Source organism: Sphingomonas epibiotica (assembly GCF_039615155.1).
GTDB lineage: Bacteria > Pseudomonadota > Alphaproteobacteria > Sphingomonadales > Sphingomonadaceae > Sphingomonas.
Genome location: NZ_JBDGHY010000007.1, coordinates 57,672 through 113,131 on the forward strand (window position 1 = coordinate 57,672; position 55,460 = coordinate 113,131).

Annotated in this window: 54 protein-coding genes and 1 tRNA gene (2 of these 55 cut by a window edge); 20 read left to right on the forward strand and 35 right to left on the reverse strand. The window is 67.0% G+C overall.

Features of this window, described 5'->3' with window-relative positions; all coding sequences use genetic code 11:
- Window positions 1–2,146, forward strand: the 3' portion of a protein-coding gene (locus AAIO73_RS14510; protein ID WP_345878919.1) for a glycoside hydrolase family 2 TIM barrel-domain containing protein. 968 nt of this gene lie to the left of the window's left edge; the window shows 2,146 of its 3,114 coding nt (coding positions 969–3,114); the start codon falls outside the window, past its left edge; it ends in the stop codon at window positions 2,144–2,146.
- Between the two features lie 197 nt (window positions 2,147–2,343).
- Here AAIO73_RS14510 and AAIO73_RS14515 read toward each other — a convergent pair whose 3' ends face one another.
- Window positions 2,344–5,058, reverse strand: a complete 2,715-nt coding sequence (locus AAIO73_RS14515; RefSeq protein ID WP_345878920.1) for a DUF5695 domain-containing protein — start codon at window positions 5,056–5,058, stop codon at window positions 2,344–2,346.
- Window positions 5,059–5,087: 29 nt separating this feature from the next.
- Between AAIO73_RS14515 and AAIO73_RS14520 the strand changes: the two genes are divergently transcribed.
- The 3 genes from AAIO73_RS14520 to AAIO73_RS14530 are packed head-to-tail and all read left to right on the forward strand — an operon-like array spanning window position 5,088 to window position 10,236.
- A complete protein-coding gene (locus AAIO73_RS14520; protein WP_345878921.1) occupies window positions 5,088–7,460 on the forward strand; it encodes a beta-L-arabinofuranosidase domain-containing protein in 2,373 nt (790 codons plus the stop codon).
- A 17-nt stretch (window positions 7,461–7,477) separates the two neighbouring features.
- Complete coding sequence (locus AAIO73_RS14525; RefSeq protein ID WP_345879152.1) at window positions 7,478–8,482, forward strand: Ldh family oxidoreductase; 1,005 nt, start codon at window positions 7,478–7,480, stop codon at window positions 8,480–8,482.
- Window positions 8,479–10,236: a DUF885 domain-containing protein gene (locus tag AAIO73_RS14530; protein ID WP_345878922.1), complete on the forward strand. Its 1,758-nt coding sequence runs from the start codon at window positions 8,479–8,481 to the stop codon at window positions 10,234–10,236. Before AAIO73_RS14525 ends, AAIO73_RS14530 begins: the two co-directional genes overlap by 4 nt.
- A gap of 159 nt (window positions 10,237–10,395) precedes the next feature.
- Here the strand turns inward: AAIO73_RS14530 and AAIO73_RS14535 are convergent, their stop codons facing one another.
- From AAIO73_RS14535 to AAIO73_RS14585, 11 genes are all read right to left on the reverse strand, one after another.
- A complete protein-coding gene (locus AAIO73_RS14535; RefSeq protein WP_345878923.1) occupies window positions 10,396–11,283 on the reverse strand; it encodes a glycoside hydrolase in 888 nt (295 codons plus the stop codon).
- Entirely contained in the window at window positions 11,280–12,458 is a 1,179-nt protein-coding gene (locus AAIO73_RS14540) for a M24 family metallopeptidase (RefSeq protein WP_345878924.1), read from the reverse strand. The genes AAIO73_RS14535 and AAIO73_RS14540 overlap by 4 nt, the downstream gene beginning before the upstream one ends.
- Before the next feature lie 137 nt (window positions 12,459–12,595).
- Window positions 12,596–12,671: transfer RNA gene (locus tag AAIO73_RS14545), tRNA-Phe, on the reverse strand.
- A gap of 29 nt (window positions 12,672–12,700) precedes the next feature.
- Window positions 12,701–12,901, reverse strand: coding sequence for a DNA gyrase inhibitor YacG (locus tag AAIO73_RS14550; RefSeq protein ID WP_345878925.1), 201 nt, complete (start codon window positions 12,899–12,901; stop codon window positions 12,701–12,703).
- Window positions 12,879–13,853, reverse strand: coding sequence for an Rne/Rng family ribonuclease (locus tag AAIO73_RS14555; protein WP_345878926.1), 975 nt, complete (start codon window positions 13,851–13,853; stop codon window positions 12,879–12,881). The genes AAIO73_RS14550 and AAIO73_RS14555 overlap by 23 nt, the downstream gene beginning before the upstream one ends.
- Entirely contained in the window at window positions 13,846–14,415 is a 570-nt protein-coding gene (locus tag AAIO73_RS14560; RefSeq protein ID WP_345879154.1) for a Maf family protein, read from the reverse strand. The genes AAIO73_RS14555 and AAIO73_RS14560 overlap by 8 nt, the downstream gene beginning before the upstream one ends.
- 29 nt (window positions 14,416–14,444) lie before the next feature.
- The gene (gene infA, locus AAIO73_RS14565) at window positions 14,445–14,663 is read right to left on the reverse strand and encodes a translation initiation factor IF-1 (RefSeq protein WP_003049127.1); all 219 of its coding nucleotides are present in this window, start codon (window positions 14,661–14,663) and stop codon (window positions 14,445–14,447) included.
- A 444-nt stretch (window positions 14,664–15,107) separates the two neighbouring features.
- Window positions 15,108–17,048: an alpha/beta hydrolase family protein gene (locus tag AAIO73_RS14570; RefSeq protein WP_345878927.1), complete on the reverse strand. Its 1,941-nt coding sequence runs from the start codon at window positions 17,046–17,048 to the stop codon at window positions 15,108–15,110.
- A gap of 122 nt (window positions 17,049–17,170) precedes the next feature.
- Window positions 17,171–19,345 (reverse strand): sodium-translocating pyrophosphatase, encoded by a 2,175-nt coding sequence (locus AAIO73_RS14575; RefSeq protein WP_345878928.1) that lies wholly within the window; start codon window positions 19,343–19,345, stop codon window positions 17,171–17,173.
- A 121-nt stretch (window positions 19,346–19,466) separates the two neighbouring features.
- The gene (thiL, locus tag AAIO73_RS14580) at window positions 19,467–20,342 is read right to left on the reverse strand and encodes a thiamine-phosphate kinase (protein ID WP_345878929.1); all 876 of its coding nucleotides are present in this window, start codon (window positions 20,340–20,342) and stop codon (window positions 19,467–19,469) included.
- On the reverse strand, window positions 20,339–21,370 hold the full coding sequence (locus AAIO73_RS14585; RefSeq protein ID WP_345878930.1) for a DUF2332 domain-containing protein: 1,032 nt from the start codon (window positions 21,368–21,370) through the stop codon (window positions 20,339–20,341). The genes thiL and AAIO73_RS14585 overlap by 4 nt, the downstream gene beginning before the upstream one ends.
- Before the next feature lie 50 nt (window positions 21,371–21,420).
- Here AAIO73_RS14585 and hisG point away from each other — a divergent pair, with 50 nt between their 5' ends.
- The 3 genes from hisG (at window position 21,421) to nusB (ending at window position 24,291) form a co-directional block, all read left to right on the forward strand.
- The gene (hisG, locus tag AAIO73_RS14590) at window positions 21,421–22,071 is read left to right on the forward strand and encodes an ATP phosphoribosyltransferase (RefSeq protein ID WP_345878931.1); all 651 of its coding nucleotides are present in this window, start codon (window positions 21,421–21,423) and stop codon (window positions 22,069–22,071) included.
- Window positions 22,068–23,351 carry a histidinol dehydrogenase gene (gene hisD / locus AAIO73_RS14595; RefSeq protein WP_345878932.1) on the forward strand — a complete coding sequence of 428 codons (1,284 nt, stop codon included), beginning with the start codon at window positions 22,068–22,070 and terminating at the stop codon, window positions 23,349–23,351. The genes hisG and hisD overlap by 4 nt, the downstream gene beginning before the upstream one ends.
- Window positions 23,352–23,823: 472 nt before the next feature.
- Window positions 23,824–24,291, forward strand: a complete 468-nt coding sequence (nusB, locus tag AAIO73_RS14600) for a transcription antitermination factor NusB (protein WP_345878933.1) — start codon at window positions 23,824–23,826, stop codon at window positions 24,289–24,291.
- Between the two features lie 244 nt (window positions 24,292–24,535).
- On the opposite strand, the gene AAIO73_RS14605 is transcribed toward nusB, so the two are convergent.
- From AAIO73_RS14605 to AAIO73_RS14620, 4 genes are read right to left on the reverse strand one after another with little or no spacing between them, the layout of a single operon-like run.
- Window positions 24,536–25,447, reverse strand: coding sequence for an alpha/beta fold hydrolase (locus AAIO73_RS14605; RefSeq protein ID WP_345878934.1), 912 nt, complete (start codon window positions 25,445–25,447; stop codon window positions 24,536–24,538).
- Window positions 25,444–26,346: a pirin family protein gene (locus AAIO73_RS14610; RefSeq protein WP_345878935.1), complete on the reverse strand. Its 903-nt coding sequence runs from the start codon at window positions 26,344–26,346 to the stop codon at window positions 25,444–25,446. Before AAIO73_RS14610 ends, AAIO73_RS14605 begins: the two co-directional genes overlap by 4 nt.
- Window positions 26,346–27,050, reverse strand: a complete 705-nt coding sequence (locus AAIO73_RS14615; protein WP_345878936.1) for a glutathione S-transferase — start codon at window positions 27,048–27,050, stop codon at window positions 26,346–26,348. Before AAIO73_RS14615 ends, AAIO73_RS14610 begins: the two co-directional genes overlap by 1 nt.
- Window positions 27,047–27,337 carry a BolA family protein gene (locus AAIO73_RS14620; RefSeq protein WP_345878937.1) on the reverse strand — a complete coding sequence of 97 codons (291 nt, stop codon included), beginning with the start codon at window positions 27,335–27,337 and terminating at the stop codon, window positions 27,047–27,049. Before AAIO73_RS14620 ends, AAIO73_RS14615 begins: the two co-directional genes overlap by 4 nt.
- Before the next feature lie 36 nt (window positions 27,338–27,373).
- Here AAIO73_RS14620 and AAIO73_RS14625 point away from each other — a divergent pair, with 36 nt between their 5' ends.
- The gene (locus tag AAIO73_RS14625) at window positions 27,374–27,988 is read left to right on the forward strand and encodes a J domain-containing protein (RefSeq protein WP_345878938.1); all 615 of its coding nucleotides are present in this window, start codon (window positions 27,374–27,376) and stop codon (window positions 27,986–27,988) included.
- 139 nt (window positions 27,989–28,127) lie between these two features.
- Here AAIO73_RS14625 and AAIO73_RS14630 read toward each other — a convergent pair whose 3' ends face one another.
- The 5 genes from AAIO73_RS14630 to AAIO73_RS14650 are packed head-to-tail and all read right to left on the reverse strand — an operon-like array spanning window position 28,128 to window position 30,973.
- A complete protein-coding gene (locus AAIO73_RS14630) occupies window positions 28,128–28,583 on the reverse strand; it encodes an SRPBCC domain-containing protein (protein ID WP_345878939.1) in 456 nt (151 codons plus the stop codon).
- Complete coding sequence (locus tag AAIO73_RS14635) at window positions 28,580–29,065, reverse strand: VOC family protein (protein ID WP_345878940.1); 486 nt, start codon at window positions 29,063–29,065, stop codon at window positions 28,580–28,582. The genes AAIO73_RS14630 and AAIO73_RS14635 overlap by 4 nt, the downstream gene beginning before the upstream one ends.
- Window positions 29,062–29,829: a VOC family protein gene (locus tag AAIO73_RS14640; RefSeq protein ID WP_345878941.1), complete on the reverse strand. Its 768-nt coding sequence runs from the start codon at window positions 29,827–29,829 to the stop codon at window positions 29,062–29,064. Before AAIO73_RS14640 ends, AAIO73_RS14635 begins: the two co-directional genes overlap by 4 nt.
- On the reverse strand, window positions 29,826–30,551 hold the full coding sequence (locus AAIO73_RS14645; protein WP_345878942.1) for a DUF1428 domain-containing protein: 726 nt from the start codon (window positions 30,549–30,551) through the stop codon (window positions 29,826–29,828). The genes AAIO73_RS14640 and AAIO73_RS14645 overlap by 4 nt, the downstream gene beginning before the upstream one ends.
- Window positions 30,548–30,973 (reverse strand): VOC family protein, encoded by a 426-nt coding sequence (locus AAIO73_RS14650; protein ID WP_345878943.1) that lies wholly within the window; start codon window positions 30,971–30,973, stop codon window positions 30,548–30,550. The genes AAIO73_RS14645 and AAIO73_RS14650 overlap by 4 nt, the downstream gene beginning before the upstream one ends.
- Before the next feature lie 70 nt (window positions 30,974–31,043).
- Between AAIO73_RS14650 and AAIO73_RS14655 the strand changes: the two genes are divergently transcribed.
- The 4 genes from AAIO73_RS14655 to AAIO73_RS14670 all read left to right on the forward strand — a co-directional run bounded on the left by AAIO73_RS14655 (window position 31,044) and on the right by AAIO73_RS14670 (window position 33,690).
- Window positions 31,044–31,712, forward strand: coding sequence for a winged helix-turn-helix transcriptional regulator (locus tag AAIO73_RS14655; protein ID WP_345878944.1), 669 nt, complete (start codon window positions 31,044–31,046; stop codon window positions 31,710–31,712).
- Between the two features lie 60 nt (window positions 31,713–31,772).
- Entirely contained in the window at window positions 31,773–32,771 is a 999-nt protein-coding gene (gene cobS / locus AAIO73_RS14660; RefSeq protein ID WP_345878945.1) for a cobaltochelatase subunit CobS, read from the forward strand.
- A gap of 116 nt (window positions 32,772–32,887) precedes the next feature.
- A complete protein-coding gene (locus AAIO73_RS14665; protein WP_345878946.1) occupies window positions 32,888–33,271 on the forward strand; it encodes an acyl-CoA thioesterase in 384 nt (127 codons plus the stop codon).
- Window positions 33,272–33,396: 125 nt separating this feature from the next.
- Window positions 33,397–33,690, forward strand: coding sequence for a hypothetical protein (locus tag AAIO73_RS14670; protein WP_345878947.1), 294 nt, complete (start codon window positions 33,397–33,399; stop codon window positions 33,688–33,690).
- Between the two features lie 267 nt (window positions 33,691–33,957).
- Here the strand turns inward: AAIO73_RS14670 and AAIO73_RS14675 are convergent, their stop codons facing one another.
- The gene (locus AAIO73_RS14675; protein WP_345878948.1) at window positions 33,958–35,793 is read right to left on the reverse strand and encodes an AcrB/AcrD/AcrF family protein; all 1,836 of its coding nucleotides are present in this window, start codon (window positions 35,791–35,793) and stop codon (window positions 33,958–33,960) included.
- A 94-nt stretch (window positions 35,794–35,887) separates the two neighbouring features.
- Between AAIO73_RS14675 and AAIO73_RS14680 the strand changes: the two genes are divergently transcribed.
- Together AAIO73_RS14680 and AAIO73_RS14685 are read left to right on the forward strand one after the other, a co-directional pair.
- A complete protein-coding gene (locus AAIO73_RS14680) occupies window positions 35,888–36,319 on the forward strand; it encodes a GtrA family protein (RefSeq protein WP_345878949.1) in 432 nt (143 codons plus the stop codon).
- Window position 36,320: 1 nt separating this feature from the next.
- The gene (locus AAIO73_RS14685; protein WP_345878950.1) at window positions 36,321–37,043 is read left to right on the forward strand and encodes a class I SAM-dependent methyltransferase; all 723 of its coding nucleotides are present in this window, start codon (window positions 36,321–36,323) and stop codon (window positions 37,041–37,043) included.
- Window positions 37,044–37,246: 203 nt separating this feature from the next.
- Here the strand turns inward: AAIO73_RS14685 and AAIO73_RS14690 are convergent, their stop codons facing one another.
- Both AAIO73_RS14690 and AAIO73_RS14695 read right to left on the reverse strand, forming a co-directional pair.
- Window positions 37,247–38,464 carry an ABC transporter permease gene (locus AAIO73_RS14690; protein ID WP_345878951.1) on the reverse strand — a complete coding sequence of 406 codons (1,218 nt, stop codon included), beginning with the start codon at window positions 38,462–38,464 and terminating at the stop codon, window positions 37,247–37,249.
- Window positions 38,461–39,381, reverse strand: coding sequence for an ABC transporter ATP-binding protein (locus AAIO73_RS14695; RefSeq protein ID WP_345878952.1), 921 nt, complete (start codon window positions 39,379–39,381; stop codon window positions 38,461–38,463). The genes AAIO73_RS14690 and AAIO73_RS14695 overlap by 4 nt, the downstream gene beginning before the upstream one ends.
- 58 nt (window positions 39,382–39,439) lie before the next feature.
- Between AAIO73_RS14695 and queG the strand changes: the two genes are divergently transcribed.
- Window positions 39,440–40,504, forward strand: coding sequence for a tRNA epoxyqueuosine(34) reductase QueG (gene queG / locus AAIO73_RS14700; RefSeq protein WP_345878953.1), 1,065 nt, complete (start codon window positions 39,440–39,442; stop codon window positions 40,502–40,504).
- A gap of 1 nt (window position 40,505) precedes the next feature.
- Here queG and AAIO73_RS14705 read toward each other — a convergent pair whose 3' ends face one another.
- From AAIO73_RS14705 to AAIO73_RS14715, 3 genes are all read right to left on the reverse strand, one after another.
- Complete coding sequence (locus tag AAIO73_RS14705; protein ID WP_345878954.1) at window positions 40,506–41,933, reverse strand: GGDEF domain-containing protein; 1,428 nt, start codon at window positions 41,931–41,933, stop codon at window positions 40,506–40,508.
- Between the two features lie 45 nt (window positions 41,934–41,978).
- Window positions 41,979–42,641 (reverse strand): peptidoglycan-binding protein, encoded by a 663-nt coding sequence (locus AAIO73_RS14710; RefSeq protein ID WP_345878955.1) that lies wholly within the window; start codon window positions 42,639–42,641, stop codon window positions 41,979–41,981.
- Between the two features lie 63 nt (window positions 42,642–42,704).
- Window positions 42,705–43,052: a hypothetical protein gene (locus tag AAIO73_RS14715; RefSeq protein WP_345878956.1), complete on the reverse strand. Its 348-nt coding sequence runs from the start codon at window positions 43,050–43,052 to the stop codon at window positions 42,705–42,707.
- Between the two features lie 94 nt (window positions 43,053–43,146).
- On the opposite strand from AAIO73_RS14715, the gene AAIO73_RS14720 reads away from it, so the two are divergent.
- On the forward strand, window positions 43,147–44,163 hold the full coding sequence (locus tag AAIO73_RS14720) for a glycosyltransferase family 2 protein (protein ID WP_345878957.1): 1,017 nt from the start codon (window positions 43,147–43,149) through the stop codon (window positions 44,161–44,163).
- A 233-nt stretch (window positions 44,164–44,396) separates the two neighbouring features.
- Here the strand turns inward: AAIO73_RS14720 and AAIO73_RS14725 are convergent, their stop codons facing one another.
- The 4 genes from AAIO73_RS14725 to AAIO73_RS14740 all read right to left on the reverse strand — a co-directional run bounded on the left by AAIO73_RS14725 (window position 44,397) and on the right by AAIO73_RS14740 (window position 48,991).
- Complete coding sequence (locus AAIO73_RS14725) at window positions 44,397–44,648, reverse strand: ribbon-helix-helix domain-containing protein (protein WP_345878958.1); 252 nt, start codon at window positions 44,646–44,648, stop codon at window positions 44,397–44,399.
- On the reverse strand, window positions 44,645–46,474 hold the full coding sequence (cobT, locus tag AAIO73_RS14730) for a cobaltochelatase subunit CobT (protein ID WP_345878959.1): 1,830 nt from the start codon (window positions 46,472–46,474) through the stop codon (window positions 44,645–44,647). The genes AAIO73_RS14725 and cobT overlap by 4 nt, the downstream gene beginning before the upstream one ends.
- A 69-nt stretch (window positions 46,475–46,543) precedes the next feature.
- A complete protein-coding gene (locus tag AAIO73_RS14735) occupies window positions 46,544–48,634 on the reverse strand; it encodes a RelA/SpoT family protein (RefSeq protein ID WP_345878960.1) in 2,091 nt (696 codons plus the stop codon).
- A 51-nt stretch (window positions 48,635–48,685) separates the two neighbouring features.
- Entirely contained in the window at window positions 48,686–48,991 is a 306-nt protein-coding gene (locus AAIO73_RS14740) for a CC_3452 family protein (protein WP_345878961.1), read from the reverse strand.
- Between the two features lie 137 nt (window positions 48,992–49,128).
- Here AAIO73_RS14740 and AAIO73_RS14745 point away from each other — a divergent pair, with 137 nt between their 5' ends.
- Window positions 49,129–49,599, forward strand: coding sequence for a winged helix-turn-helix transcriptional regulator (locus tag AAIO73_RS14745; protein ID WP_345878962.1), 471 nt, complete (start codon window positions 49,129–49,131; stop codon window positions 49,597–49,599).
- Window positions 49,600–49,639: 40 nt separating this feature from the next.
- Here AAIO73_RS14745 and AAIO73_RS14750 read toward each other — a convergent pair whose 3' ends face one another.
- From AAIO73_RS14750 to AAIO73_RS14765, 4 genes are all read right to left on the reverse strand, one after another.
- Complete coding sequence (locus tag AAIO73_RS14750) at window positions 49,640–50,119, reverse strand: DUF4142 domain-containing protein (RefSeq protein ID WP_345878963.1); 480 nt, start codon at window positions 50,117–50,119, stop codon at window positions 49,640–49,642.
- A gap of 96 nt (window positions 50,120–50,215) precedes the next feature.
- Complete coding sequence (locus AAIO73_RS14755; protein ID WP_345878964.1) at window positions 50,216–50,479, reverse strand: DUF2061 domain-containing protein; 264 nt, start codon at window positions 50,477–50,479, stop codon at window positions 50,216–50,218.
- Window positions 50,480–50,581: 102 nt separating this feature from the next.
- Window positions 50,582–50,980: an MAPEG family protein gene (locus AAIO73_RS14760; RefSeq protein ID WP_345878965.1), complete on the reverse strand. Its 399-nt coding sequence runs from the start codon at window positions 50,978–50,980 to the stop codon at window positions 50,582–50,584.
- A 106-nt stretch (window positions 50,981–51,086) separates the two neighbouring features.
- Complete coding sequence (locus AAIO73_RS14765; protein WP_056459143.1) at window positions 51,087–52,295, reverse strand: LL-diaminopimelate aminotransferase; 1,209 nt, start codon at window positions 52,293–52,295, stop codon at window positions 51,087–51,089.
- A gap of 75 nt (window positions 52,296–52,370) precedes the next feature.
- Between AAIO73_RS14765 and AAIO73_RS14770 the strand changes: the two genes are divergently transcribed.
- The 3 genes from AAIO73_RS14770 to clpS all read left to right on the forward strand — a co-directional run.
- Window positions 52,371–54,098: a PHA/PHB synthase family protein gene (locus tag AAIO73_RS14770; protein WP_345878966.1), complete on the forward strand. Its 1,728-nt coding sequence runs from the start codon at window positions 52,371–52,373 to the stop codon at window positions 54,096–54,098.
- Between the two features lie 124 nt (window positions 54,099–54,222).
- On the forward strand, window positions 54,223–55,014 hold the full coding sequence (gene phaP, locus AAIO73_RS14775; protein WP_345879155.1) for a phasin family protein: 792 nt from the start codon (window positions 54,223–54,225) through the stop codon (window positions 55,012–55,014).
- Window positions 55,015–55,150: 136 nt separating this feature from the next.
- A protein-coding gene (gene clpS, locus AAIO73_RS14780; protein ID WP_431311938.1) for an ATP-dependent Clp protease adapter ClpS crosses the window boundary here: on the forward strand, window positions 55,151–55,460 show its 5' portion. 41 nt of this gene lie beyond the right edge of the window; only the first 310 of its 351 coding nucleotides appear in the window; the start codon lies at window positions 55,151–55,153; its stop codon lies off the right edge, out of view.

Consider the following 55,460-nt stretch of genomic DNA (forward strand, 5'->3'; position numbering starts at 1 on the left):
GCTGGTCGAACTGCTCGATGCGAAGGGCCGCGTGGTCGAGGCGACCAGCCGGCGGATCGGTTTCCGCACCGTCGCGATCGACGGGGGCGAGGTCCGCGTCAACGGCCGGCGGATCATGATCCGCGGCGTCAACCGGCACGAGCATGACCCGCACAGCTTCCGCATCGTGTCCGAAGCGACGCTGCGCCGCGATCTGGAATTGATGAAGGCGGCGAACGTCAACGCGGTGCGCACCTCGCACTATCCAAACGATCCGCGCCTTTATGAACTGGCCGATCAGGTCGGGCTGTACGTGATGGACGAGGCGAATATCGAGAGCCACGGCTATCTGTCGCAGGCGCAGCAGAATGGCGATCCCGAACATACGCTGCTCGGCTACAAGCCCGAATGGAAGGCGGCGCATCTCGACCGGGTCGAACGGATGGTCGAGCGCGACAAGAACCATCCCTCGATCCTCTTCTGGTCGCTGGGCAACGAGACCGGCGTCGGCAGCAGTTTCGAGGCGGCGGCGCGGTGGGTGAAGGCACGCGATACGACGCGGCTGGTCAGCTTCCTCGGCCACAGCATGAGCGGGTGGCGGCACCCGACCAATAGCTATGTCGATATCTTCGCGCCGATGTACGACGATGTCGAAAAGATGGTCGACTATGCCGAGCGGCCCGAATTCACCCAGCCGCTGATCCTGTGCGAATATGCCCATGCGATGGGCAACAGCCTCGGCAATTTTCAGGAGTATTGGGACGTCATCCGCCGATACCCGAAATTGCAGGGCGGGTTCGTATGGGACTGGGTCGACCAGACGATCATCCGCAAGGATGCGGCGGGGCGCGACTATTGGGCGCAGGGGCGCGACTTCGTGCCCGACGGCGACGACAGTCCGGTCGGCGACGGGGTGATCCGGTCGGACCGGACGCCCGATCCCGAATATTACGAGATGGCCAAGGTCTATGCGCCGATCGCGTTCGAACGCGACGGCGATGGCTATGCGGTACTGAACCGCCACGACCATATCGACCTGTCGCGCTTCACGCTCGACTATGCGGTGCTCGAGGACGGGCGGGCGGTGGCGAGCGGGCGCGTGGCCATGCCGGCGGTGGCGGCGGGGCAGCGCGCGCCGCTGGCGCTGACACTGCCGCCGGTGCGAGATACGGGAGCGGAGCGGATGCTGGTGCTGCGCGCGCGGGCAAAGGCGGGGGCGATCCCGCTGGTCGCGGCGGGACATGTCGTCGGCTACGAACAATTCGCGCTGTCGCCGCCGCGCGCGTTGGCCGCCCCGCAGGGACGTGCCACGCCGGTCGATGGCGGCGACGTGTTGCGGCTGGCGGCGGGCGATGCGGTGCTGGAGATCGATCGGGCAAGCGGGCTGGTGCGGCGCTATGCGCGCGGCGGCACGACGGTGCTGAGCGGCGGCAGCCCCGATTTCTGGCGCGCGCCGACCGACAACGACATCGGCACCGGCATGACCAAGACCCACCGCATGTGGGAGCAGTTCAGCAACAACCGGCGGCTGGATGCGATCGCGGTCGATGGCGACGCGATCGTCGTGACCCACGATATGGGCGTGGGATCGGTCAAGGTGACCACCCGCTGGACGATGGATGCGGCCGGTACGGTGCGGGCGGCGGTACGGTTCGTGCCGTTGCGCGACGACCTGCCCGATCCGCCGCGCATCGGCATGCGGTTCCGCACGCCGCCGACGCTCGACCGCATCCGCTGGTACGGGCGCGGGCCGTGGGAAAGCTATGCCGATCGCAAGACCGCGGCGCTGGTCGGCGACTATGCGGGCATGCTGGCCGATCAATATCATGGCTATGCCCGGCCGCAGGAATCGGGGACCAAGCAGGACGTGCGCTGGATCGACCTGACCGGTGCCGGCGGCACGGGGGTGCGCGTGACCGGCGACCGGCCGCTCGCGATCAACGCGCTGCCCTTTCCCTATGCCGACCTGATGGAGAAGCCGCCGGCCAAGGCGCATAGCAGCGACATCCGCCCGCATGGCGACGGCACGCTGCTGATCGATGTCGCGCAGAGCGGGGTCGGCGGCGATACCGGGTGGAGCAGCGATGGCCGCCCGCACATGCGCTACCGCGTGCCGCTGGCACCGATCGAATGGACCTTTGCGCTGGGAGCGCCGCCTGCGCGCTAAAGCATGATGACATGAGTCAGACCCGCTCGTCCTGAGTAGCCATTGCGCTTGTCGAAATGGCGTATCGAAGGACCGTTTGGGGCAGGTGCTTCGATACGGGTCTTCGGCTTCGCTCAGCCCCTACTCAGCACGAACGGTTCTGCCTATTGTCATCATGCTCCAAGCTTGCGTCTCCCTCTCCCGGCGAGCGAAGGTGCCTAACGCGGCGTCAGCGTGACCACCGTCGGCGTCGCCGCCAACGGGATCGTCGTGAAGCCGCGTTCGGTCGTGCCGCGATCGGCACGATAGGCGGCCCCGCCCGCCGGTGCCTCGACCGACAGATGCGCGTTAGGCGTCGTCGCGCTGGCCGGGTCGAGCGTCAGTTCGATGCGGCGCGTCGCCGGCAGCCAGCGGGCGCGCGCGATCGTGCCGGCGGCCAGCGTGATCCACTGACCGGCGGGCGCGACGAACAGGCGGGTACGCGCCCCGTCGCGCGGTTCGATGGTGATCGCGTCGGGCGTGTCGCGCACGATGCCGCCGAACCCTAGCCAGCCGAAGGTCGCATCATGGACCAGATAGGTCGCGGCGGCATAGGCATGGCCGAAATATCCCATGCCGTAATCGCCGCTATACGCGTCCCAGCGCATCATGTCGGGTTCGGAATGGAAGGCGGCGGAGGCGAAGCCGTCGCGATCGACATTGGTGATCCCGCCCATGAACCCGCCATAGGCGACGCGCAGCAGGTGCAGGTCGGCCGGATTGCGGCGATAGGCATCGAACAGCGGGACCGCGTTCAACGCCGACCCGTAATGGTGCAGCTGCCGCTCGATCCGCTTGACCTTCCCGCCGTAGAGAAAGTCCCAGTAGCGCCGCGCATTGCCGTTATAGCCCCAGTGCGGAACGGTCGGGTCGTAGCCGAGGATGACCTCACGGGTGACCGCCGCCTCCTTCGCATGGCCGAAATACCGCATCCATGCATAGACTTCGGGCTGGCCGGTCGAATCCCATGCCATCTCGCTGCCGAATGGATAGGCGAGGGTGCGCCAATGGTCGGCCCGCGCGCGCATCCGGCGTTCGATATCGTCGGCCTCGGTCGTCATCCCCTCGCGCCGCAGGTCGGCGAGGATGTCGAGGAACACCTCGCCCTCCATCTGCCCGAACTGCGCATAATGCGGCGCGTCGCGCAGCATCGCGATCGTCGTGCGATAGGCATGGTCGAGGTAGAAGCGCCAGTCGTGGCGCGTGACCAGCCCGGCATGATGCCGCGCCAGCCGGTACAGCACCCAATGCCCGATCGCCACGTGCGGATAATTGTACGACCGGCCGAGATCGTCGGCTTGTATGCGGTCCCACGATGCCCAGGTCGACCAGTCGATGCGCTGGTCGTAAGCGTCGGGGAACGCCTTGGGATCGTAATAGAACAGGCTTTTCTTCACGCCGCCGCTTGGCACCTGCAACTTGCCGAGCACGGTTTCGTCGACCATGCGCTCGAGCTTCGCGACCTCGCCAGCGTCGGGATGGTCGAGTTGCTTCATCATCGCCGCGACCCATGCGCCGGCGCCGCCCTCGTCGCTCATCCCCGCGATCCAGGCGCGCTGATCCTGCGTAACGATGCGGTTCTCGTCGCGATCATAGGTCAGGATGGCGGGGGCGCGGCGGAACGGGTCGCGGGCGTCGTCAAACCATTGGCGCGTGGTCGCGAACCGGCCGAGATCGGCCGACACTTCGGCCAGCGGCTTGGTGACGTAATAATGGACGCTCTGTACGCTGCCATCGGCATAGGTGATGGCGACGCGCGCCCGGCCCCAGCCGGTGCCGGTAACCCGCCAGCGGTGCCAGCCGCGTGGGCCGGCGACCCTGGTCAGCGTCAGCGCGTCCGCGGGGGTGACCGTCACCTGTCGCACGGCTTGCGGCGTGCGGACGAACAGGTCGGCGGGGCTGTCGGTCGGAACGACGTAGCCCGGTAGCCCAATGGCCAACGGGCGGCGTTCGGCAAATAGTTTCCCCTCGATCGCGCGGATCGAGGGCGCGGTGACGAGGCGGACGCCGATGCTGCGCGACCCGCCCGGCGCAAGCGTGAAGCCGGTGGCCGGGTTCCATGGCTGTCCGGCATCGACCATGCCACCGCTGGCGACCATCCAGTCGTAGAAGCCCTCGAACGTCTGCTGGCGCGGGGTACGATCGGTGAAAATATCCCCGGCCGGCGCGCGCTTGGCATCGTGCAGGATGCGATATTGTTCGAGCGGCGACCGGCCGTCGGGCAGGACCAGCAGCGCCGGCCCCTTGCCGTTCAGCCGCGTGACCTGAAGATAACCGGCATCGTTGCCGATATAGGGATCGACGAAACTGGCCCTGGCATGCGCCGCCTCCAGCGTGCGGTCGGTGATGATGTTGTCGAACACCATCGGCATGCCGAGCGCGCCGATCTCGACCGGGGTCGTGCCCCGGTTGCGCAGCGTAAAGCGCAGCACGAGCGCGCCCCGGTCGCGCAGCCACGTCCGCTCGACGGTCAGCGGCAGGCGGTCGCCCATCGTTGCGGTCATGTCGGCGCGCGCGATCACGGTACCGCCGGGCGGCAAGGCGCGGACCGCGACGCGGTGCCGTGCCGAGGAGAAATCGCGCCATGCGCCACCCGCCGTGCGCAGCCGCAGATGCAGGTCGCCGAACTGGACGAAGCCGTCGCCCTGCCGTTGCTGCGCACGATCACCGGGGGCGAAGTCGAACCCCGGTTCGGCGCGCGGCGACAGGTGCAGCAGCGTCTGGCTGGCAGGGTCGAGCGTGACCGTCAGGTCGCCGACGCCATGCCGGACGGGGGCGGGCGCAGCGGCCGGAAGCATCGCCCCGGTACCAAGGAACGCGCCGCTCAGATAAACTGCCCATTGCCGCATCACGCTGCCTCTCACCTCGACCAATCGGTTGACTCCAATCGTCATTGCCCTATCGTATACGATATTATCGGGAGATGGAAATGCTGGTTGGTCGTCGCGCGTTCCTGATGTCGTCCGCGACGTTGCCGGTATTCGCGCTACCAGTGGCGGCGCGCACCATGGCGGCAATGCCGGCGATGGCCAAGCCGTTTCCGCTGTCGACGGTACGGCTGCGCCCGTCCGACTATGCCCGCGCGGTAGAGGTCAACCGCGCCTACCTGTTGCGGCTGTCGGCCGACCGGCTGCTGCACAATTTCCACAAGTTCGCCGGCTTCGCGCCCAAGGCGCCGGTCTATGGCGGGTGGGAAAGTGACACGATCGCAGGCCATACGCTGGGCCATTATCTGTCGGGGCTGGCGCTGACCCATGCCCAGACCGGTTGCACCGACTGCGTCACGCGCGCGACCTATATCATCGGCGAACTGGCGCGGTGTCAGGCGGCGCAGGGCGACGGCTATGTCGCGGGCTTCACCCGCAAGCGCAAGGACGGGACGGTCGTCGACGGGAAGGAGATCTTCCCGGAGATCATGCGCGGCGACATTCGATCGGCCGGGTTCGATCTGAACGGTTGCTGGGTGCCCTATTACAATTGGCACAAGCTTTATACCGGGTTGTTCGACGTCATCGACCATATCGGCCCGAACGAACAGGCGATGGCGATCGCGGTGGCGCTGGGCGGCTATATCGACCGGGTGTTCGCCGCGCTCAGCGACGATCAGGTGCAGGTGATGCTGGCCTGCGAATATGGCGGGCTGAACGAGAGTTTCGCCGAACTGCACGTGCGGACCGGCGATCCGCGCTGGCTGCGGCTGGCCGAGCGGATCTACGACAAGCGCAACCTTGATCCGCTGACGCAGAAGCGCGACCAGCTTGCCAATTTCCACGCGAATACGCAGGTGCCCAAGCTGATCGGGCTGGCGCGGCTTCACGAGATCACCGGCAAGGCCGAGCCGGCGACCGCCGCGCGCTTCTTCTGGGAACAGGTGACGCGGCATCACAGCTATGTGATCGGCGGCAATGCCGACCGCGAATATTTCAGCGCGCCGGACACGATCGCACAGCACATCACCGAACAGACCTGCGAGCATTGCAACACCTACAACATGCTCAAGCTGACCCGGCATTTGTACGGGTGGCAGCCTGACGGGGCGTTGTTCGACTTCTACGAACGCGCGCATCTCAACCATGTGATGGCGCAGCAGGAGCCGGTGAACGGCGGTTTCAGCTACATGACGCCGCTGATGACCGGGGCGAAGCGCGACTATTCGGCGCGCGATGGCGAGGAATTCTGGTGCTGCGTCGGCACCGGCATGGAAAGCCATGCCAAACATGGCGAGAGCATCTTCTGGACCGGCGACGACATGTTGATTGTCAACCTCTACATCCCCGCCGACGCGACCTGGACGGCGCGCGACGCGACTCTGGGGCTGGAGACCGCCTATCCGTTCGACGGTGCGGCGACGCTGACCTTTGCGATGCTCGGCAAGCCCGGACGCTTTCCGGTCGCGCTGCGGGTGCCCGGCTGGGCGAAGGGGCGCGAGGTGCTGGTCAATGGCAAGCCGGTCGATGCGGCGTCGGCTGGCGGCTATGCGATCGTCACGCGGCGGTGGCAGGCGGGGGACCGGGTGACGATCCGCTTGCCGCTCGACCTGCGGATCGAGGCGACGCCGGGCGATGCGCAGACGATCGCGGTGCTGCGCGGACCGCTGGTGCTGGCGGGCGATCTGGGCCGCGCCGATGGCGAATGGGACAAGCCCGACCCGTCAATGGTCGGCGACGATTTGCTCGCCGGTTTCGCAGTGGTCGCCCCGGAAGAGGCGCAATATGCGACGCGCGGGCTGATCCGGCCGGGCGACCTGAATTTCGTACCCTTCTACCGGCAATATGACCGGCGATCGGCGGTGTATTTCAAGCGGTTCACCGATGCGCAGTGGCAGGTCGAGGAAGCCGCGTTCCTTGCCGAACAGGCGCGGCAAAAGGATTTGGCGGCGCGGTCGGTCGACGTGATGCATCTGGGCGAGATGCAGCCCGAGCGCGATCATGCGCTGACGTCGGACATATCCTATCCAGTGGTCTATCGCGGTCGCAACGGCCGCGACGCGCGCAGCGGCGGCTTCTTCGAATTCACCATGGCGGTGAAGCCGGGGCCGCTGGTGCTGCAGGCGACCTATTGGGGTGACGAGCGCAAGCGCAGCTTCGACATATTGATCGACAACCAGCGGATCGCGACCCAGACGCTCGACGCCGACCGGCCGGGCGCGTTCTTCGATGTCGACTATCCGGTGCCCGAGCCGCTGACCCGCAGCAAGCGGCAGGTGAAGGTACGCTTCGTGCCGCATGATAAGAACAGCGCAGGACCGGTGTTCGGCGTGCGGCTGTTCACCGCCAAGCCGGGCGCGGTCGCGTGAGCGACGCGCAGGTGCGCATGACGCTGGCGGAAGTGCGCGACTATGCGCGCGCCACGCTGACGCGGGTCGGGCTGGCCCCGGCGCATGTCGCGGCGGTTGCCGAGACGATCGTCGCGGGCGAGCGCGACGGCTGCGGCGCGCACGGGCTGTACCGGTTGCTGGTCGCCGCCCATTCGGTGGCGAGCGGCGTGGTGGTGCCCGATGCGGTACCGGTGCTGGAGCAACGCGCGGCGGGCGTCGTCCGGGTCGACGGGCGTGGCGGCTTTGCGCAACTGGCGTTCGAGACCGGGCGCGACGCGCTGGTCACGGCCGCGCGCGCCAACGGGATCGCGGCGCTGGCGATCAACAATGTCGTGCATTTTGCGGCCTTGTGGCCCGAGGTCGAGGCGCTGGTCGAGCGCGGGCTGGTCGCGATGGCGGTGACCGCCAACCATGCGTGGGTGTCGCCGGCGGGCGGCACGCAGCCGGTGTTCGGGACCAACCCGATCGCGTTCGGCTGGCCACGCGCGGATGCCGCTCCGTTCGTGTTCGATTTCGCGACCAGCGCGGTGGCGCGTGGCGAGATCGAACTGCATCGCCGCGCCGGGAAACCGGTACCGGCGGAGTGGGGCCACGCGCCCGACGGAAGCGACACGACCGATGCGGCGGCGGTGCTGGCCGGGGCGATGCGTACCTTTGGCGGGCATAAGGGGTCGGCACTGGCGCTGATGATCGAACTGCTCGCCGGGCCACTGATCGGCGACCTGACCAGTGCCGAATCGATCGCGTGGGATGGTGGGCGCAAGGGATCGCCGCTGGGCGGCGAGCTGATCCTCGCGCTCGATCCCGCCGGATTTCTGGGCGCGGCGGCAGCGGCCGAGATGGCGCGCGCCGAAAGCGTGTTCGCCGCGATCGAGGGGCAGGGCGCCCGCATATCCGGCGCCCGCCGCCACGCGCTGCGCCCGGTCAGCGAGCGCGAAGGTGTGTCGGTGTCGCGCGCGCTGCTGCGCGATATCGACGATGTAACGGGGGAACGGGTATGACGATCACCTTGGCACTGGCGCTGTCGATCGCAGCACCACCCGCTGTGGCGCAACCGGTGGCGACCATCGCCGCGGATGCGGGCGATACGGCGTTCCGGCAATTGTCCGAGCGCGAATATGCGTGGCGCAAGACGCTGACCGGTCCCGGCGAAGACGCGCCGACCAGCAGGAACGCGACGCTGCCCGATGTCGGCCTGGCAGCGCAGGCGCGGATGACGCAGCGCTGGACCGAGACGCTGGCAGCACTCGACCGGATCGATCCCGCGACGCTCAGTCCCACAGCCCGCGACGACTATACTGTCTATCGCGCGCAGATCGCGGCGCTGCTCGCCCGGCAGCGGTTCCGCGATTACGAAAAGCCGCTGAACGCCGATACCAGCTTCTGGATGGACCTGGCGGGCATGGCGCGCGAGGAGTATCGCGACGAGGCGGCGTTGCGGCTGTACCTGTCGCAACTGGCCAGCGTTCCGCGCTATTTCGACCAGCAGATCGCGAACATGCGCGCCGGGTTGCAGCGTGGTTTCACGCCGCCCCGCGTCACCTTGCAGGGCCGCGATGCCGGCGTTCGCGAGGTGGTGCAGGCGGGTGCGAGCGAGGCATCCCCTTTCTACGCACCGTTTCGGACCTTGCCCGCCACGATCCCGACCGTGCGACAGGACGCGCTGCGCGCGGAGGCGAAGCGGGTGATCGCTGAGGCGGTGGTGCCGGCGCATGTGAAGCTGATGGCGTTCCTGCGCGACGACTATATCCCGCATGCGCAGGAGAAGCTGGCGGCGTACGACCTGCCCGACGGGCGCGATTACTACCGGTCGAAGGTCCGCGAGTTCGTGACCCGCGACCTGCCGCCTGAGGAGATCCATGCGATCGGGCTGCGTGAGGTCGCCAAAATCCGCGCGCGGATGCAGACGGTGATGACGCAGGTCGGATGGCAGGGCGATTTGCCGTCGTTTCTGAACCATTTGCGCACCGATCCGCGCTTCTATGCGAAGACGCCGCAGGACCTGCTCGACCGCGCCGCGTGGATCGCCAAGACGTTCGACGGCAAGGCCGGCACCTATTTCGGGCGGCTGCCGCGGATGCGCTTTGCGATCAAACCGGTCGCCCCCGACATCGCGCCCTTCTACACCAGCGGGCGCGGCGGGCCGGGCATCTATCTGGTCAACACTTATGACCTGCCGTCGCGGGGGCTCTATTCGCTGCCGGCGCTGACGCTGCACGAAAGCGCGCCGGGCCATGCGTTCCAGATGCCGTTCGCGATGGAGCTGACCGACCTGCCCGAATATCGCCGCAACGAATATATCTCGGCGTACGGGGAGGGCTGGGCGCTGTATAGCGAGGCGCTGGGCGAAGACATGGGGATGTACGAGACGCCCTATGACCTGTTCGGGATGCTGTCGTACCAGATGTGGCGCGCGGCGCGGCTGGTCGTCGATACCGGCATCCATTCGAAGGGGTGGACGCGCGAACAGGCGCAGGCATTCCTGCGTGACAATACCGCACTGTCGAACCACGAGATCACGACCGAGGTCGACCGCTACATCGCGTGGCCGGGGCAGGCGCTGAGCTATTATATGGGCGAGCTGGCGTTCCTCGACGCGCGGGCGAAGGCGCAGAAGGCGCTGGGCGACCGGTTCGACTATCGTGCATTCCACGATGCGATGCTGAGCTTGGGGTCGGTGCCGCTGCCGATGATCGACGCGCGGGTCGAACGCTTCATCGCCGATGGCGGCAAGGGGCCGTATCCGCTGGATTAGGGCATGATGACATGAGCCTGCCCCGTTCGTCCTGAGTAGCCATTGAGCTTGTCGAAACGGCGTATCGAAGGACCGTCTGGGGCGGGTGCTTCGATACGGGCCTTCGACTTCGCTCAGACCCTACTCAGCACGAACGGTTCTACCGGCTGTCATCCGACCCTAGCAGATTTCCGCCGTCGCCTTGGGCGGGTCGCCGGGCGGTACGCGCGCGGCATGGCGGTAAAAGACGTCGCCGGGCAGGCGGTGGCGGTTGCCATAGACCTGTGCCAGCAACGCATGGAGACTTGGGTCGTAGCGTTGCAGGTCGTCGTCGTTCAGCAACCGCTGCCCGTCGACGACGATCAGCCGGTTGGTGTTGAACCAGAGCTGCGTCCCCTCCGCCCAATATTCGTCGACCGTGGTCGCGGCATATTCTCCGCGCCACGCGCCGCGCGCCATCGCGGCGGCATAGGCGCGTTCGAGCGCGGCGTAGAGCGCGGTGTCGCGCTGCCGGACGGCCGCCAAGATCGCATGCGCGAATTCATGGACGAAATTATTCTCGCCATAATACCAGGTGCCGGGCGTGCCGATCAGATTTTCGGCCGGGGCGGTGGTCAGTTGCCCGCCCATGCCGCGCGCACGGTTGTTCCAGTAATCGCGGTCGCTGAGCCGCCCGATCCGCTCGGCATAATGTTTGCGCTCGCACGTCGTCAGGCGCGGATCGTCGGCGGTCGGTTTGGTCCAGTGGCGCTGTTCGGGCAGGTCGATCAGCCCTTCGGTCAGCGCGATGATCGCGACGCGATAGCCCGACGCTGCCATCCAGCGGCGCAGGTCGGGACGATCGGCGAGCATCGCGACGGCGATGTCGCGCGCGAACAACAGCGCGTCGTCGGGGACCTTGGCCGACGACACGATCGGAATGCCGCCGGCATCGACATGGCGGGTGTAGAAGGGATCGAGCCGCAGCGCCGCCGGTGGCGGCCCGATCGTCGCTGCGGCATAGCGACCCGGCGCGGCCGCCACCGGCACCGCGACCGCCGCCAGCAGCAGCGCCGCCAGCGCCCTCATCCGAACGGGCGGTCGATCGATGGCTGCGGCGGCGTGAACCATGCGGCACCGGTTTCGGTCACATGGAAATGATCCTCCAGCCGGATACCGAAGCGGTCGGGGACGACGATCATCGGTTCGTTGGAGAAGCACATACCCGGCTGCAACGGGGTCTTGTCCCCTCGCACCAGATAGGCCGGTTCGTGGATCGACAGGCCGATGCCGTGGCCGGTGCGATGTGGAAGGCCGGGCAGGCGATAGTCGGGACCCAGCCCCTCGCGCACCAGCACCGCGCGGGCGGCGGCGTCGACATCCTCGCACGGGACGCCGGGGGCGGCGGCGGCGAAGGCGGCGGCCTGTGCGGCATGTTCGATGTCCCAGATCGCGCGAACCTCGTCGGCGACGGGGCCGAAGGCATAGGTGCGGGTGATGTCGCTATGATAGCCGCCGACGCGGCAACCGGTGTCGATCAGCACCAGTTCACCCTCGTTCAACGCGCGGTCGCCGGGCAGGCCATGGGGAAAGGCGGTGGCGCGACCGAACTGGACGATGCAGAAATAGGAGGGCCCACCGCCGATCGCGCGGTGGGCGTCGTCGATGAAGCGCACGACCTCGCTGGCGAGGATGCCGGGACGCAAAATGCGCGCGGCGGCGGCCTGTACCGCCAGCGTCATGTCCTTGGCACTTTGCAGCAAGGCGAGTTCGGCGGGGGATTTGACCATGCGACAGCCGTCGATCGCGGGCGCACCGTCGGTGAGGGCGAGGCCGTGGCGGGCGAGCTTCTGCCCCCATGCGAAGGGGAGCAGCGGATCGACCGCGAGCGTGGCACCGGCGGGCAGCACGTCCCGGACCAGTGCGGTCGGATCTTCATCCTCTTCCCAGAGCAGCAGGTCGGCGGCGACCGCCAGATCCGCCTCGAGCGTGCCGCGCTCGAACGCCGGGCAGATGACGCGCGGCGTGCCGGTGACGGGGAGCAGCAACGCGACCATCCGCTCGCTGGCGCCCCAAGGGATGCCGGTGAAATAATCGAGCGAGGCACCGGTATGGACCAGCAACGCATCGGCGCCGGCACGCGCCGTCAACGTACGGGCTTGCTCGATCCGGTCGGCACGCTCGGCGGCGATGATCGCCGGGGCAGCGGCGAAGGGCCGGATCGCGGCGAGTTCCGTGGTCGCGGTCGATCCGCCGATAGTCATGCTGGCCTCCTGTCGAACTGCTGGTTCGCGAAGGATCGTCCTAGAACGGATTTCGGTCAGGTTGAACCGTCAACAGCCGGCGTCCATCAGGGACGCACCAAACGCACGAGCCGCGTCGAACCGATGCTGGGGAAAGGTGGTGCCCAGGGACGGGATCGAACCGCCGACACTGCGATTTTCAATCGCATGCTCTACCAACTGAGCTACCTGGGCCTGTCCGGGTGACCGGAAGAGCCGGCCTGTTAGCCGCGCGAATCGTCCCTGTCCAGCCCGGTTTCGGATTTTTCGTCGGAAGACGCCCTGGGTCCGGGAATGCGATATCCCTCCCCCATCCAGTTCAGCATGTCGCGGTCGCGACAGCCTCGGCTGCAAAAGGGGCGGAAGGCTGGTTCGGTCGGGGCCGAACAGAGCGGGCAATGGTTACGGGAAGCGAGCCTGGACATGGCCGGCGGATATGGCGAGGGCGTCCTCCCCCCGCAAGGCGAGCGGCGCACCGAGCATGCGTTCGACCGCCTGCATCCAGTCCGGGCGCGCCGTGATCGCAGCGACGACCGCCGGATGCGCGGCGAGCGTGCGTTCGCCGCTGCCCCCGGTCCGTTCCGCCTGGCGCAGCAGGGCGCGGGCATGGGCCGGGACATGGGCGAACAGTTCCGGGAGCGAGGCGCGCGGCCGCCGCCGCACGATCTGGAGAAAGCCGAAGCCATTGACGGCAGTACGCTCGAAAGGTTGCGGCAGGACGGCGTCGACCGTTTCGGCGATCGCCAGTCGAACCGCCTTGTCCTGCACGGTCGGCAGATCGATGCCGATCGACCCGGTGATGTCGAGCCGGGCGATCGCCGCCGCGGCTGCATGCGCGCCCGCAAGGGCCAGCGCCGCGGGGGCAAGCTCGCCATCGATGTCGATCAGCGTCATCGCCGGGGTCAGCGCAATCGACAGCGCGCCGCCTGGAAAGGTGACTTGGCCGGTGGTCGCTTCCTCGATCAGCAACGGCCAGCCTGCTTCGCCCAGCAGGTCGCGGTCGAACGGGCCGACGATGCGTGCGTCCGGCAGATCAGCGATCGACGGGCCGTCGCCGGGCTGCGCACCGGGCGCGGCGGGGCGGGCGCGGGCGCGCTTGGGCTTGCCGGGTTCGGACAGGGGCGGGCGGGTGATCTCGACCAGCAGCGTGGCGCCTTCGGTAACCGCGCGGGGCAGGGGGCTCAGCAGTGCCTCGCCATCGTCCCATGCGACCAGCCCCTCATTGCGCAGGGGCAGGCGGCGGACCAGCCGGGCGGGAAGGATCGTGCCGGCGCGCAACGCATCGTCGGGTTCGATGCGCGCCTCGACAATCTCGCCATCGACGATGCGCGCGGCCCGGACTTCGCCGATACCACGCTCGACGATCCAGTCAGCCAAGCGGCACGCCAGCGGTTTCGAGCAAGGCGCGGGTGTCGAACAGCGGCAGGCCGATCACGCCCGAATGACTGCCCGACAGGAAGCGGACGAACGCCTCCGCCCGCCCCTGAATCGCATAGCCGCCGGCCTTGCCCAGCCCTTCGCCGCACGCGACATAGGCGTCGATCTCGCGCTGCTCGAGCCGCTTGAACGCGACGATGGTGTCGGCGAGCCGTATGCGCGCCTTGCCGTCGGGCATCAGCACGCAGACGGCCGACAGGCAGTGGTGGCGACGGCCGGACAACAGGCCCAATAGTTCGCGCTGCACGTCCTCGGTCGTCGCCGGCGGCAGGATGCGGCGACCGAGCGCGATCGTCGTGTCGCCGGCCAGCACCACCGCGCCGTCGACCGGACCGATCGCGCGCGCCTTCGCTTCCGCCAGTCGCAGCGCATAGGGGCGCGGCAATTCGCCCTTCAGCGGGCTCTCGTCGATATCGGGGGCCTCGACCCGATCGGGCACGGCACCGATCCGCGCCAACAGATCGCGGCGGCGGGGCGAGGTCGAGGCAAGTATCAGGCGCATGGCCGTGGACCCGGTCACGCGGAACCGACTTACTTGAAGCGGTAGGTGATGCGACCCTTGGTCAGGTCATAGGGGGTCAGTTCGACCAGCACTTCGTCCCCGACCAGCACGCGGATGCGGTTCTTGCGCATCTTGCCGGCGGTGTGCCCCAGGATCTCGTGATCGTTCTCGAGCCGGACGCGGAACATCGCGTTGGGCAGCAGTTCGACCACCTGGCCGCGCATTTCGAGAAGTTCTTCCTTCGCCAAACAGATACCTCGTGAAATTAGGGCGCACCGGAAACGGGCGGGTTCCCATAGGCGCAAACCGCGAAAAAGGAAAGCGCGAACGACCGGACCCGTGGCTGGCACGGCCGGTCGTGGCAATGAGATTGGAAATAGGCGTAGCGGTTGGCGTGCGCAAGGGCGAGTGCGGGCGTGCGTTCGAGGATGGCTGTTACGTCACGCTGGACTTGAACGGGACCTCTGCGAAAGTTGTTCGGTCATTGGAAAGGGCGCAGTACCCCGGCGAAGGCCGGGGCCCAGTTGGGAAGGCTTCTCCGAATCTTGCCGACGTCCCCCAACTGGGCCCCGGCCTTCGCCGGGGTACGAGTAGGGACTTTCGTAGCGGTTTCGAACTGGTTCGGGATCCGGTTTTCGTTCCACGCGAAACGGAAGCGGAAGCCCGCGGGTGACGATGATGGGTACGCGCGGTCAGGCGGGATTATGCGCCTTCAAGAACGCGGTCATCTCCTGCAGGAATTGCAGCCGGTCCTCGCTGCGCGAGAAGAAATGGTCGCCCAGCGGCTGTTCGACATAGCGATGCGGCTTGCCCGCCCGCTTCAGTTCGGCGGCGAGCGTGCGCGACTGGGCGACGGGGACGCGCTTGTCGACCTTGCCATGCATCAGCAGGATCGGGGTCGAGAAATCGGCGGCGTGGAAGCGCGGCGAGACCGTCTGGAAATCGGGCGCCTGGGTGCGCAGCCAGTCGGCGATGGTGCGGCCGTTGAGGAACTGGCTGTCGTAACGGCGTAGCGCCGCAAGGTCCGACACGCCGGCGTAGCTGATCGCACAGCGATACAGCTTGCCGTCGCGCTGCGCGGCACGCATCGCCGCATAGCCGCCATATGACGCGCCGACCATGCAGACGCGCTTTGGATCGGCGATGCCTTGCTTCGCCAGATGGGTGACCGCGTCGTTCAGGTCGTCCTGCATCTTCAGCCCCCATTCGCCCGCGCCTTTCTTGGCGAAGGCGAGGCCATAGCCCGACGAACCGCGATAGTTGGGCTGGATCACGACATAGCCGAGTTCGGCCAGATATTGCGTCCACCAGTCCCAGCCTTCGCTGTCGCGCGCGGAGGGGCCGCCATGCGGCAGAACGATCAGCGGCAGGTTCTTCTGCCCCGGCCGGTGGCGCGGCATGGTCAGCACCGCCTCGATCGGCAGGCCGTCGCGCGCGGTATAGCGGATGGTGCTGACGGTGGAGAGGCGGCGGCTCTGGAGCGTGTTGCTGTTCCACGCGATACGCTGCATCCGGCTGAACGCGCTGTCCCAGTAATAGAGGCCGCCCGGCTGCGACGCGGCGGCGACCTCGATCAGGAACTTGTCGCGCTTGCGGTCCCACGACACGATCTTCGCGCGCCGGTCGCCGATCGATTTGTCGATATCGTCCTGCAGCGTCTTGAGCTTGTTATCGAACCAGACGGTTCGGCCGTGCCGGTCGGTGAGGGTCACGCCGGCGACGTCGTTCTCGTCGGCATTGTCGATGATGCCGTCGACGTCATAGCCGTCGAGTGCATAAAGCTTATTGCCGAGCGCCAGATCGGGCAGCGACACCTGATAGACCGAGGTGAAGCCGCCTTCGTCGTCGAGCGCGATCGCGCTGCCATCGGCGCGGAAGGTGATCGGGACGGTCAGTCCGTCCTCGTCCTTCCGCGCGCGCCGGGCGATGACGCGGAAGCTTTCGGCATTGTTGGTGCGGTAGAGCAGCGCGGAACTGCGCTTCTCGTCATTATATTGATAGGCGGCGCGGACCTGCCCCTCGCCATCGGCATACCAGTCATACACGTTGGCGCGGCCATCGGCGACGCGGCGCGACTTGCCGGTCGAGACGTCGATTTCGAACACCGCCGGGTTGAAGTCCGATTCATGATCGATCCCGGTTTGGCGAGACAGCAGGATTCGCGGCGATCCGTCATGCGCGACCCACAGCACGTCATCGGCCCGCAATCCCGATTTGTCCCAGTCGAGGCGGCGCGTGGTCTTGAAGTCGGCCTTAACGCTCAGCACACGCGTGATGTAGACGTCGATGCCGTAGAGTTGTTGCTGCGCACCTAGCCCGACGATCAGCCAGTCGTCATTGACCCAGCGCCACCAGTTGATGTCGGTATTCTCGGGCGTCCCCAGCGACAGGCGTTCCGCATTCCCTTTCAGCGATGACAGCACCAGTACCTGGCGTCCGCCGACCGCGCTCTTGGCGACGACGCGGGTGCCGTCCGGCGACAGTTTCGGCGATTCGACCGACGGCAATTCGGCGAATGCCTCGATCGGGACGGGGGCAGCGGGATCGACCTGGGCGGGTTTGGCCGCGGGCGGCGGCGTCTGCGCCGAAGCGACGGTGGCAAGGACAAGGCCGATGGCCGCAACGAACCGCATGAAACCCCCTGTTCGGGGGCGGCCGGGATGCGCCCCCGCGCACCGGTTCCGGCAAGAGTGGACGCCCCCATTCGCCGCAAACTCTACCGCAGCGGATGGGGGACGCAATCGGCCAATGGAACCTATCCGGCGGCATTTCCCGCAAGGGCCGCGAGCAGCAGCAGCGCGACGATGTTGGTGATCTTGATCATCGGATTGACCGCGGGGCCGGCAGTGTCCTTGTACGGATCGCCCACGGTGTCGCCGGTGACGGCGGCCTTGTGCGCCTCCGATCCCTTGCCGCCGTGATTGCCGTCCTCGATATATTTCTTGGCATTGTCCCATGCCCCGCCGCCGCTGGTCATCGAAATGGCGACGAACAGGCCCGACACGATCACGCCGAGCAGCATCGCGCCGAGCGCCGCGAAACCCTGCGCCTGACCCGCGACCCAGGTCACGATGTAATAGACCGCAACGGGGGACAGGACCGGGAGGAGCGAGGGCACGATCATCTCGCGGATCGCGGCGCGGGTGACGATGTCGACGGTGCGGCCATATTGCGGGCGGCTGGTGCCCGCCATGATGCCGGGGTCGGCGGCGAATTGCGCGCGGACGTCCTCGACCACCGATCCCGCCGCGCGACCGACCGCGGTCATGCCGAACGCCCCGAACAGATAGGGCAGCAGCGCGCCCAATAGCAGCCCGACGATGACGTACGGATTGGACAGCGAGAAATCGACGGTCAGGTCGGGGAAGAACAGCTTCAGGTCGGTAGTGTAGGCGCCGAACAGCACCAGTGCCGCCAGTGCGGCGGAACCGATCGCATAGCCTTTGGTCACCGCCTTGGTCGTGTTGCCGACCGCGTCGAGCGCGTCGGTGCGGTGGCGGACTTCGTCGGGAAGGTTCGCCATTTCGGCGATGCCGCCGGCATTGTCGGTCACCGGGCCATAGGCGTCGAGCGCAACGACCATGCCGGCCAGTGCCAGCAACGCGGTCGCGGCGAAGGCGACGCCGATGATCCCGGCGAGTTGGTAGGAGGCGATGACCGCGACGACGATTACCAGCGTCGGCAGCGCGGTCGATTCGAGGCTGATGGCGAGGCCCTGGATGACGTTGGTGCCATGGCCGGTGACGCTGGCGCGCGCGATCGATTTGACCGGGCGATAGGCGGTGCCGGTGTAATATTCGGTGATCCACACCAACGCGGCGGTGACGGCGAGGCCGATCATCATGCACCAGAACAGGTCCATGCCCGTGAAGGCCGTGCCGGCGACCGGGGCCTGTGCGCCCAGCGCCCCCTCGACGGTCAGCGTATCGCCACCGGGATCGAGGAAACCCGCCCCGCCGATCACGGCGTTGAGATCGCCCAGCGCCCAGCTCGCCGCGAAATAGATGGCCGGGACGGCGAGCAGCGCGGTGGTCCAGAACCCCTTGTACAGCGCGCCCATGATCGACTGGCCGCTGCCGAGGCGGACCATATAGGTGCCGAGGATTGAGGTAATGATGCACACTCCGCCGACGACCAGCGGCAGCGCCATTAGGCGGAGCAGTTCGGCGGGCGGCGCCTGTACCAGCAGCGCGATCGACACCATCGTCAAGCCGATCGTCACGACATAGGTTTCGAACAGGTCGGCGGCCATGCCGGCACAGTCGCCGACATTGTCGCCCACATTGTCGGCGATGACGGCGGGGTTGCGGGGGTCGTCCTCTGGGATGCCCGCCTCGACCTTGCCCACCAGATCGGCGCCGACGTCCGCCGCCTTCGTAAAGATGCCGCCGCCCAATCTTGCGAAAATCGAGATGAGCGATGCGCCGAAGGCGAGGGCGGTCAGCGCCTCGACGACTTCGCGGTCGCCCGGACCATGGCCGGCGATGGTGACCAGGTACCAGAAGATGCCCGAGATCGCGAGCAGGCCGAGGCCAGCGACCAGCATGCCGGTGATCGCGCCCGACCGGAACGCCATGGTCAGGCCGCCTTGCAGCGAACCGCGCGCGGCCTCTGCGGTGCGGACATTGGCGCGGACCGAAATCTCCATGCCGACATAGCCCGCGACCCCCGACAGGATCGCACCGATCAGGAAGCCGACCGTCGACAGCGGGCCGAGCGTGGGGAACAGGATGATGGCGACGATGACGCCGACGATGGCGATGGTGCGATACTGGCGACCCAGATAGGCCTTGGCCCCTTCCTGGATCGCGGCGGCGATATCCTGCATCCGCGCGTCGCCCGCCGAGGCGCGCAGCACCTGCATACTCGTGAACACACCGTACAACACGGCCAGCGCACCACACGCCATGGCCAGATAGACTATCGTCATCCGCAACCCCTCCTGCATGGGGCCGCCCGGCTGTCTCGTCGGGTCGAACCCTGGAAGCGGGGCAGCTTATGCCGATGGGCGGGGCGCGCAACCCACTAAATCCTCTCCGTGCCGGGGAGGATTAGTGCTGATATCCCAAGCGCTCGGGGAGCGGGATGGGGCGGCCTGCGTCGAGAAGGGTCAGGCCGGTACCCTCCGCGAAGGTGCCGATTCGGGTGGCTGCGACCGGCGGCGTGGTGTCGCAGGCGAAGAGCAGTTCGTAGTCGTCGCCTGCGGTCGCTGCGGTCAGGGCGTCGTGGCCGAAGGTCCGCAACGCGTCCGACAGCGGCACCGTTGCCAGATTGATCGTGACCGAAAGGCCGCTCGCCGCCGCCATACGGCTTGCGTCGATCAGCAGGCCGTCGGACACGTCCATCATTGCATGGACGATGGGGGCGAGCGCCTGTCCTTCGCCGAGACGGGGGGTCGGGCGGCGATAGCGTTGCAGCAGCGCCGTCGGCCCTTCCGTGCCCTGCGCGATGGCCAACCCCGCGCCGGCATCGCCGATCGTGCCAGTGACCCACAGCGTATCGCCCGGCTTCGCACCGTCCCGGCGGGGGGCGTGGGCGCTGCGCCCGAGCGCGGTCAGCGACAGGATGCGGGGGGCGTTGGCGGGCAGCTTTACCGTGTCGCCGCCGAGCAGCGGACAGGCGAAGCTGTGGAGTACGGTGTCGAGGCCGGCGAGGAAGGCCCGGTCCCACGTGTCGTCGCTGATCGGAACCCCAAGCAGGACGCCGACCGGCACCGCGCCCTTGGCGGCGAGGTCGGACAGGTTGGTCGCGACCAGTTTCCATGCAACGTCGGCGGGGGGATCGTTGGCCAGGAAATGGACCCCCTCGACGATCATGTCCTTGGTCATGATCAGGTCGCCCAGATGCGCGGCATCGTCGTTCAGGCCGTGCGCCCCGGCATGGAGCGGCAGGCGGCGCAGCGCGGCAAGGAAATCGGCTTCGGTCATGCCGACTCGATCCATGCGCCATGGGCATGGGCGGTGGCGAGCATCCGGCGCGTCCCGTGCCCGGGCCAGCTTTGGACGAGCAACTCCTGGCGTTGCAGGACGCGGTCCGGCTCCATCCGGACCCAGGCGAGCGGGCGGTCGGCCGTCGCGCGTGCGGCGGCGGCGTCCATCATCGCGGTGATCGCGGCGCGGCGGGTGTCGCCCAGATACTGCCAGACGACCGAGTGCATCAGCACGCGGCTGACGCCGGCCGGCTGCGGCTCGGCAAGGCGGTCGCGCAGCCAGTCGACCGCATCGCCCTGCACCAGATCGACCGGCTGCGCGCGCTGCAGGGCGATGGCTGCGGTCAGGCGCGCCTGCCGTTCGGGCTGGTCAGCCCAGATATAGCCGGCGAGACGGGTAGCGACCGCCGGAATGGTCGCGTCGAGCGGCTGGATGTCGACGCCGCGCACCGACACGATGCGTAAGGGCACGGCGGGCGGCGGCGGCCCCCGCCAGTCGGGGCGGATGGTGACCGGCGCGTCTTCTGGGCCTGTCGTCACGCCGCCCAGATCGAAGCGATAGCGGTCGATCAGCAGGTTGAGGCCGGCGCTCGATCCGATCTCCAGCAGTTCGACCGCCGGGCCGTGGCGTGCGGCGACCGCCAGCAGCCCGGTCATGAGGACGCCCGAGCGCATCGGCTCGTTGGTCTGGGGCGGGCCGTCGAGCCAGGGCAGCAGCGCAGCATCATGTTCGATCAGCACGCGGCGGAGGATCGTGTCGGGATCGCCCTTGCCGGCGAACAGCGCGGTCAGGTCGGGATCGACGCCTGTCCGTGCCAGCGCGTGCAGCCCGCCGACCAGCCGCAAAGGCAACGCGTCGGGGATCGGTTCGCCCGGCCAGCCGAGCGTCCGCCGCCCCGTTGCGCTGTCGCGGGACAGGGCGTCGGCCAGCGCGGTGCAGACGCGCGCGGTGATCGGCGCGGCCATCGCGGCGCAGAATGCCGCCTGCTGGTGAAAGGCTAGGCGGTTCGTCGGTTCATCGGCCATGGGCCGCGTGTTGCGCCGGTCACGCGCCCCAAGTAAAGCGCCAGTCGCTCATGACCGATCCCATCATCATCGCCGTGCCCAAGGGGCGTATTCTCGACGAAGCCATGCCGTTGCTCGCCCGCGCCGGCATCGTACCCGAGGCGGCGTTCAGCGATCCGGACAGCCGGGCGCTGCGCTTCCGTACCGACCGGGCGGATATCGACCTGATCCGCGTGCGCGCGTTCGATGTCGCGACGTTCGTCGCGCATGGCGCGGCGCAGCTGGGCATCGTCGGGTCGGACGTGCTGGCCGAGTTCGATTATTCCGAACTGTACGCGCCGGTCGACCTCAAGATCGGGCATTGCCGCATCTCGGTGGCCGAACCGGCCGGCATGGCCGCAACCGACGATCCGCGCGGGTGGAGCCATGTCCGCATCGCCACGAAATATCCACATACGACGCAGCGTCACTTTGCGGCGCGGGGCGTTCAGACGGAATGCGTCAAGCTGAACGGGGCGATGGAACTCGCGCCGGTGCTGGGGCTCGCGCCGCGCATCGTCGATCTGGTGTCGTCGGGGCGGACGCTGAAGGAGAATGGGTTGGTCGAGGTCGAAACCATCGCCGAGGTGACGTCGCGGCTGGTCGTCAATCGCGCGGCGTTCAAGACGCGGGGGGCGGTCGTGCCGCTGGTCGATGCGTTCCGCCGGGCGGTGGCGGCATGATCCGGCTGGACGCAAGCGCGGCCGGGTTCGCCGCCGACTTCGCAGCGCTGGTCGATGGGCGGCGCGAGGCCGACAGCGACGTCGCGCGCGACGTGACCGCGATCCTGCGCGCGGTGCGCGACGAGGGCGATGCCGCGGTGCGCGCCTTTACCGAGAAGTTCGATGGCCATGACCCGGACGTGACCGGCTGGCGGATCGAACTGCCGGAATGCCGGGCGGCGCTGGACGGGCTGGAGCCGACCTTACGCGCGGCGCTCGAATTGGCGCATGACCGGATCGTCGCCTATCACGCCAAGCAGCGGCCCGCGGATCGCGACGAGGTCGATGGCGATGGCGTACGGCTGGGCGCGCGGTGGAGCGCGGTCGCGGCGGCGGGCGTCTATGTGCCCGGCGGACGTGCCGCCTATCCGTCGTCGGTGCTGATGAACGTGGTGCCGGCCAAGGTCGCCGGGGTCGAGCGGATCGTGATGGTCACGCCGACGCCGAAGGGCGAGGTCAATTCGCTGGTGCTGGCCGCCGCCGCGCTGGCCGGGGTCGACGAGGTGTGGCGGATCGGCGGCGCGCAGGCGGTCGCGGCGCTGGCCTATGGTACCGACCGGATCAGGGCGGTCGATGTCGTGACCGGGCCGGGCAATGCCTGGGTCGCGGAGGCCAAGCGGCAGCTATACGGCGTGGTCGGGATCGACATGGTCGCCGGGCCGTCGGAGATCGTGGTCGTCGCCGACGGGCAGAATGATCCGGACTGGATCGCCGCCGATCTGCTTAGCCAGGCCGAGCATGATCCGACCAGCCAGTCGATCCTGTTCACCGACGATGCCGGGTTCGGCGAGGCCGTGGCGAAGGCGGTCGACGACCAGATCGCCGAGCTGGCGACCGGACAGGTAGCGCGGGCGAGCTGGGACGCGAACGGGGCGATCGTGGTCGTGCCGACGCTGGCCGATGCGATTCCGCTGGTCGACCGGCTGGCGCCCGAGCATCTCGAACTGGCGGTCGGCGATCCCGAATCGCTGTTCCGGGCGGTGCGCCATGCCGGGTCGGTGTTCCTGGGGCGCTATACGCCCGAGGCGGTCGGCGATTATGTCGCGGGGCCGAACCATGTGCTGCCGACCGGGCGGCGCGCGCGCTTCGCGTCGGGGCTGTCGGTGCTGGACTATATGAAGCGGACCAGCTTTCTGGGGCTGGACGCGACAGCATTGGCCAAGATCGGGCCGGCGGCGGTGACGCTGGCCGGGGCCGAGGGGCTGCCGGCGCATGCGCGGTCGGTGGCTATACGATTGTAATCATGGCGTATCCCCGCGCAGGCGGGGGTCCAGGGTTCAATGTGCGGCGGTCCTGTCTGGCTCTGTACCCCCGCCTGCGCGGGGGTAGGGTCGTGTCCGGGCGGGCCAAAGTTCACTAAGTTCACACTTGCACATGTTTGGCGACGGGGGCGTTGCCCTGTGGTTCGAACCGTACCCCGGCGGAGGCCGGGGTCCAGTTGGCAAGTCTTTTCCGGACCTTACCGGCGTTCCCAACTGGACCCCGGCCTCCGCCGGGGTACGGCGTGGTAGGGGAGCAATGCCCCTTGCCGAAAGCTCACCGCCGCGGAAGACGGCGCGGCGGGAGCCAGAGTTCACGTTCGTGCGCAAGTCGCGCGCCGGGCGGATCGGGACGGACGGTGCAAGGAGCGTTAGGCCATCCTGTCAGGCGCTGCGCCTGTAGGAAAGCGCCCCCTCGACTTGTCGGTGTGACAGCGGCTATGGGGCGGCGCTTATGACCAGCAAGAATTCCCGCCCGCGCGGTGCCCGTCAGGCACGCGCCGCCGCCCGGTTGGCCGCCGTCCAGGCGCTGTACCAGCATGAGATGGAAGCGACGCCGATCCCGGCCTTGCTCCACGAATTCCACCAGCACCGGCTGGGCGCGACGATCGAAGAGGTCGAATATGCCGAGGCCGACGTCCATTTCTTCGACGACGTGGTCAAGGGCGTCGATGCCCGCCGCGACGAGATCGACGCGATGATTGCCTCCAAGCTGTCGACCGGCTGGACGCTCGACCGGCTGGACAAGCCGATGCGGCAAATCCTTCGCGCCGGGACGTACGAGTTGATCGCGCGACCGGACGTGCCGGTGGCGGCGGTCATCAGCGAATATCTGGACGTGGCCGATGCGTTCTACGACCGGCGCGAAAAGGGGTTCGTGAACGGGTTGCTGGATTCGGTGGCGAAGGTGGTTCGGGCGTAGGATCCCCTGCCTTCTTCCTCTCTCCGTTCGCTTCGAACCGTAGTCGAGATGGGGCGCGCCAAGCGGCCGGGTTCTCGACGGACGCCTCTCGACAAGCTCGAAGCTGCTCGAACTGAACGGGTTGGTGAGGGTGGCTGCCGGCCTAACCCGTTCGACCTGAGTAGCCATTGAGCTTGTCGAAATGGCGTATCGAAGGACCGTCTGTGGCGAGTGCTTCGATACGGGCCTTCGACAAGCTCAGTCCCTACTCAGCACGAACGGTTTGGTTACAGGAAACATCCGGTAACCACTTCCGGATTGCCGCATTCACCGCCTCCGGCGCCTCCCACGGCACGAAATGCCCGGCATCGACCTTCACTACCGTCAGGTCGGGCACTACCGCATCCAGCCCGTCGACCTGCACCGGCAACAGCGCCTTGTCGCGCGTGCCCCAGATCACCAGCGTCGGTTGGGTCACGGGCGGAAACGGTGCGTCGATCCAGGCCGGGCGTTCAGGCGTTTCGCCGGGTGCGGGAACGACGATCGCCGAGGCGCGGTACCAGTTGAGCATCGCGGTCATTGCGCCCGGCTGCGACCATTCGTCGAGATAGGCGGCCTTGTCCGCGCCGGCGATGGTACGCTTCACCAGCTCGGCGAAGCCGGTCGCGAAGAAATGTTCGAGGCCGGCACCGATCAGCCCGCGATCGATCGACGTGTCGCGGAAGCGGGTGATGTACTGGCTGGCGGCGCGCTGGTCGGGATCGTCGAACAGCGAACGCTGGAAGATCAGCGGATGTGGCGCGTTGAGGATGACGAGGCGGTCGATCCGGTCAGGGTGCCTGAGCGCCGCCATCCACGCGATCGCGCCGCCCCAGTCATGGCCGACCAGCGTGAAGCCCCCGACGCCCAGCGCATCGGCGAGCGCGATCAGGTCGGCGACGATGCGATCGGGGGCATAGTCGGCGACCGCCGCCGGTTTGTCGGAGCGGACATAGCCGCGTTGGTCTGGGGCGAGGACATAGTGATCGCGCGCGAACTCGGACAGTTGATGCCGCCACGTCCGGTGCGATTCGGGAAAGCCGTGGAGGAAGATCATCGCCGGCGCGGCCGGATCTCCTGCGACGGCGACGTCGAGCGACACGCCGCTCGACAGTGCGATACGACGCAGTTCGGTCATGGATAGCTGACCGTCTTGGGGATTTCGGGGATGGGGATGAATTCCTCGGCATCGTCGGGGACTTTGGGGAAGTTGCCGGCTTTCCAGTCGGCCTTGGCCTGATCGATGCGGTCGCGGCGCGAGGAGACGAAATTCCACCAGACATGGCGCGGCGTCGTGAACGCCTCCCCGCCGCACAGCATGACGCGCGCGCCGCCTGACGAACGCAGCGTGGCGGCGATGCCGGGCCGCAGGACGTAGAGCGTCATCGGTTCGAGCGCGACGCCGTCCAGTGCCACGTCGCCATGGGTCAGGTACAGCGCGCGTTCGTCCGCACCCGCATCGATCGGGATCGCGCCGTTCGCGTCGAGGATGATATCGGCATAGATGGTCGCGGCATATTGGGTGGTGGGGGCGGAGACGCCCCACAGGTCGCCCATCACGACGCGCGCGGTCGCGCCCTGGCCGCTGACGATCGGAAGGCGGGCGGCCTCGACATGCTCGAACGCCGGATCGATCTCTTCGCGATCCTCGGGCATCGCCAGCCACGTCTGGATGCCCGATAGCAGCGGGCCGCCGGCGCGTTCGTCGTCCGGCGAGCGTTCGGAATGGACGATGCCGTGGCCGGCGGTCATCAGATTGACCGCACCCGGCTCGATCCGGGCGAAGGTGCCGAGCGAATCGCGATGGTCGATCGCGCCGCCGAACAGATAGGTGACGGTCGACAAGTTGATGTGCGGATGCGGGCGCACGTCGATGCCCTGGCCGGGGTCGAGTTCGGCCGGGCCCATCTGGTCGAAGAAGATGAACGGGCCGACCATCGTCCGCGTCCTGGTCGGCAGGGTGCGATGGACCTTGAACCCGCCCAGATCATGGGTGATCGGCTGAATCGTCTGCAGAAAGAAGCGGTCGTTTTCCATCAATCGGCGTCCAGTTCGGGATAGTAGCGGAAAATTCCGTCTTCATTGAAAGGGATACGCCGGTCGCTGGCAAGATAGTCGGCAATGCCGGGCAGGGTGGCGACGGCGTCGTGGATCGCGATCAAGCGCGGCAGGCCGGGTTCCAGTGCCGCCATCCGTCTGGGAAAGGCGTAGCGCAGCCCCTCGACCAGCTGGAACAGCGAGGTGTCGACATAGGTCCAGCGATGATCGATCGCCCAAGGGTCGCTGTTTTCGTCCAGCAGCGCTTCGAAATAGGTCAGGAATTTGGGCAGGCGTTCGTCCCGGAACTGCGTGGCGGCGCGGGCGGCCTCGGGCTTTTGCGCGTCATAATAATCGCCGGTGCCGACCGGGTGATGGACATTATGCACCTCCGCGACGAGGTCGGCGATGGTCAGTTGCCATTGATTGGCCCATTGCCGGTCGCGGATGCTCGACATGCTCAGGCCGTGGCGCTCGCCCAGATATTGCAGGATGTTGGCGACCTGCGCGATGACCATGTTGTCGAGCGACAGGAAGGGCGGGGCGAAGGGCGGGCGCGGGTGCCGTTCCAGCATCGCGAGCATCGCTTCCACCCCATCCTCGCGCGCGCGGTCGCGATAGGCGATGCCTGCGCCCTCCATCGCCAGTCGAACGAATTCCCCGCGGCCCTGTATCGTCGGCCAGTACCAGAGGTCGTAGCTCAATCGCGGTCTCCCGGCGCGCGGGCGCGAATCGCCAGCGCATGGATGCGGGTGGCCAGCAAGTCGGCAAGCGCGCGGTTGACCATCCGCTGCCGCCCAACGCGCGACTGGCCGATAAAGCCATCCGCGACGATCTCGACGGAAAAATGGGTCTCCCCGGTGCCGTCGTCGCCCATATGGCCGGCATGATGGTGGCTGTCGTTGGTCACGACCAGATGAGTCGGGAACAGGGCGTCGCGCAGCCGCTGGGCGATGAGATCGGCGAGCGGCATGGTGGTGGTGTCGGTCATCCGCCCTATATAACCGGTTTTGCCAAAGGGAGTCGCGTGGCGCGCGAGAAGATCAGCAAGGATCGCCCCAATGCCCGCTTCCACGGGCGGGTCGAGGCGAATGGCCGGCCGTGCGAGGTGCCGGGGTGCGATGAAGCGGGCGAATTCCGTGCGCCGCCGGTCGAGGGTGCGCCGCAGGGCGGCGAGCGGCCGAGCGCCTATCGCTGGTTCTGCCTCGACCATATCCGCGCGTTCAACGCGGGGTATAATTACTTCGCCGGGATGACCGCCGAGGAGATCCACGACGCGCAGCGGCCCTATGCCGGATGGGACCGCGAGACGCGCGCCTTTGCCCGTGCGGGGGGCGATCCGGGGCCGGCCTGGGCCGATTTCGCTGATCCGCTCGACGCGATCGGGGCGAAGTTCCGCGACGCTCGGGTCAACCGCGCCGAGCGCAAGGACGGCCGGCCGCTCAGCCCCGCCGACCGGTCGGCGCTGAAGGTCATGGGGCTGGAGATCGACGTCGACCGGACGGGATTGCGCCAGCGTTATTCGGAACTGGTGCGGCGCTATCATCCTGACCGCAATGGCGGCGACCGGCAGCATGAGGCGGCGTTGCAGAAGGTGATCGCGGCCTATCAGCAGTTGAAGGGGGCGGCGGCGTTTGCGTGAGAAGTGTCGACCCCTCCCGTTCATGCTGAGTAGGGGCTGAGCGCAGTCGAAGACCCGTATCGAAGCACCTTGCCACGAACGGTCCTTCGATACGCCCCTTCGACAAGCTCAGTGGCTACTCAGGACGAACGGTTGGTCATCAGTTCAGTCCCAGCGCCACCGCCTCCAATTGCTGTGCGACCATGCCCCAGCCGCCTTCGAAGCCCATTTCGGCGTGCATCTTCGCGGTCTCTTCGTCCCAGTGGCGGGCGGCGGCGCGGTAGTGGGTCGCGTCGCCATCGGGTTCGAAGGTGAAGAGGCCGACGAACGCCAGCCGCTGCGGCTGGGGTATCCAGCCGGGGGCGAAGGCGTTGGTGAAGACGATGCGCTCGTAGGGAACCGCGTCGAGGATCACGCCCTCGCCGGTCATCGCCTCGCCACCCGGGCCGCGCATCGTCGTGGCGAAGCGGCCGCCCGGCGTCAGGTCGAGGGCGAGGAGTTCGGTGGTCCAGGGGCGCGGCGCCCACCATTTGGGGAGGTGTTCGGTCCATGCCGCCCACACCGCGTCGACGGGGGCGGCGATGTGGCGCTCGATCGCCAGTTCGTGTTCGGTCATTGCTTCTCTCCGTTGCGCGCCGCCTCGATAGCCGCAACGTCGATCTTCTGCATCGTCATCATCGACCGCATCACCCGCGCGGCCGCCGCCGGATCGGGATCGGCCATTCCGGCCATAAGCGCGCGCGGCGTTACCTGCCACGACAGGCCGAAGCGGTCCTGGCACCAGCCGCAATCGCGCGCGCGCCCGCCATCGGCGACGATCGCGTTCCAGTAGCGGTCGGTCTCCGCCTGATCGTCGGTCAGTATCTGGAACGAGATCGCATCGGAAAAGGGTGTCGGCGGCCCGGCATTGAGCGCGAAACAGGGCTGGCCGAGCAGGGTGAATTCGACGACCAGCGTGTCGCCTGCCTTGCCGCCGGGAAAGTCGGCAGCGGCCGGGTGGATCGCCCCGAGCGCGCTGTCGGGAAAGGTCGCGGCGTAGAAGCGCGCTGCTTCCTCCGCCCGGCCGTGGACGACCAGGCATAGTTGCAGCTTGCTCATGTGCGAGGACCGACCAACCCGAAGCGCGCGCCCTGTGGGTCGATTGCGACGATCGAATAGCTTCCGCCGGGGATTTGGTCCGGCCCCTGCAGGATCGTTCCGCCGCCGCCCGTAATCCGGTCGGCGGCATGGTCGATATCGGCGACATGGGTCGAATATTGCCAGCCGGGCTGGCCGCCCGGCACCATGCCCATCGCCGCGCCGATCGCAACGTCGCCGCTCAACAGGAACTTGTAGTCGCCGAACGACCCCATCGGCATCGACCCTTCCTGTCGCCAGCCGAACCGGTCGACATAGAAGGCGATGGCGCGGTCCTGATCGGGTGCCATCAGCTGGTTCCAGACGAAATGGCCGGGCGTCGCCTGATCGGCAGGTTGGAAGACGGTGCTGGTTTCGTCGCTCTCGCTGCGCATCAGATAGAGGGCGGCGCCCTGCGGGTCGGTCAGCATCGCGATGCGGCCGACGCCGGGGATGGTGGTGGGCGCCATGTGCTGCGTGCCGCCATTCGCGAGGTAACCGGCGGCGGCGGCATCGACGTCATCGACCGCGACATAGCCGAGCCACACCGGCGCAGGCATGCCCGGCGGCATCGCCATCAGCCCGCCGATCATCGCGCCGTCGGGGGCGACGAACAGGCGATAGTCCATGCCGGGCATGCCCGAATCCTGCACCTGCCAGCCGACGACGTCGGTGTAGAAGGTCGCTGCCGCGTCGATGTCGCTGGTCAGCAATTCATACCAGATGAAGTCGCCCTGCCGGTTCATGCGCCTGCTCCCATGCGGCGGTCGAAGATCGGCGAGAAGCCGCCATAGACCATGCGTCTGCCGTCAAAGGGCATCGACCGGTCGGCCATGCGCGGGTCGGCCATCACCGCCTGCCAGCCGCTGTTGCGCGCGTCCTTGGACGGCCATTCGATCCACGAATAACAGGCGACCTCGCCCGGTTGCAGGTCGACGGCGCGGGCATAGTCGGTGTGCTGGCCCGGCGGCACGTCGTCGCCCCAGCCCTCCACGACGCGCAGTGCGCCGTGATCGCGAAACACCTGCGCCGATTCAGCCGAGAAGGCGAGATAGGCGTCGCGGTCGGTCGCCGCGACCGGGGTCAGACAGCCGTCGACATAGCCGGGCGTCGCATCGTCGCCGCTGACCATGACGGCATCGAACCCGCCATAGATCATGCGTTTGCCGTCGAACGGCATGCCGAGCGCCTCCATTCGCGGGTCGGCCATCATCGCCGCGCCCGCCGCGTCGCGGGTCGCGCGGTCGGGATATTCGATCCAGCTGAACAGCACGTCCTCATCGTCGGTCAGGGCGACCGATCGCGCGAAGTCGGTGTGCTTGCCGACCGGCACATCGTCGCCCCAGCATTCGACCAGCCGCGTCGCGCCGAGATCGGCGAAGATCGCCGCTGCCTGTGCGACATGGGCTTCATAGGCCGCGCGGTTGGCGCGCGGGACGGGGGTCACGAAACCGTCGATATAGGTCATGCGCCGGCTCCTTCGTGGGCGGCAGCCGCGGCGGCCATGTCCATGGTGAACGGCCCCCAGCCATGGCCGTCGAGATCCTCAAACGCGCGGCTGTACATATAGCCTTCGTCCTCCGGATCGTGAAGTTCGCGTCCGCCCGCCGCCAGCGCGGCGTCAGTGATCGCGTCGACGGCGGCGCGGTCGTCGAACGACAGCGCCAGCAGCACGCCGCTTTCGGTCCGTGCGTCGATGATCCGCTTGGGGGTGAAGGTCGCGTAGAAATCGCGGCCGAGCAGCATGACATGGATGTTTTCCGACCACGTCATGCCCGATCCGCGATCGTTCGAGAAACGCTCGTCCTTCACGAAGCCGATCGCTTCGTAAAATCGTGTCGCGGCAGGCACATCGGCCACCGCGAGGTTCACGAAAATCATCTTCGACATGGCACCCTCTCCCCGGACCTCTCGAATCGCTGTTTGTCTTGGGTGCGCCCATGGGTTACAAATTGCAACGATGGAGTTAGAAAAAGTAACCAAGGCCGATCGGCGACGCTATGACGATGCGTGCGGCGCGGCACTGGGCATGGAATATGTCGGTGAGCGCTGGGCGCTGCTGCTCATGCGCGAATTGCTGCTCGGCCCGCGCCGTTTCGGCGAGTTGCGCGCCGGTCTGCCGGGGATCAGCGCCAATGTGCTGACGCAGCGGCTGGCGGGACTCGAGGCGGCGGGGATCGTCCATCGCCACCGCCTGCCGCCGCCCGCCAATGTGCAGGTCTATGAACTGACGCGCTGGGGCTATGAGAGCGAGGGCGTCGTGCTGGCGCTGGCGAAATGGGCGCTGCGGTCGCCGACGCATGATCCGACGCTGCCCTTTTCCGCCGTGTCGCTGATGCTGTCGCTGAAGATGCTGCTGGTGGCGGAGCGGGCGGGGGAGTGGCAGGCGCGGGTGGCGTTCCGGTTCGGCGACGATGGTTATGTCGCGACGCTGGCCGATGGCGCGCTCCAGGTCCGGCGGGGGCAGGGGGTGGTCGATGCGACGCTGTCGGGCGCGCCGTCGGCGTTCCTGCCGGTCGTGTATGGCGGACGGCCGCTGGCGACGGTGGCGGCGATCGCGGTCGAGGGGAACCGGGCGATTGCCGAACGGTTCACGTCGCTGTTCCGATTGCCGCCGAAGGTTGAGTAGGCGGCCCGCTTCGTCCTAAAGGACCGCGGGCGCTTCCCTGTGCCCACGCGAAAGGCCCGCATGACTACCGATACCCTGCCCGAAGCTGCCGCGACCACGATCCTGAGCGCACCCGACCGGATGGTGAAGGTGCGCGAGCTGTTCGGCATCGACAGCGATCTCGAAGTACCCGCTTTTTCCGTCGCTGACGAACGCGTGCCGGATGCCGATCCGGCCTATGTATTCGATCCCGACACGACGCTGGCGATCCTTGCGGGCTTTGCGCACAATCGGCGGGTGATGGTGCAGGGATATCACGGCACCGGCAAGTCGACGCATATAGAACAGGTCGCGGCGCGGCTGAACTGGCCGTGCATCCGCATCAACCTCGACGCGCATATCAGCCGCATCGACCTGATCGGGCGCGACGCGATCGTACTGAAGGACGGGCAGCAGATCACCGAGTTCCGCGAAGGGTTGCTGCCCTGGGCGCTGCAGACGCCGACCGCGCTGGTGTTCGACGAATATGACGCGGGCCGCCCCGACGTCATGTTCGTGATCCAGCGCGTGCTGGAGACCGAGGGCAAGCTGACGCTGCTCGACCAGAATCGCGTGATCCGGCCCAATCCGTATTTCCGGCTGTTCGCGACGGCGAATACCGTGGGCTTGGGCGATACGTCTGGCCTGTATCACGGTACGCAGCAGATCAATCAGGGGCAGATGGACCGGTGGAACATCGTCGTCACGCTGAACTACCTGCCCGCCGCCACCGAAGCGCGGATCGTGCTCGCCAAGTCGGGCGAATATGACAAGGTCGGCGGCAAGGATACGGTCGAGAAGATGGTGCGGGTCGCCGACATGACGCGACGCGGATTCGTCAACGGCGATATCTCGACGGTGATGTCGCCGCGGACGGTGATTACCTGGGCGCAGAATGCGCTGATCTTCGGCGATGTCGGTTTCGCGTTCCGCCTGTCGTTCCTCAACAAGTGCGACGAGGCAGAGCGGGCGCTGGTCGCCGAATATTATCAGCGGGTGTTCGGCAAGGACCTGCCCGAAAGCGTGGTGGCGAAGGCGTAGCCTGCGCCGGGTACGGAGGTCGATGGACGGGCGACCGGCCAACCGGTCGCCCGTTGTCGATCGGTTCGGCGCGACCTTCCATTGACACGCATGTCAGCAGCGCCCACGCTGTGACAATGGCACATCAGCATCCGCTTGCCGTCGCGCCGGGCGACATCGACCATATGGGGCACGTCAACAATGCCGTGTACCTGTCTTGGGTACAGGATGCGGTCGTCGCCTATTGGGAGCGCGTCGCACCGGCCGAGGCGGTGGCCAAGCATCTGTGGGTCGCGCTGCGCCATGAGATCACCTATCGCCGGCCCGCTTTCCTCGACGACACGATCGTCGCGACCGTGGTCGCCGAACGGGTCGAGGGGGTGCGTGCCTATTTCTCGACGCTGATCCAGCGTGGCGAGGAGGTGCTGGCCGAGGTGCAGAGCACCTGGTGCTCGCTCGATGCGGGGACGAAGCGGCCGGCGCGGCTGGCGCGCGATGTGGTGAATCGCTTTTTACCCTAATTCCGATTTCGTTTTCTGCAATTGCGGTAAAAACCTGTGCAGTTGCGATATTGCGCTGCACCATGCACAACTCTGGCAACGAAACGACGCACGAGCGTCACCCCTCAACCAGCCGGAGAAACACCATGCGCAGCTTTGCCGCCGCCGCCGCTTTTCGTGTCGCCCTCGTCGCCGCGGGCATGCTGATCCCGACCCTCGCTTCGGCGAGCGAGATCGAGCGTGACGGCTACAAGTTCGACTATACCCGCACCGTCGCCGACAATGGCGCGACCGTGCTGTCGGGCACCGTTGTCACCAGCGGCGAGCCGTTCCGCCTCGAAGTGCGCGACCGCACCGTGTCGGGCGAAGTCGGCGGCCGTCCGGTCCGCTTCCGCATCGCCAAGCCGCTGACCCCGGCGCAGCAGGTCGCTGCCCGCTAAGCGACAGGGCCTTTCGGTCTGAAGCGCCCGTCCCCGGCAAGGGGGCGGGCGCTTTGCGTTTGGGGGTTGGTACGGAGTTAGGATTTATTGGCGCAAACCGTTCATGCTGAGTAGGGGCTGAGCAAAGTCGAAGACCCGTATCGAAGCATCTGTCGCGGTCCTTCGATACGCCGCTTCGACAAGCTCAGCGGCTACTCAGGACGAACGGTTTACGGTAAAAGGCTTCCGTGCCTTCCCCCTTGGTCGTTGAGACGTCAACGAACCTGCCTATCGCGCCATCCCGCCATAATCGATCCGCCACAGCCGGAGCGGCGACCCCTTGGGCAACGGCACCGGGGTCAGCCAGCCGGGCACCTTGTTATGGGCGAGCTGGTCGTAGAAGCCGCCGGGCGACCGGGCGCGATAGACGGTGGTCTCCGCCATGTTCGGGCAGGTCAGCAGATAGGTCGCGCCATGGCGGCGGGCGATGGTGCGGAAATTGTCGGGATCACCCTGAAACGCATGGTGCACGTCGAGGATCGCGTCGCCATTGCGGTGATAGGGGCCGGTGATGCCGTCATGATGCGTCGCGACGATCAGGCGTGGGCCGAGATCGACATGGGTGAACATCACCGCCGCCGGAATCCGGTTCAGCGTCTGTAGCGCGGGCAGGCTGGCGCAGCGAGCGCCGGCGCGCAGTATCACTTTGGTGCGCGTGTCCTGCGGCTTGATGCGGACATGGCTGGTCAGGCCGCTGTCGGGCAGCATCGACAGCAGCTTGCTCACCTGATCGACGAACAGGTTGCCGAGTACGAGCAGCGAGACCAGCGCGGCCGTCCCGAGCACCCGCACCGCAGCGCTCTTGCGCGACAGCAGCCACGGCACGACGATCCAGGCGAGCGCGACCGTACCGGGGATCGCCAGCAGTTGGGCGGCGGGGCCGGAGCGGATCTGCCAGAACAGCATCGCCACCGCGAAGGTCGTGAACAGCGTGACCACCGCCCAGCCGACGAAATTCGCTGAACGCCGCGCGCGCCACGTCGCAAAGATCGCACCGAGCAGGCCGATGATCGGGCCGGTGACGATCAGCAATATGGTCCGCCCCGGCATGGTGTAGAGCGGTTTCGCCTCGCGGACATTGTTGAGCCAGGTGCGGGCCAGTTCCTCGGACACCCCCTCCGGCCTTTGCAGGCATTGCGGGAAGAGCGTGGCGAAGGCCCCGGCGAGCGCACCGCCTGCGATCAGCGTCAGCACGAGGCGCACGCTCCACGCCCTGGGTCCGATGCGCGCGATCAGCACCAGCAACGCGCCGCCCGCGACCACTGCCGACAGCCAGACCGGGGTGAGGGCGTCGCACCGCATCGTATAATTGGCGTTGGAGGCGAAGGCGACGAAGCCGATCGCGCTCGCCCCGGCCAGCGTCGCGCCATAGACGGTCAGCCGCCGCGCCTCCGCCCGGTCCCATACCCAGCGCAAGGCGACGATCGCACCGGCCATCGCGCAATAGGGCAGGAGTTCGAGGCCGATGGTGAGCGACGCGGCCGACGACAGGCCGACGACCATGCCGCCGCGCGCCTGTTTGCGATCGGCGATGCCCGCGACGGTCCAGGCGAGACAGGCGAGTTGCCAGCCATGATGGTCGATGCGTTCGGGCATGAACATCAGCAGCGTCGACGAACAGCCGAGCAGGAACAGCACTGCCAGCGGCCATGCGACCGGCGACACCAGCCGCCGCACCGTCACCGACAGGGCGATCAGCGCCACCCCCATCGGCAACAGCGGCGCGATGCCGACCGCCAGCCGCTCCGCCCAGACCGGTCCGGCAAAGGGTTTGAAGAGCAGGATCAGTCCGGCGATCGGCAAATCGACCAGCCGCGACCAGTGAATGTCCAATCCGCCCGGCGGGTTCAGCCGGTATTGGCGCAGATCGTACCAGCCTTGCCCGCCCAGCCATGCGCGGACCTGCATCAGCCGCATATTGTCGTCGGTATCGGACAGGGCCAGCCAGTGGACCGCGTTCCAGCGTTGCCACAGGAACCATGCCGCCAGCACGACCCACGCGAGCAGCAGCCAGCGCAGCCAGTGCCGGTCGAGTTCGTGGGCGAAGGAGGGATGCCTGGTCAAAACTACTTTCCCCCGCGCGCCGCGCAATCTACGGCGGCTGTCCAGCCATGGTGGCAAAGGCGGCGCTGTATCGGATGGCGCGCAAAGGACAAGGGTGGGCACGCGGGTGATCGCGCGGATCGAACGACTGATACCCGACGGAGTGCTGGGCCAATTGATCCGGTTCGGCATCGTTGGCGGGCTGTCGACGCTGATCTATGCGATCGTGTATCTACCGCTGGTCAGCTATGTCCTGCCGACCGGCTATGCGTTCGTCGCGGTCGTGCCGGCGTTCGTCGTCGCCGCAGCGTTCGGCTGGGTCGCGCATGGCCGGTGGAGCTTTCGCGACCATGGCACCCGGTCGGAAGGGGCGGAGCAGCCGGTCAAGTTCCTGCTGGTGCAGGGTTTCGGCATGGTGCTGAATGCACTGTTCACCTTCGGGCTGGTCGATCTGGCGGGCATGGCAGACTGGGTACCGCTGGTCCCTGCCGTGCTGGTCACCCCCTTCGCCACCTTCGCGCTCAACCGTTCATGGGTATTCGGATAAGATGGACCGCATCGTTTACGACCGCATGGCGGCGCACGACTCGACGCATTGGTGGTATCGCGCACGGCGCGAGATTCTCGCCGACTATGTCGCACGCTATGCGGGCTTGAAGCCGGGTGCGCGCATCCTCGAAATCGGGTGCGGCACGGGCCACAACCTGCCGATGCTGGCCGGGTTCGGCACGGTCGACGCGATCGAGATCGATCCGGCGGCGCGCGAGATCGCCAGCGAGCGGCTGGGCAAGCCGGTCGGCACCGCGCCGCTGCCGACGCTCGACGGGGTCAGCGCGCACTATGACATGATCGCGGTGCTCGACGTGGTCGAGCATATCGAGGACGATGTCGCAACGTTTCGCGGCATGGCCGATCGGCTGGCACCGGGTGGGAAGATTCTTGTCACCGTGCCCGCGCATCAATGGATGTGGAGCGCGCATGACGTGGTGAACCATCACCACCGTCGCTATTCAAAGGCGACGCTGGCCAAGGCGATCGCCGATGCGGGCCTGAAGCATAACGGCCTGCGCTATTTCAACTCGCTGCTGTTTCCCGCCGCGGTCGCGGCGCGGGTCGCGGGCAAGCTGACCGGCAAGGACGACAGCGACGATTCGCCGCCGCCCAAGGCGCTGAACACCGCGTTCGAGACGATCTTCCGGCTGGAGCGGCATTTGCTGGGCCGCATTCCGATGCCGCCGGGGCTGTCGATCGTGACGCTGGTGACGAAGTAGCGGCGACGCTTCCGCCGGTCGGTCAGGGGCGGGATGGGCAAGCAGCCTCGGGCCGGATGCAATAAACCCGACCCGTTCGTCCTGAGTAGCCATTGAGCCTGTCGAAATGGCGTATCGAAGGACCGCCGAGGGTGCTTCGATACGGGACTTCGACAAGCTCAGCCCCTACTCAGCACGAACGGATATGCTCGGTCGCGGGAGCCTCAGCCCCGCCGGAACCACCGGAACTTCGGCCCGGCCGATTGCAGCACGCCGCGCCGGAACAGGCGCGCGCCGATCACGATCGTCAGCGCGACCCATAGCAGCTGCCATGCCAGCGCAACCAGATGCGGCCACCATTCACCGCTGGTCGCGGCGCGCGCGGCCATGGCGAAGGGGCTGCTGAACGGGAAGATTTCGGCGGCGAGTGCGACCCAGCTGCCCGGGCGGCCGATCGCGGCCAGCGCAAAGCCGAACATCGCCATCTGGAAAATGGTGATCGGCAGCGACAGCATCTGGATTTCGCGCGGCGTGGCCGCCTGTGCGCCGACGGTCAGGAACACCGCGCCGAGCAGCATATAGGCCATGGTGAAATAAAGGACGTAGAGCAGGACGAAGCCCGGAATACCGATCGCCGGGGCGATGCCCGAGATCCCTTCGGCAAATTCGGGCGGAAGCAACGCGCCGATATTGATGCCGACCGTCGCCCAGAAAGCGAGGAACAGCACCGCCACCCCGAACATGCCGAGCAGCTTGCCGAGGAACACCGATTCGAGCGGTACGGCGGCGGCCAGCACCTCGATCACCTTGTTCGACCGTTCCTCCGCCATCGTGCCCACCGCCTGTCCGGCAAGCATCAGCGTGACGACGAACAGCGACACGACCGCGAAGAAGCCGGCCGCGCTTTTGCCGCCGAGCGAGGTACTGCTGCGCTCGACGCGGGCGAAGGTCGGTCGCGACAGCCGGCCGGCGCCGAGGTTCGCCCGGCTGTCACGCAGCGCCTGTTCGGCAAGCGCCGCCAGATAGCGCGCGGTGGTCGACTGTGGGTTGGCGTGGATCAGTTGCGGCCGGTCGAGGGGGCCATACAGGACCGCCGGCACGTCGATATCGGGATTGGACAGGAGGGTACGCGCCTGCACCGCCGGGTCGGCGGCGGGCACGACGGTGACCAATGTCGGCAGCCCGCGCTCGCGCGACACCGCCGGGCGGATCAGCGCATCGGCGGCGCGCAGCCGGGTGGCGTCGGCGGGCGCGGCGATGGCGTAGATGCGTTCCTTGCCCTCCGCGCTCTGCCCGACGCTCTGCGCGCCCAGCGATCCGACCGCACCGAAACTGCCGAACAGCAGCGGGGCGAGCAGGAACAGCAGGAACATCGGCGTCATCACCGTGGCGATGAAGTCGCGACGGGCGATGGTCAGCGTCTGGCGGATCAGGCGGCTCATGCGGCCTTCTCCGCATTGGCTTCGCCGACGATGCGCACGAACGCATCGTGCAGCCCAGGCCGTTCGATCGACAACCCCGATATGCCGTAGCCCGCGTCGATCAGTCGCACCAATATCCCCTCAATCCCCGCAGGCGGCAGGGTGAAGCGCCAGCCGCCGCGTTCCTCCTGCGCATCGCCCGGCAGCAGCGCCGCGATGCCGGGGGCGGGGTCGCGCGGCACATAATGCGCCTTCATCGGCAGCAGCGCACGGGCATCGTCGACCGTCCCTTCGAACCGGCGCTTGCCGCCGGCGATGATGCACAACCGGTCGCACAGCCGCTCGGCATGGGCCATGACATGGGTCGAGAACAGGATCGTCGCCCCCCGGTCGCGCTCGGCACGGATCAGTGCCTCGAGCCGTTCCTGATTGACCGGGTCGAGGCCCGAAAAGGGTTCGTCGAGCACGAGAAATTCGGGCTGATGGACGACCGATCCCAGCAGCTGGACGAACTGCGCCATGCCCTTGGACAGCTTGCGGATCTTGCTGTCGATGGCGTGGCCCAAGCCGGCCTGATCGAGCATCACCGCCGCGCGCTTGCGCCCGACCGACCAGTCGAGGCCACGCAGCGCGCCCATGAAGGCGATCGCCTCGCGCGCCTTCATGCCGGGATACAGGCCGCGTTCCTCGGGCAGATAGCCGACCCGGTCGGATGCGTCGCGCGGGGCTGATTGGCCGAGCAGGGTGCGATGGCCTTCGTCGGGTTCGATGATGCCGAGCAGCATCCGCAGCGTCGTCGTCTTGCCCGCGCCATTGGGGCCGAGCACGCCGTACACCGCGCCATAGGGCACCTGCAGGTCGATGCCGTCGACGACCCGCCGGTCACCGAAACGCTTGACCAGTCCGTTGGCGCTAAGCGCCCAATTTTCCTGCCGCAACCAACATCCCCCACACGTCGCCCTTTAGCGCGCGTCGGTTAGAGGGTAGCGGGGGGAGGTGACCGGAGACAAGGGCCAGCCAAGCGATATCGTGACCCGCATTCGCGCCAAGGCGGCCGAATGCGGTTTCGTCGCGTGCGGCATCGCCCGCGCCGACGCCGCGCCGCGTACCGCCGAACGCTTGCGGCAATGGCTGGACGAGGGTCGGCACGGGTCGATGATCTGGATGGAGGAGCGCAGCGAGCAGCGCGGATCGCCCGTCGCGCTGTGGAGCGAGGTGAAATCGGTGATTGCGCTGGGCATGAGCTATGCCCCCGCCGTCGATCCGCTGGCACTGGCCGGGGAGGGCGATCGCGGCCGTATCTCTGTCTATGCGCAGGGCGGCGATTATCACGATGTTGTCAAGAAGGCGCTGAAGACGCTGGGCCGCTGGCTGGCGCAGGAATCGGGCTGCGACCTGAAGGTCTTCGTCGATACCGCGCCGGTGATGGAAAAGCCGCTGTCCGAAGCCGCGGGGCTGGGGTGGCAGGGCAAGCATACCAATCTGGTCAGTCGCGACCATGGCAGCTGGCTGTTCCTCGGTGCGATCTACACGACGCTCGACCTGATGCCCGATCTGGCGGCGCGCGACCGGTGCGGGTCGTGCGATGCGTGCCAGCGGGCGTGCCCGACCGATGCATTCCCTGCGCCCTACCGGCTGGATGCGCGGCGCTGCATCTCGTACCTGACGATCGAACATGCCGGGCCGATCCCGGAAGAGTTCCGGCCCGGCATCGGCAACCGCATCTATGGTTGCGACGATTGCCTGGCGGTGTGCCCGTGGAACAAGTTCGCTGATGCCGCCGCCGCCAACCGTGCCTTTGCCGGGCGGGCGGAGTTCGCCGCACCGCGGCTGGCCGACCTGATCGCGCTGGACGATGCCGGGTTTCGCGAGGTGTTTCGCGGATCGCCGATCAAGCGGATCGGGCGCAACCGGATGGTGCGCAACGCCCTGATCGCGGCGGGGAATAGCGGGGATGCGGCGCTGGTCGGACCGGTGCGCGCCGCCTGTGCCGATGCCGATGCGGTGGTGCGCGATGCGGCGGAATGGGCGCTGGCGCGGCTCGGCGGGGACGACCGCTGAGTTATGCCGCGCGTGCCGCCCCGGGCGCGTCGAGCCATTCGATGCGGTTCCGCCCGCTGCGCTTGGCCTGGTACATCGCCTCGTCGAGGCGGCGGAGCAGCGCGGCGGTGTCGGTCGGCATGTGGGTGAGGTGACAGGCGCCGATGCTGGCGGTGGCATGGATCGTGGCGCCGTGCCAGTCGACCCGCTGCGCGGCGATCGCATCCCGCACGCGTTCGGCGGCGCGATGGGCGGTGGCGCGGTCGGGGGCGGACAGGAGCAGCGCGAACTCCTCCCCGCCCAACCGTCCGCACAGCGCGTCGGGACCGCACACGCCGCGTAGCGTGTCGGCGACCGCGCGCAGCACCGCATCGCCCGCCGCATGGCCGTGGCGGTCGTTGATCGCCTTGAAATGATCGAGATCGAGCCACAGCAGCGCAAGTCCGCGCCCCGGCGGCAGCCGCCGCAGCAGCCGTTTCTCCAACCGCTGTTCGAACGCGCGCCGGTTGAGCAGGCCCGTCAGCCCGTCATGTTCGGCGGCCTCGCGCAACTGGCGCAGCAGCGCGTTCTGCACCGCCATCACGCTGCTGATCGTCAGCGGCACGAGGACGAGGAACGCGACCGCGATCCGCACCGACAGCACCAGTCGCGGGATGGCCATGTCCTGTCCGATCGCGACCATGCCGAGACCGATGGTGACGAGGCAGCCGGTGCCGAGCAGCATGGTCAGAACGGCGGTGATCGCGACCGGATAGGTAAGCGCGCACAGCAGCAGCGCCGACATCGGGAACATGATGCTGCCCGGTCCGTCAAACTGTACCGCCGCGACGCACGACAGCGCCAGCGCGAGTGCCGGCCACAGCGGCGGTTCGGCGATAGCGGGCGGCTGGGCATCGGGGTGGCGCAGCGTCAGCAGGACCGGCAGGACGACGAGATAGTTGACCAGCTCGCTCGCCGGCCAGGTCAACATCGTCTGCGCGGCCGATCCGTGGAATTTTACGACGACCAGGACCGCACCGATCAACGCCGCGACCAGACAGCCGGGGATCAAGCCGGCAAGGATCCGCAGCACCGAATGGGCACGTTCGAGCCGCAGGTCGGCGGGGTCGAGCCGCCGCAGCGCGACCGTCGCGGTGAGCGTGCCGGCGGTATTGGCGAGCGCGAAGAACGCGGACAGGTCAAGGTCGCGGTCGAACATCAGATCGGCGGCCAGGAAGCCGACGAACGCGCCCGCCCAGCCCGACGGCCGGAACAGCGATGGTTTCCGCAGCATGATCCCGACCAGCATCGCGTTGGCGGGCCAGAAGGCGACCGAAAAGGCGTGGCGGCTGAACAATCCGATCACCGCCCCGGCCGCCACCACCACCGCGACCAGCAGGAAGCCGCGCAGCATCGCCCCGCCCGCGACGGCGCGGGTCGAAATCGATGGGGGCGGGGCGGAGGGCGACATGGCCGGCGAGGGTAAGGCCGGGGAATGAAGAATCGGTAACGTGGATCAGGTCAGGTCGCTCTCGCGCCGCACCGCGGCCAGTTCGGCGTTGCGTCTCCCCTGAAGATGCGCCCAGTCGCGGAACGTCCAGTCGCCGCCCCAGACCAGCCCCTCGGCCTTGCCCGCAGCACCCAGCGCGCGGAAGAAGATGTGGCATTCGGGTTCGGTCCAGTACCAGCGATCGTCGACCAGATCGGCGGCCCAGGCGGCGGGAAGGCCATCGGGCGTCTGCGCATTGTGGAAACTGAAGCCGACCTGCGTCGCCCCTTCGCGTAGCAACCGCCGCTGGACCGCGACCGATCGCCAGCCATAGACGATGGTCGGCCGCAGGCCGTCGCGCTTCAACGCATCGATCACGCGGACGATGCGGCTGCGGAAGCGCGGGTGAAGGCTGGCGAGCTTGCGCTCCTGCGGCCAGTTGCGACTGTCGCCGTCCCAGATCGCGCCGGCCTTAGCAAGTCGGCCGATGGTCTGCCCACCGGGATCGACGCGGCCATCGGCATCGATGCCGAACCGGTCCTGCGCGGTGCGGATCGCCGCGATCAGGCGCGGCCCGGCAAGGCCGTCGACCGCACCGGGATCGATGCCGATCCGCAGGAGCAGCCACTGAACCGCGCGCACATCCTCCACACGGTTGGTGCCGTCCTCGCCTACGCTCGCCTCGATCATCGCGTCGTTCCCCCCGTTGCCACGAGTCGGGGTGGCAAGTGAACTCCTACATCGCAAGCCGGATCATTTGGGCCGTGCCCGTGCCGCGTCGACCTGTCCGCGCAACGCCAGCGTACGGTCGGCCAGCGCCGGGGCGTTCAGCGCGATCGGTCCGCCCTGTCGATATTGACGGTTGAGCCGGTCGATGATCGCGCTTTGGGCCAGCAGTTCCCGCGCCTCGGCCCGGGTCAGGTCGCCGCGGCGGCGTGCGTCGCGGATCGAGCGGTTGATATCACCCAGATCGCTGGCGACCAGCGACGTGGCCGATGGGGGCGCCGGCCCCTCGCGCACCGCCGATCGGCCTCCGTCCCAAATTTGTGCGCCAACGGGAGCAGCGAAGAACAGCAACAGGAACGGAAGGGCGGCACGCATCGGCATTCCTCCATCGATGCCCGATCCTAACCGGGGTGCGGCATCCATGCATCCGGCTTTTCCAACCGCGTCGCATGGAGTAACGCAGCCGCCCATGATCCGTCCCGCGCTCTCCGTCGTCGTCCCCTGCTATAACGAGGCCGCCTGTCTCGATACGCTCCATGCCCGCATCTCGGCAGCGGCGCGGGCGGTGGTCGGCGACGATCATGAGATCGTGCTGGTCAATGACGGATCGCGCGACCAGAGCTGGGCGGTCATGGAACGGCTCGCCGCCGCCGATCCGCGGTTGGTCGCGATCAACCTGTCGCGCAATCACGGGCACCAGCTGGCGCTGACCGCCGGGCTGGACCTGTGCGCGGGCGAACGCATCCTCATCATCGATGCCGATCTGCAGGACCCGCCCGAACTGCTCGGGCCGATGCTGGAGACGATGGCGGCCGAGGGCGCCGACGTGGTCTATGCCGTGCGGCGTCGGCGCGAGGGCGAGACCTTCTTCAAGAAACTGACCGCCGCCGGATTCTATCGCGTGCTCGACCGGGTGACCGATACGCCGATCCCGCTCGACACCGGCGATTTCCGGTTGATGACGCGGCGGGCGCTCGATGCGTTCCTGAGCCTGCCCGAACAGGCGCGCTTCATTCGCGGGATGGTGGCGTGGGTCGGGTTCCGGCAGGTGCCGTTTCCCTATGACCGCGACGAACGGCTGGCAGGCGAGAGCAAATATCCGCTGGGCAAGATGATCCGCTTCGCCCTCGATGCGGTCACCGGCTTCTCGACCGCACCGCTGCGCCTTGCCAGCCATATGGGGCTGGTGCTGACCGCGCTGTCGCTGCTGCTGTTCGCCTATATCGCGATTGGCTGGCTGTCGGGTAGTGCGGTGCAGGGCTGGACGTCGACGATGCTGGTCGTCGTGTTCCTCGGCGCGGTGCAGATGTTCGTGCTGGGGATGATCGGCGAGTATCTGGGACGGCTGTATGTCGAGTCCAAGCGGCGGCCGCTGTATCTGGTCGCGGACGTCGCCGGGCCGGTGAAGGGGCGGGCGAGCCTTGGCTACCGGGCAGGGGATCACAACGAGGTTACGGTCGCGCCGGTTTTGCCCGAGCAGCAGTAAGTCGGTTCACGCGAAGGCGCGGAGAGGAAGAGATTTGGTTCGCGCAAAGGCGCAAAGAACGCAAAGGAGTCGCGTTTAGGGCAAGGGGCTTGCCGCGCAAGCGGTCCTGTTTCGGGCAGGATGCATAAAGGGCTTCGCCGGACAGATTCCCGCCGCAGCAACCGCAACCCCTTTGCGCCCTTTGCGCCTTTGCGTGAAATCTACTTTCTTCTCTGCGCCTCCGCGTGAACCCCTTACCGCCCCGAAACCTCACCCAGCAACCACGACCGGATCGCGCTCGCTAGGTTCGGCGGATCGTCGCCCTCGATCCGCACCGCGTCGATCGCCGCGACCAGCGCCGATAGCGGCAGCGAGCGCCGCGTCGCCGCCGCCTCCAGCGCCGCCCAGAAGCCGGGTTCGAGGCTGATCGAGGTCGCGTGACCGGCGATGGTGATCGACCGTTTGACCGGCCCGCGAAAGCCGCCGGGCGGGGCGGTCGGCTTCACGGCGTGTCGAACAGCGACGCCAGTTGCTCGATCATCGTGCCGGCCAACTGCTCGGCATCCATGATCGTGACGGCGCGGGCATACCAGCGAGTCACGTCATGGCCGATGCCGATCGCGACCAGCTCGACCGGCGACTTGCCCTCGATCCACGCGATCACCTGTCGCAGGTGCCGTTCGAGATAGCTGCCCGAATTGACCGACAGCGTCGAATCATCGACCGGCGCGCCGTCGGAGATCACCATCAGCACCTTGCGGTCCTCGGGGCGTGCCAGCAGCCGGCCGTGCGCCCATAACAGCGCCTCGCCGTCGATATTCTCCTTGAGCAGTCCCTCGCGCATCATCAGGCCGAGCGACTTCTTGGCACGGCGCCACGGTTCGTCGGCCTGTTTGTAGACGATGTGGCGGATGTCGTTTAGGCGACCGGGCTGCGGTGGGCGTCCGGCGGCGAGCCACGATTCGCGAGCCTGCCCACCCTTCCACGCGCGCGTCGTGAAGCCCAGAATCTCGACCTTCACTCCGACGCGTTCGAGCGTGCGCGCGAGGATGTCGGCGCTGATCGCGGCGATGCCGATCGGGCGGCCGCGCATCGATCCCGAATTGTCGATCAGCAACGTGACGACGGTGTCGCGGAATTCCGTGTCGCGCTCGATCTTGTAGCTGAGCGACTGCGCCGGATTGATGACCACCCGCGCCAGCCGCGCGGCGTCGAGCAGCCCTTCCTCCTGATCGAAATCCCATGACCGCGACTGTTGCGCCATCAGCCGGCGTTGCAGCCGGTTGGCGAGCTTGGTCACCACCCCCTGCAACTGCACCAGTTGTTGGTCGAGATAGGCGCGCAGCCGTTCGAGTTCGTCGGCTTCGCACAGTTCGGTGGCGGCGATCACCTCGTCATATTTGGTGGTGAAGGCGCGGTATTCGAACTGTGCGTTGAGGTCGGCAAAGGGGCGGTTGGGGCGGACCGGCATCATCCCGCCCTCGTCCTCGCCATCCGCCATGTCGTCGCCCTCGGCGTCGACGTCCTCGCTCACGTCGTCTGACTGGCCGTCTGACTGGTCGTCGCTGCGATCCTCGCCGTGCGCCTCGACCTGACCTTCGCCGCCCTGCTGTTCGCCCTGATCGTCGCCGTCATCCTCAGGGGTCTGTTCGTCCTCCCCTTCGGCATCGTCGCCGCCGTCATCGGCCTGTTCGGGTTCGATCTCGCCCTCGACCAGTTCAAGGTCCTCGAGCAGGCGGGTGATGCTGCGCCCGAACGCGGCCTGATCGGCGACCAGCCCGGCCAGCGTGTCGAGCTGCGCACCGGCGCGTTCCTCGATCCAGTCGGTGATTAGCGCCATGCCCGGCGCGGCGGCGGCGGGCGGGGCACGGCCGGTTAGCCGTTCGCGCACCAGCATCTGCACCGCGGTCGACAACGGTACTTCGGCGCGGGTGCGGGCGCGGGTGATGGGGTCGGACCGCATGCGCATGTTCAACGCATGGTCGAGATTGTCGGCGATGCCGTCATAGCCCGCCGACCCCAGCGCATCAACGCGCGCCTGTTCGACCGCGTCATAGACCGCGCGCGCGACCGCTTCGCCCGGCGCGCTGCGGGCGTGAAGCACGGCATTGTGGTGGCGCATGCGGAGCGCGAAGCCGTCGGCGAGGCCGCGCGCTTCGGCGACCTGATCGGCGGGGAGCGCGCGGGCCGGCATCGGTACCTTGATATGCTTGCCCGACGCGGTGGGTGCGTCGGCGGTGAAGGCCAGTTCGACCTCGGGTTCGTCCGCAATCGCGCGCGACGTGCCGCGCAGGACGTCACGAAACCGGTCGAGCGGGGATTCCTGTGCCATGGGCTGTGCTTTGGGGATTGGGGGCGGGGGAGGCAAGGGGGGAAGTTCCTCCTCGTGCCGGGGAGGATTTTAGATGCGCTCCGCCTTGTTCACCGCGTCAGCGGCGCGGAGGCCGGCGAGCAGCTTCATCAGATGCGCTGCGTCGCGGACTTCGACGTCGATCGTGTTGGTGTGGAAAGTGGTGTCGCGATTGTCGAGCCGGAGTCCGAGGATGTTCGCCTTGTGCCCGCCGATGACCGTCGCCACCGCGCCGAGCGCGCCGGGTTCGTTCTTCAGCGTCACTGCGATGCGTGCGGTCGCCCCCTCGGCATTATTGCCCCAGGTCAGGTCGATCCAGTGATGCGGGTCGATCGCCTCGATCGTCTCGCAACCGATCTCATGCACCTCGAACCGGCCATCGCCGCGGCGGATGCCGATGATGCGGTCGCCCGGCACCGGATGGCAGCAGGTGGCGAGGTCGTAGCCGACGCCGGCGGTCAGCCCCTTGATCTCGATCGGCGCGCGTTGGGCCGGGATCGGTTCGGCCTTCGGGTCGGCGACGGCGCCGGGCATCACCGCTTCCATGACGGCTTCGTCGGTCAGCTTGCCATGCGCCAGACATTCGAACAGCGTCGCTTCGTCGGCGAGTTTCAGCCGCTTCAACCCCTCGGCCAGCGCGTCCGTGCCCGGCGGGACGGGCAGGCGGGCGATCAGTTCCTGATACATACGCTTGCCCAGCGCCACCGTCTCGTCGCGCTCGCGCAGGCGAATGTAACGGCGGATGGCGGCCCGCGCCTTGCCGGTGATCGCGAAGTTCAGCCAATTGGCCTGCGGACGCTGCGCCTTGGATCGCAGAATCTGCACCTGATCGCCGTTCTTGAGTTCGGTGCGCAGCGGAACGACGCCGCCATTGACCTTCGCACCCACCGCCTGATCGCCGAGATCGGTGTGGACGGCATAGGCGAAGTCGATCGGCGTCGCGCCCTTGGGCAACTGGTGCAGCTCGCCCTTTGGCGTGAAGGCGAAGATGCGGTCGGCATACATTGCCATGCGGGTATGTTCGAGCAGTTCCTCGGGACTCTCGGCATTGTCGAGGATCTCGACCAGATCGCGGATCCAGCGCACCTGCGTGTCGGGGCGGACCGCATCCTGCTTGTAGGCCCAGTGCGCCGCCAGCCCGAATTCGGCCTGCGCATGCATCTCGCGCGTGCGGATCTGCACCTCGATCCGCATGTTTTCAGCATGAATGACGCTGGTGTGGAGCGAACGATAGCCGTTGCGCTTGGGCGTCGAGATATAGTCCTTGAACCGGCCCGGCACCATTGGCCAGCGCCGGTGGATGATCCCCAATGCGCGGTAGCATTCCTCCTCGCTGTCGACGATCGCGCGAAAGGCGATGATGTCCGACAGTTGTTCGAGCGTGACATGCCGCTCCGACATCTTCCGCCAGATCGAATAGGGATGCTTGCGCCGGCCCGACACCTCGGCGGCGATGCCGTGGCGGTCGAGCATCGTCTTCAGGTCGCCGCCGATCTTGGCGACGCGATCACCGCCGCCTTCCTCCAATTGTTCGAGGCGGCGGGTAATCGATTCATAGGCTTCGGGTTCGATCTCGCGAAATGCCAGCGTCTGCATCTCGTTCATGAACTCGTACATGCCGATCCGCTCGGCCAGCGGGGCATAGATGTCCATCGTCTCGCGCGCGATCCGCTTGCGCTTCTCGGGCTTCGCGATGTGACGGAGCGTGCGCATGTTGTGCAGCCGGTCGGCCAGCTTCACCAGCAGCACGCGAATGTCGTCCGACATCGCCAGCAGGAACTTGCGCAGATTTTCGGCGGCGCGCTCGTTTTCGGTCTGTGCCTCGATCTTGCTGAGCTTGGTAACGCCCTCGACCAGCCGCGCGACATTCTCGCCGAACTTGGCCTGAATTTCTTCGTGCGTGGCGACGGTGTCCTCGACCGTGTCGTGCAGGATCGCGGTCGCGATCGTCTCGTCATCGAGGTGCAGGTCGGTCAGGATGCCGGCCACCTCGATCGGATGGCTGAAATAAGGGTCGCCCGATGCGCGCTTCTGGCTGCCATGCGCATGCATCGAGAAGACATAGGCGCGGTTGAGCAGCGCCTCGTCCGCATCCGGGTCGTAGGTCTTGACCCTCTCCACCAATTCATACTGCCGCAGCATGGGAACTAGATGGAGCGGGCCGGGCCGGCTTTGCAACCGTTTTCGCGCGGATCAGGCACCTTTGGCGCGGATGTTGCACTTGGCGAGCTGTTCGGGGGCGAAAGCGGTGCCGTTGGCGGTAAAGGTGGTCAGCGGACCAAGCTGGGCAGCGGCAAGCTGGCACATGGTCAGATGGCTGCCCTCGGCACGCGGCGTTGCGCAGCGTTCGGCGGTGCATTTCCACAAGATGCTGCGCGTCAGTAGCGTGTCGCTGGCGGGTGCGGTCGCCGGAACCGCGCTATAGCCACGGTTCGACTGTGCTGCGGCGGCGAAGGGCAGGGTCAGCGCGGCGGCGGTCAGCAGGGCGAACATCTTCATCGACACGGGCTCCTCGAGGCGATCGTACTGGAGCGCCGGCTAATATACATTCATGTAAGTTGCAAGTTGATATGTTTGCTGCGATTGCGAAAAGTCACTATTTCCCTGGTCGTCGCCATGCGCTAGACCCGTAGCGGATGACGACCGCTCTTCGAGAACCGCTGCGCGACCTGGCCAGCCAGTGCAGCCTGCCCGCCGCGCTGGAGGCGATGGGCGAGCGCTGGTCGTTCCTGATCCTGCGCGGCTCGTTCAACGGATTGTCGCATTTCGAGGAGTTCCAATCGGAACTGGGCATAGCGCGCAACATCCTCGCGAACCGGCTGTCGCGGCTGGTCGGGCACGGCATTCTCGAACGCCGCGTGGTCGAGAGCGACCGGCGCAAGATCGAGTATCGGCTGACCGAAAAGGGCTATGCGCTGTTGCCGACGATGGTCGCGCTGCGCCAGTGGGGCGAGCGGTGGGAGACCGGCGTGCCGGCGACGCCGGTGCTGGTCGATGCGCGCGACCATCGCCCGGTGCAGCCGGTCGCGGTGCATAGCCATGACGGGCGCGTGCTGGGCAAGGGTGACCTGATCTGGTCGCTGCCCGAGGACGTGGCGGGCTGCTGACGGTCTGACCGGCGAGCGCACCCGCCGGCCAGTCTCTTGGTTACATCGCCCGCAACATCTCGATATGATGCTGCACGACCGGAGCGGTGGCGACGGCGACGGCCTTTAGCGGGGCGGTGGTACCGCTTTGGGCATAGCCGCTGTGCAGCGCCAGCGCCTGCTGATGCGCGGTTCGTTGCTGCGTCACATAGGTGCGATCGCGTTCGGCGCCGGTCTTGGCGCGCAGTTCGGCGACCATCTGTGCCTGCATCGGCTCCAGCTTGGGTGCGGGTACCGGCACGCGGGCGGCGGTCGCCGCCTGCTTCACGTCGGCAGTGCTCTTCTGGTGATCGCGGATCATCATCGTCGCGAATTCGCGGATCTTGGGATCGCGCGTCGATTGCAGCACGAGCTGGCTAGACGTCCGCTCATACAGGTCGCTGGCACCGGCCTTGGCCACATAGGTAGCAGGCGTCTGTGCCAGCGCCGGGCCGGCCGCCAGCACGGACAGGGTCAGGGCGATCATCATCGGTCGGGCCATCGGAACCTCCTCAACGGGATTAGTTGCGATCCAACGCGATCCGTGCGGCAATGGCCGCACGGAAATCATCCTAACTGATTTGAATTAATATGATTTCTACGCGGCGGCTATTGGGGTCGGCGCTTCCGCCACTTCCTCCTCGGGGCGATGGCCCCAACGGACCAGCGACCAGGCGCGTTCGTGGAAATAGAAGAGCAGAATCTTGGTGATGACCTCGGTCCCGGCGATCGCGCCCGCCAGCTTGGCCGACCCCGAAAACAGCATTCCCAGCACGAAGGTATCGATCGACCCGACCGTTCGCCACGACACCGCCTTCACGAAACTGCGCGGATGGCTTTCAAGACCCTTGAACAGGAACATGGCGTCGACTCCGCCCGTGCGGGATGCCGGGCGCCACTGGGTGCGACAGCGCCGCACGGCTGCGTAGCGAGGAAAATATGGGACCGCGCAAGCAACACTTTGTCACAATAGCCGGATGAGCATCAGCAACAGCCCGAACATCGATGCGACCCATACCAGGCTGCGGACATAAGGTACGCCGAACAGATAGAGCGGATGATAGACGATCCGCGCGACGAACCACAGCAGCGCGCCCGTTGCGCCCAGCCCGCCGGTCCGCCCGCTGACGGCAAGCGCGAGTGCCAGCGCGATGAAGGCGGGGTAGCTTTCCTTGAAATTGTCAAGCGCCCGCTGGGCTCTTCCGGCCAGCGCGCCGGTCGGATGTCGGTCGCCGTCGCGCGGGCCGGCATTCCACTTCACACCCAGTTCGCGCGTGGCCAACTGTCCCTGAAGCATCAACGCCACGACCAGCAGTACGACCGACCAGCCGAGCAGGATGAGTTCGAGGGGCAGGGTGGTCATGGGCATGCTCCGTCAAGGGACGGACAATAAAGATTTGGGCAGAGCGGGCGGTTCCGTCCCTGCCTTCGCCATTCCCGCCCAGGCGGGAATGGCGATCGCTGGCGGATCAACCCACGCTGCGTCCCGGCGTATTGACGCCCATCGACTGCAGATATTTCTTCACGTTACGCGCCGCCTGGCGCAGCCGCTGTTCGTTCTCGACCATCGCGATCCGTACATAGCCTTCGCCATTCTCGCCATAGCCGACGCCCGGTGCGACCGCGACCTTGGCCTCGGTCAGCAGCTGCTTGGCGAATTCGAGGCTGCCCAGATGCGCGAGAGCGGGCGGCAGCGGTGCCCACGCGAACATCGATGCGCGCGGGGAGGGAATGTCCCAGCCGGCGCGACCGAAGCTTTCGACCAGCACGTCGCGGCGCTTGTGATACAGCTGCCGGTTCTTCTCGACGATATCCTGCGGACCGTTCAGCGCCGCACAGGCCGCCGCCTGAATCGGGGTGAAGGCGCCGTAATCGAGATACGACTTCACCCGCGTCATCGCCGCGATCAGCTTCTTGTTGCCGACGCCGAACCCCATCCGCCAGCCGGCCATCGAATAGGTCTTGCTGAGCGAAGTGAATTCGATCGCGACGTCCTTCGCGCCCTTCACCTGCAGGATCGACGGCGTCGGGCAGCCGTCATAATAAAGTTCGCTATAGGCGAGGTCGGAGATGATCCACAGCCCATGTTCCTTGGCGAAGGCGACGACGCGTTCGTAGAAGGCGAGGTCGACGACTTCGGCGGTCGGGTTCGACGGATATCCCATCACCAGCACGCTGGGGCGCGGCACGGTGAACGCCATCGCGCGTTCGAGGCTTTCGAAATAATGTTCGTCGGGCGTGGTCGGCACCGCGCGGATCGTCGCGCCGGCGATGATGAAACCGAACATGTGGATCGGGTAGCTGGGATTGGGCGCAAGGATGACGTCGCCCGGCGCGGTGATTGCGGTGGCGAGGCTGGCCAGCCCCTCCTTCGACCCCATCGTCACCACGACCTCGCTGTCGGGGTCGATATCGACGCCGAAGCGGCGGCCGTAATAATTTGCCTGCGCCCGCCGCAGCCCGGGGATGCCGCGCGACTGCGAATAGCCGTGCGCGGAGGGCTTGCGGGCGACCTCGACCAGTTTCTCAATGACATGGTCGGGCGGCGGCAGATCGGGATTGCCCATGCCTAGGTCGATAATGTCCTCGCCACCGGCACGCGCGGCGGCCCGCATCGCGTTCACTTCGGCGATGACATAGGGGGGCAGGCGCTTCATGCGGTAGAATTCGTCGGACATTCTCGTTCCTTTCGTCATCGCCCTTACGCTAGGAAGCAATAAACGGGTAGGCCCGGATACCGTTAGGAGAGGAAAATGACCGACAAGCCGAACGTGCCGCCCGCGACGGCCATGTCGCTGGAAGAGATGCAGCATTGGACGCAGATGCTGGGCCGCGCGCAACAGATGATGCTGGAGCAGGGCATCGACCTGATGGAACGCGCACCCGCCTTGCCCGACCCGACAGGCATGCTGAAGGTCCAGACCGATTTCTGGACCGACACGATGAAGCTGTGGCAGCGCTTCCTCGACCCCGCCAATGCCGAACCGGTCGATGAGTCGCCAGAGCGTGCGCGCGACAAACGGTTCAAGGCCAAGCAATGGCATGACGATCCGTTGTTCGCCTTCATCCGGCAAAGCTATTTCCTCGTCGCCGACCATATGTTGAAGGGCGTCGATGCGCTGGACGGGGTCGATCCGAAGCAGAAGGAGCAGATCCGCTTCGCTACGCGCGGCCTCATCGATGCGATGAGCCCGACCAATTTTCCCGCGACCAACCCGCTGGTGGTCGAGAAGATCATCGAGACGCGCGGCGAGAATCTGCTGAAAGGCCTGCAGAACATGCTGGCCGACATGGCCAAGGGGCAGATGACGCAAAGCGACACCAGCGCATTCGAGCTGGGCCGCAACGTCGCGACGACGCCGGGCAAGGTTATCAAGCGCACGCCGCTGTACGAACTGATCCATTATGCGCCGACGACCAAGAAGGTCGGAGCGATTCCGCTGCTGATCTTTCCGCCGTGGATCAACCGATTCTACATTCTCGACCTGACGCCCGAGAAGAGCTTCATCCGCTGGGCGGTCGAGCAGGGGCTGAGCGTGTTCGTCGTGTCGTGGAAATCGGCCGACGCGTCGATGAAGGACGTGACGTGGGACGATTATGTCGTTCGCGGACAGATCGACGCGATCGACACCGTGCGCGAGGTGCTGGGCGTCGAATCGGTCCATGCCATCGGTTATTGCGTGGCAGGCACGACGCTGGCGGCGACGCTGGCGCTGCTAACGGCCCGGGGCGAGGCGGCGAAGGTCGCGAGCGCCACCTTCTTCACCGCACAGGTCGATTTCGCCGATGCCGGGGAATTGTCGCTGTTCGTCGATGACGATCAACTCGGCCTGATCCGGCAGGTCGGCAAGGACGGCTATCTCGACGGGCGATATATGGCCGCGACCTTTAATCTGCTGCGCGGGCGCGACCTGATCTGGAACTACGTCACCAACAATTATCTGCTCGGCAACGACTATGCGCCGTTCGACCTGCTGCACTGGAATGCCGACGTCACCAACCTGCCGGCGAACTGGCATCTGGGCTATCTGACCGATCTGTATCGCGACAACCGGCTGGCGCAGCCGGGGTCGATGACCGTCGACGGCACCCCGATCGACCTGACTACGGTGAAGACGCCAGCCTATATCCAGGCGGGGCGCGAGGATCACATCGCCCCGCCCGAAAGCGTGTGGAAGGTGACCGAGCATTTCGCCGGCCCCCTGCGCTTCGTCCTTGCCGGGTCGGGGCATATCGCCGGCGTCGTGAACCCGCCTTCGGCCGGCAAATATCAATATTGGACCAACGACCAGCCCGCCGACTCGCTGGCCGCGTTCATCGCCGGCGCGCGCGAGACGAAGGGTAGCTGGTGGCCGGACTGGCGCCGGTGGATCGCCGAGGCGGATGGCGCGACCGTGCCGGCGACGGGGGCGCGCATCCCGGGCAAGGGGGGTGCGGCATCGTTGGGTGACGCGCCCGGCGACTATGTGCGCACCCGCTGAAATCGTTTGAAATTTCAGCGACGTATATTTATGTTGCGCTGCACAATTTTCGCCTTGAAACTGTAGAGATCTGAGCCTAATTGGTGCGTCGCAGCAGTAGCAGATGGAGGATGTCCGAGTGACCATGCGAGGTCCGAAGACCGGCGCGCGCAAGCCCGCCAGTTCCCGTTCCACCCGGTCGGTCGCGGCCGCTCCCGTCGTTTCTGCAGCGCCGGAACCGGTGGTGCCGGCGGTCGAACCGGTCGAGGCGGAGCTTCCGCCCGTACCGTTCGTCGCCGCGGCCAAGCCCGTGCCGGCCGAATTGCCTCTCAAGACCGAAACCGCCGCCGTCGTCATTCCGACGCCGCCCGTCGAACCGGTCGTCGAAGAGGCCAAGACCGTTGCCGAGACCGTCGAGGTCGTGGCCGAGGAAACTGAAAAGGCGGTCGAAACCGTCACCGCTCTAGTCGAGGAAAAGACCATGGACGTCACCAACGAAGCGACCGCCACCGCCCAGAACGCCGCCAGCAAGGCGCAGGCGATGACCACCGAATTCAACGAAAAGGCGAAGGCCGCGTTCGAAAAGGGCGCCAAGGGCTTCGAGGAAATGAACGAGATGGCCAAGGGCAACATCGAGGCGATGGTCGAAGCCAGCCGTATCGCCGCCAAGGGCCTCGAATCGCTCGGTCAGGAAATGGCCGAATATGGCCGCAAGTCGTTCGAGCACGCGACCTCGACCGCCAAGACGCTCGCGACCGTCAAGTCGCCGACTGAGTTCATGAAGCTGCAGTCGGATTTCGTCCGCCAGTCGTTCGACTCGTTCGTCGCCGAAGCGTCGAAGACCACCGAAATGATGATCAAGCTGGCCGGCGACGCCGCACAGCCGATCAGCAACCGCGTCGCGGTTGCCGCCGACAAGGTCAAGGTCACCGCGTAAGCGGTCGGTTAGCCTTTACCGGTTAGGGAAGGGGGCAGTTGCGCGAGCGGCTGCCCCTTTTGTCATTTCCAATTCGGCGCATATGACCACGCACCCTCTTGCCCTGCCGGACACGCATGCCATATTTTGCGGCGACATGTCTCGACAGCCCTGCATCCAGATGGCCGGTGACGACCGCGACCATGACGACGACCGATCGACTGGTCTCGGTGTCGCCACCCAGACCCGCGTCAAGAAACCCACGCCGTACCGCGTGCTGATGCTGAACGACGATTACACGCCGATGGAATTCGTCGTCCTGTGTCTGCAGCGCTTCTTCCGCATGAGCATGGAGGAAGCGACGCGGGTAATGCTGCACGTCCACCAGCGCGGCGTCGGCGTCTGCGGCGTCTTCACCTATGAGGTCGCAGAGACCAAGGTGGCGCAGGTGATGGACTTCGCCCGGC

Bases quoted from the DNA above. Each gene is read 5' to 3' on its own strand.
- AAIO73_RS14515 (WP_345878920.1), bottom strand. From the start codon at position 5,058: ATGACGATTGGAGTCAACCGATTGGTCGAGGTGAGAGGCAGCGTGATG.
- AAIO73_RS14520 (WP_345878921.1), top strand. From the start codon at position 5,088: ATGGAAATGCTGGTTGGTCGTCGCGCGTTCCTGATGTCGTCCGCGACG.
- AAIO73_RS14525 (WP_345879152.1), top strand. From the start codon at position 7,478: ATGACGCTGGCGGAAGTGCGCGACTATGCGCGCGCCACGCTGACGCGG.
- AAIO73_RS14530 (WP_345878922.1), top strand. From the start codon at position 8,479: ATGACGATCACCTTGGCACTGGCGCTGTCGATCGCAGCACCACCCGCT.
- AAIO73_RS14535 (WP_345878923.1), bottom strand. From the start codon at position 11,283: ATGAGGGCGCTGGCGGCGCTGCTGCTGGCGGCGGTCGCGGTGCCGGTG.
- AAIO73_RS14540 (WP_345878924.1), bottom strand. From the start codon at position 12,458: ATGACTATCGGCGGATCGACCGCGACCACGGAACTCGCCGCGATCCGG.
- AAIO73_RS14550 (WP_345878925.1), bottom strand. From the start codon at position 12,901: ATGTCCAGGCTCGCTTCCCGTAACCATTGCCCGCTCTGTTCGGCCCCG.
- AAIO73_RS14560 (WP_345879154.1), bottom strand. From the start codon at position 14,415: ATGCGCCTGATACTTGCCTCGACCTCGCCCCGCCGCCGCGATCTGTTG.
- AAIO73_RS14570 (WP_345878927.1), bottom strand. From the start codon at position 17,048: ATGCGGTTCGTTGCGGCCATCGGCCTTGTCCTTGCCACCGTCGCTTCG.
- AAIO73_RS14575 (WP_345878928.1), bottom strand. From the start codon at position 19,345: ATGACGATAGTCTATCTGGCCATGGCGTGTGGTGCGCTGGCCGTGTTG.
- thiL (WP_345878929.1), bottom strand. From the start codon at position 20,342: ATGACCGAAGCCGATTTCCTTGCCGCGCTGCGCCGCCTGCCGCTCCAT.
- AAIO73_RS14585 (WP_345878930.1), bottom strand. From the start codon at position 21,370: ATGGCCGATGAACCGACGAACCGCCTAGCCTTTCACCAGCAGGCGGCA.
- hisG (WP_345878931.1), top strand. From the start codon at position 21,421: ATGACCGATCCCATCATCATCGCCGTGCCCAAGGGGCGTATTCTCGAC.
- hisD (WP_345878932.1), top strand. From the start codon at position 22,068: ATGATCCGGCTGGACGCAAGCGCGGCCGGGTTCGCCGCCGACTTCGCA.
- nusB (WP_345878933.1), top strand. From the start codon at position 23,824: ATGACCAGCAAGAATTCCCGCCCGCGCGGTGCCCGTCAGGCACGCGCC.
- AAIO73_RS14605 (WP_345878934.1), bottom strand. From the start codon at position 25,447: ATGACCGAACTGCGTCGTATCGCACTGTCGAGCGGCGTGTCGCTCGAC.
- AAIO73_RS14610 (WP_345878935.1), bottom strand. From the start codon at position 26,346: ATGGAAAACGACCGCTTCTTTCTGCAGACGATTCAGCCGATCACCCAT.
- AAIO73_RS14620 (WP_345878937.1), bottom strand. From the start codon at position 27,337: ATGACCGACACCACCACCATGCCGCTCGCCGATCTCATCGCCCAGCGG.
- AAIO73_RS14630 (WP_345878939.1), bottom strand. From the start codon at position 28,583: ATGACCGAACACGAACTGGCGATCGAGCGCCACATCGCCGCCCCCGTC.
- AAIO73_RS14635 (WP_345878940.1), bottom strand. From the start codon at position 29,065: ATGAGCAAGCTGCAACTATGCCTGGTCGTCCACGGCCGGGCGGAGGAA.
- AAIO73_RS14640 (WP_345878941.1), bottom strand. From the start codon at position 29,829: ATGAACCGGCAGGGCGACTTCATCTGGTATGAATTGCTGACCAGCGAC.
- AAIO73_RS14645 (WP_345878942.1), bottom strand. From the start codon at position 30,551: ATGACCTATATCGACGGTTTCGTGACCCCCGTCCCGCGCGCCAACCGC.
- AAIO73_RS14650 (WP_345878943.1), bottom strand. From the start codon at position 30,973: ATGTCGAAGATGATTTTCGTGAACCTCGCGGTGGCCGATGTGCCTGCC.
- AAIO73_RS14655 (WP_345878944.1), top strand. From the start codon at position 31,044: ATGGAGTTAGAAAAAGTAACCAAGGCCGATCGGCGACGCTATGACGAT.
- cobS (WP_345878945.1), top strand. From the start codon at position 31,773: ATGACTACCGATACCCTGCCCGAAGCTGCCGCGACCACGATCCTGAGC.
- AAIO73_RS14665 (WP_345878946.1), top strand. From the start codon at position 32,888: ATGGCACATCAGCATCCGCTTGCCGTCGCGCCGGGCGACATCGACCAT.
- AAIO73_RS14670 (WP_345878947.1), top strand. From the start codon at position 33,397: ATGCGCAGCTTTGCCGCCGCCGCCGCTTTTCGTGTCGCCCTCGTCGCC.
- AAIO73_RS14685 (WP_345878950.1), top strand. From the start codon at position 36,321: ATGGACCGCATCGTTTACGACCGCATGGCGGCGCACGACTCGACGCAT.
- AAIO73_RS14690 (WP_345878951.1), bottom strand. From the start codon at position 38,464: ATGAGCCGCCTGATCCGCCAGACGCTGACCATCGCCCGTCGCGACTTC.
- AAIO73_RS14705 (WP_345878954.1), bottom strand. From the start codon at position 41,933: ATGTCGCCCTCCGCCCCGCCCCCATCGATTTCGACCCGCGCCGTCGCG.
- AAIO73_RS14710 (WP_345878955.1), bottom strand. From the start codon at position 42,641: ATGATCGAGGCGAGCGTAGGCGAGGACGGCACCAACCGTGTGGAGGAT.
- AAIO73_RS14715 (WP_345878956.1), bottom strand. From the start codon at position 43,052: ATGCGTGCCGCCCTTCCGTTCCTGTTGCTGTTCTTCGCTGCTCCCGTT.
- AAIO73_RS14720 (WP_345878957.1), top strand. From the start codon at position 43,147: ATGATCCGTCCCGCGCTCTCCGTCGTCGTCCCCTGCTATAACGAGGCC.
- cobT (WP_345878959.1), bottom strand. From the start codon at position 46,474: ATGGCACAGGAATCCCCGCTCGACCGGTTTCGTGACGTCCTGCGCGGC.
- AAIO73_RS14735 (WP_345878960.1), bottom strand. From the start codon at position 48,634: ATGCTGCGGCAGTATGAATTGGTGGAGAGGGTCAAGACCTACGACCCG.
- AAIO73_RS14740 (WP_345878961.1), bottom strand. From the start codon at position 48,991: ATGAAGATGTTCGCCCTGCTGACCGCCGCCGCGCTGACCCTGCCCTTC.
- AAIO73_RS14745 (WP_345878962.1), top strand. From the start codon at position 49,129: ATGACGACCGCTCTTCGAGAACCGCTGCGCGACCTGGCCAGCCAGTGC.
- AAIO73_RS14750 (WP_345878963.1), bottom strand. From the start codon at position 50,119: ATGGCCCGACCGATGATGATCGCCCTGACCCTGTCCGTGCTGGCGGCC.
- AAIO73_RS14755 (WP_345878964.1), bottom strand. From the start codon at position 50,479: ATGTTCCTGTTCAAGGGTCTTGAAAGCCATCCGCGCAGTTTCGTGAAG.
- AAIO73_RS14760 (WP_345878965.1), bottom strand. From the start codon at position 50,980: ATGACCACCCTGCCCCTCGAACTCATCCTGCTCGGCTGGTCGGTCGTA.
- AAIO73_RS14765 (WP_056459143.1), bottom strand. From the start codon at position 52,295: ATGTCCGACGAATTCTACCGCATGAAGCGCCTGCCCCCCTATGTCATC.
- AAIO73_RS14770 (WP_345878966.1), top strand. From the start codon at position 52,371: ATGACCGACAAGCCGAACGTGCCGCCCGCGACGGCCATGTCGCTGGAA.
- phaP (WP_345879155.1), top strand. From the start codon at position 54,223: ATGCGAGGTCCGAAGACCGGCGCGCGCAAGCCCGCCAGTTCCCGTTCC.